The 55,415-nt window shown below is 69.4% G+C and carries 57 protein-coding genes, 1 tRNA gene and 1 pseudogene (1 of these 59 running past the window's edge); 31 read left to right on the top strand and 28 right to left on the bottom strand.

Going from position 1 to position 55,415, the window contains the following annotated elements; genetic code table 11:
• The 3 genes from FHX37_RS17275 to FHX37_RS17285 form a co-directional block, all read left to right on the top strand.
• Positions 1–285, top strand: the final stretch of a protein-coding gene (locus tag FHX37_RS17275; RefSeq protein ID WP_211351864.1) for a lanthionine synthetase C family protein. It extends 882 nt beyond the left edge of the window; only the last 285 of its 1,167 coding nucleotides appear in the window; its start codon lies off the left edge, out of view; the stop codon is at positions 283–285.
• Between the two features lie 46 nt (positions 286–331).
• Complete coding sequence (locus tag FHX37_RS17280) at positions 332–1,336, top strand: thiopeptide-type bacteriocin biosynthesis protein (protein ID WP_141924864.1); 1,005 nt, start codon at positions 332–334, stop codon at positions 1,334–1,336.
• Between the two features lie 257 nt (positions 1,337–1,593).
• On the top strand, positions 1,594–2,190 hold the full coding sequence (locus tag FHX37_RS17285) for a phosphotransferase (RefSeq protein WP_211351865.1): 597 nt from the start codon (positions 1,594–1,596) through the stop codon (positions 2,188–2,190).
• Between the two features lie 263 nt (positions 2,191–2,453).
• Here the strand turns inward: FHX37_RS17285 and FHX37_RS17290 are convergent, their stop codons facing one another.
• Positions 2,454–2,639, bottom strand: coding sequence for a DUF397 domain-containing protein (locus FHX37_RS17290; protein ID WP_141924865.1), 186 nt, complete (start codon positions 2,637–2,639; stop codon positions 2,454–2,456).
• Complete coding sequence (locus FHX37_RS17295) at positions 2,636–3,448, bottom strand: helix-turn-helix domain-containing protein (protein ID WP_141924866.1); 813 nt, start codon at positions 3,446–3,448, stop codon at positions 2,636–2,638. Before FHX37_RS17295 ends, FHX37_RS17290 begins: the two co-directional genes overlap by 4 nt.
• A gap of 202 nt (positions 3,449–3,650) precedes the next feature.
• On the opposite strand from FHX37_RS17295, the gene FHX37_RS17300 reads away from it, so the two are divergent.
• The 4 genes from FHX37_RS17300 (at position 3,651) to FHX37_RS17315 (ending at position 5,433) form a co-directional block, all read left to right on the top strand.
• Positions 3,651–4,121: a hypothetical protein gene (locus FHX37_RS17300; RefSeq protein ID WP_141924867.1), complete on the top strand. Its 471-nt coding sequence runs from the start codon at positions 3,651–3,653 to the stop codon at positions 4,119–4,121.
• Positions 4,118–4,336 (top strand): MerR family transcriptional regulator, encoded by a 219-nt coding sequence (locus tag FHX37_RS17305; RefSeq protein WP_246062335.1) that lies wholly within the window; start codon positions 4,118–4,120, stop codon positions 4,334–4,336. Before FHX37_RS17300 ends, FHX37_RS17305 begins: the two co-directional genes overlap by 4 nt.
• Positions 4,333–4,563: a hypothetical protein gene (locus FHX37_RS17310; protein ID WP_141924868.1), complete on the top strand. Its 231-nt coding sequence runs from the start codon at positions 4,333–4,335 to the stop codon at positions 4,561–4,563. The genes FHX37_RS17305 and FHX37_RS17310 overlap by 4 nt, the downstream gene beginning before the upstream one ends.
• Positions 4,564–4,794: 231 nt before the next feature.
• Complete coding sequence (locus tag FHX37_RS17315; RefSeq protein WP_141924869.1) at positions 4,795–5,433, top strand: HAD family hydrolase; 639 nt, start codon at positions 4,795–4,797, stop codon at positions 5,431–5,433.
• 58 nt (positions 5,434–5,491) lie between these two features.
• Here the strand turns inward: FHX37_RS17315 and FHX37_RS17320 are convergent, their stop codons facing one another.
• The 3 genes from FHX37_RS17320 to FHX37_RS17330 form a co-directional block, all read right to left on the bottom strand.
• Positions 5,492–6,046, bottom strand: coding sequence for a hypothetical protein (locus FHX37_RS17320; RefSeq protein WP_141924870.1), 555 nt, complete (start codon positions 6,044–6,046; stop codon positions 5,492–5,494).
• 36 nt (positions 6,047–6,082) lie between these two features.
• The gene (locus FHX37_RS17325; RefSeq protein ID WP_141924871.1) at positions 6,083–7,921 is read right to left on the bottom strand and encodes an NYN domain-containing protein; all 1,839 of its coding nucleotides are present in this window, start codon (positions 7,919–7,921) and stop codon (positions 6,083–6,085) included.
• Between the two features lie 212 nt (positions 7,922–8,133).
• A complete protein-coding gene (locus FHX37_RS17330) occupies positions 8,134–9,642 on the bottom strand; it encodes a sigma-70 family RNA polymerase sigma factor (RefSeq protein ID WP_141924872.1) in 1,509 nt (502 codons plus the stop codon).
• A 210-nt stretch (positions 9,643–9,852) separates the two neighbouring features.
• On the opposite strand from FHX37_RS17330, the gene FHX37_RS17335 reads away from it, so the two are divergent.
• Both FHX37_RS17335 and FHX37_RS17340 read left to right on the top strand, forming a co-directional pair.
• A complete protein-coding gene (locus FHX37_RS17335; protein WP_246062336.1) occupies positions 9,853–10,614 on the top strand; it encodes a hypothetical protein in 762 nt (253 codons plus the stop codon).
• Positions 10,615–11,177: 563 nt separating this feature from the next.
• Positions 11,178–11,612 (top strand): hypothetical protein, encoded by a 435-nt coding sequence (locus FHX37_RS17340; RefSeq protein ID WP_141924873.1) that lies wholly within the window; start codon positions 11,178–11,180, stop codon positions 11,610–11,612.
• Positions 11,613–11,651: 39 nt separating this feature from the next.
• On the opposite strand, the gene FHX37_RS17345 is transcribed toward FHX37_RS17340, so the two are convergent.
• Both FHX37_RS17345 and cutA read right to left on the bottom strand, forming a co-directional pair.
• A complete protein-coding gene (locus FHX37_RS17345; RefSeq protein WP_170181614.1) occupies positions 11,652–12,248 on the bottom strand; it encodes a hypothetical protein in 597 nt (198 codons plus the stop codon).
• Positions 12,245–12,589: a divalent-cation tolerance protein CutA gene (gene cutA / locus FHX37_RS17350; protein ID WP_141924875.1), complete on the bottom strand. Its 345-nt coding sequence runs from the start codon at positions 12,587–12,589 to the stop codon at positions 12,245–12,247. Before cutA ends, FHX37_RS17345 begins: the two co-directional genes overlap by 4 nt.
• 55 nt (positions 12,590–12,644) lie before the next feature.
• Here cutA and pyrE point away from each other — a divergent pair, with 55 nt between their 5' ends.
• On the top strand, positions 12,645–13,178 hold the full coding sequence (gene pyrE / locus FHX37_RS17355) for an orotate phosphoribosyltransferase (RefSeq protein WP_141924876.1): 534 nt from the start codon (positions 12,645–12,647) through the stop codon (positions 13,176–13,178).
• A 104-nt stretch (positions 13,179–13,282) separates the two neighbouring features.
• Here pyrE and FHX37_RS17360 read toward each other — a convergent pair whose 3' ends face one another.
• Positions 13,283–13,672 carry a RodZ domain-containing protein gene (locus FHX37_RS17360; protein ID WP_141924877.1) on the bottom strand — a complete coding sequence of 130 codons (390 nt, stop codon included), beginning with the start codon at positions 13,670–13,672 and terminating at the stop codon, positions 13,283–13,285.
• Between the two features lie 353 nt (positions 13,673–14,025).
• Here FHX37_RS17360 and fbaA point away from each other — a divergent pair, with 353 nt between their 5' ends.
• The 9 genes from fbaA (at position 14,026) to FHX37_RS17405 (ending at position 25,551) form a co-directional block, all read left to right on the top strand.
• On the top strand, positions 14,026–15,048 hold the full coding sequence (fbaA, locus tag FHX37_RS17365) for a class II fructose-bisphosphate aldolase (RefSeq protein ID WP_141924878.1): 1,023 nt from the start codon (positions 14,026–14,028) through the stop codon (positions 15,046–15,048).
• Positions 15,049–15,233: 185 nt separating this feature from the next.
• Positions 15,234–15,650 carry a DUF3151 domain-containing protein gene (locus tag FHX37_RS17370; protein ID WP_141924879.1) on the top strand — a complete coding sequence of 139 codons (417 nt, stop codon included), beginning with the start codon at positions 15,234–15,236 and terminating at the stop codon, positions 15,648–15,650.
• Positions 15,651–15,792: 142 nt separating this feature from the next.
• Positions 15,793–17,076 carry an adenylosuccinate synthase gene (locus tag FHX37_RS17375; protein WP_141924880.1) on the top strand — a complete coding sequence of 428 codons (1,284 nt, stop codon included), beginning with the start codon at positions 15,793–15,795 and terminating at the stop codon, positions 17,074–17,076.
• Positions 17,077–17,123: 47 nt separating this feature from the next.
• Positions 17,124–18,377 carry a phosphoribosylamine--glycine ligase gene (purD, locus tag FHX37_RS17380; protein ID WP_141924881.1) on the top strand — a complete coding sequence of 418 codons (1,254 nt, stop codon included), beginning with the start codon at positions 17,124–17,126 and terminating at the stop codon, positions 18,375–18,377.
• Positions 18,378–18,494: 117 nt separating this feature from the next.
• Positions 18,495–19,802 carry an adenylosuccinate lyase gene (gene purB, locus FHX37_RS17385; protein WP_141924882.1) on the top strand — a complete coding sequence of 436 codons (1,308 nt, stop codon included), beginning with the start codon at positions 18,495–18,497 and terminating at the stop codon, positions 19,800–19,802.
• Between the two features lie 79 nt (positions 19,803–19,881).
• The gene (locus FHX37_RS17390) at positions 19,882–20,790 is read left to right on the top strand and encodes a phosphoribosylaminoimidazolesuccinocarboxamide synthase (RefSeq protein ID WP_141924883.1); all 909 of its coding nucleotides are present in this window, start codon (positions 19,882–19,884) and stop codon (positions 20,788–20,790) included.
• A gap of 362 nt (positions 20,791–21,152) precedes the next feature.
• On the top strand, positions 21,153–22,454 hold the full coding sequence (gene murA / locus FHX37_RS17395; protein ID WP_141924884.1) for a UDP-N-acetylglucosamine 1-carboxyvinyltransferase: 1,302 nt from the start codon (positions 21,153–21,155) through the stop codon (positions 22,452–22,454).
• A 251-nt stretch (positions 22,455–22,705) separates the two neighbouring features.
• The gene (locus tag FHX37_RS17400) at positions 22,706–23,977 is read left to right on the top strand and encodes a transcriptional regulator (RefSeq protein WP_141925337.1); all 1,272 of its coding nucleotides are present in this window, start codon (positions 22,706–22,708) and stop codon (positions 23,975–23,977) included.
• A 371-nt stretch (positions 23,978–24,348) separates the two neighbouring features.
• A complete protein-coding gene (locus FHX37_RS17405) occupies positions 24,349–25,551 on the top strand; it encodes a CDP-alcohol phosphatidyltransferase family protein (protein ID WP_141924885.1) in 1,203 nt (400 codons plus the stop codon).
• 56 nt (positions 25,552–25,607) lie between these two features.
• On the opposite strand, the gene hisC is transcribed toward FHX37_RS17405, so the two are convergent.
• Positions 25,608–26,696 (bottom strand): histidinol-phosphate transaminase, encoded by a 1,089-nt coding sequence (gene hisC / locus FHX37_RS17410; protein WP_141924886.1) that lies wholly within the window; start codon positions 26,694–26,696, stop codon positions 25,608–25,610.
• A gap of 109 nt (positions 26,697–26,805) precedes the next feature.
• On the opposite strand from hisC, the gene FHX37_RS17415 reads away from it, so the two are divergent.
• Positions 26,806–27,528, top strand: coding sequence for a hypothetical protein (locus FHX37_RS17415; protein WP_141924887.1), 723 nt, complete (start codon positions 26,806–26,808; stop codon positions 27,526–27,528).
• Here FHX37_RS17415 and FHX37_RS17420 read toward each other — a convergent pair.
• Together FHX37_RS17420 and FHX37_RS17425 are read right to left on the bottom strand one after the other, a co-directional pair.
• Positions 27,521–28,516, bottom strand: coding sequence for a MauE/DoxX family redox-associated membrane protein (locus tag FHX37_RS17420; RefSeq protein ID WP_141924888.1), 996 nt, complete (start codon positions 28,514–28,516; stop codon positions 27,521–27,523). The genes FHX37_RS17415 and FHX37_RS17420 overlap by 8 nt on opposite strands.
• A gap of 4 nt (positions 28,517–28,520) precedes the next feature.
• Entirely contained in the window at positions 28,521–29,474 is a 954-nt protein-coding gene (locus tag FHX37_RS17425) for a hypothetical protein (protein WP_141924889.1), read from the bottom strand.
• A gap of 356 nt (positions 29,475–29,830) precedes the next feature.
• Between FHX37_RS17425 and FHX37_RS17430 the strand changes: the two genes are divergently transcribed.
• Both FHX37_RS17430 and FHX37_RS17435 read left to right on the top strand, forming a co-directional pair.
• Positions 29,831–30,349 (top strand): SigE family RNA polymerase sigma factor, encoded by a 519-nt coding sequence (locus FHX37_RS17430; protein ID WP_141924890.1) that lies wholly within the window; start codon positions 29,831–29,833, stop codon positions 30,347–30,349.
• A gap of 83 nt (positions 30,350–30,432) precedes the next feature.
• Positions 30,433–30,519 (top strand) — tRNA-Ser (locus tag FHX37_RS17435).
• Between the two features lie 709 nt (positions 30,520–31,228).
• Here FHX37_RS17435 and FHX37_RS17440 read toward each other — a convergent pair.
• The 6 genes from FHX37_RS17440 to FHX37_RS17465 form a co-directional block, all read right to left on the bottom strand.
• Positions 31,229–31,675 (bottom strand): NUDIX hydrolase, encoded by a 447-nt coding sequence (locus FHX37_RS17440; RefSeq protein ID WP_141924891.1) that lies wholly within the window; start codon positions 31,673–31,675, stop codon positions 31,229–31,231.
• 14 nt (positions 31,676–31,689) lie between these two features.
• A complete protein-coding gene (gene tmk, locus FHX37_RS17445) occupies positions 31,690–32,325 on the bottom strand; it encodes a dTMP kinase (protein ID WP_141924892.1) in 636 nt (211 codons plus the stop codon).
• Positions 32,322–33,797: a B12-binding domain-containing radical SAM protein gene (locus FHX37_RS17450; RefSeq protein ID WP_141924893.1), complete on the bottom strand. Its 1,476-nt coding sequence runs from the start codon at positions 33,795–33,797 to the stop codon at positions 32,322–32,324. The genes tmk and FHX37_RS17450 overlap by 4 nt, the downstream gene beginning before the upstream one ends.
• Positions 33,763–34,536 (bottom strand): DNA-3-methyladenine glycosylase family protein, encoded by a 774-nt coding sequence (locus FHX37_RS17455; protein ID WP_211351866.1) that lies wholly within the window; start codon positions 34,534–34,536, stop codon positions 33,763–33,765. The genes FHX37_RS17450 and FHX37_RS17455 overlap by 35 nt, the downstream gene beginning before the upstream one ends.
• Before the next feature lie 199 nt (positions 34,537–34,735).
• Complete coding sequence (locus tag FHX37_RS17460; RefSeq protein ID WP_141924894.1) at positions 34,736–34,969, bottom strand: hypothetical protein; 234 nt, start codon at positions 34,967–34,969, stop codon at positions 34,736–34,738.
• Positions 34,969–35,151 (bottom strand): hypothetical protein, encoded by a 183-nt coding sequence (locus FHX37_RS17465; RefSeq protein ID WP_141924895.1) that lies wholly within the window; start codon positions 35,149–35,151, stop codon positions 34,969–34,971. Before FHX37_RS17465 ends, FHX37_RS17460 begins: the two co-directional genes overlap by 1 nt.
• A gap of 323 nt (positions 35,152–35,474) precedes the next feature.
• Here FHX37_RS17465 and FHX37_RS17470 point away from each other — a divergent pair, with 323 nt between their 5' ends.
• The 3 genes and pseudogenes from FHX37_RS17470 (at position 35,475) to FHX37_RS22970 (ending at position 37,683) form a co-directional block, all read left to right on the top strand.
• On the top strand, positions 35,475–36,971 hold the full coding sequence (locus FHX37_RS17470) for a helix-turn-helix transcriptional regulator (protein ID WP_141924896.1): 1,497 nt from the start codon (positions 35,475–35,477) through the stop codon (positions 36,969–36,971).
• A complete protein-coding gene (locus FHX37_RS17475; protein WP_141924897.1) occupies positions 36,968–37,450 on the top strand; it encodes a hypothetical protein in 483 nt (160 codons plus the stop codon). The genes FHX37_RS17470 and FHX37_RS17475 overlap by 4 nt, the downstream gene beginning before the upstream one ends.
• A gap of 146 nt (positions 37,451–37,596) precedes the next feature.
• Positions 37,597–37,683, top strand: a pseudogene (locus tag FHX37_RS22970).
• A gap of 615 nt (positions 37,684–38,298) precedes the next feature.
• On the opposite strand, the gene FHX37_RS17480 reads toward FHX37_RS22970, so the two are convergent.
• Genes FHX37_RS17480 through FHX37_RS17495 form a run of 4 tightly spaced genes read right to left on the bottom strand, consistent with a single transcriptional unit; the run spans position 38,299 to position 39,381 of the window.
• Entirely contained in the window at positions 38,299–38,700 is a 402-nt protein-coding gene (locus FHX37_RS17480) for a hypothetical protein (RefSeq protein ID WP_141924898.1), read from the bottom strand.
• Positions 38,688–38,894, bottom strand: a complete 207-nt coding sequence (locus FHX37_RS17485) for a hypothetical protein (protein ID WP_141924899.1) — start codon at positions 38,892–38,894, stop codon at positions 38,688–38,690. Before FHX37_RS17485 ends, FHX37_RS17480 begins: the two co-directional genes overlap by 13 nt.
• Complete coding sequence (locus tag FHX37_RS17490; protein WP_246062337.1) at positions 38,891–39,106, bottom strand: MerR family transcriptional regulator; 216 nt, start codon at positions 39,104–39,106, stop codon at positions 38,891–38,893. Before FHX37_RS17490 ends, FHX37_RS17485 begins: the two co-directional genes overlap by 4 nt.
• The gene (locus FHX37_RS17495) at positions 39,103–39,381 is read right to left on the bottom strand and encodes a hypothetical protein (RefSeq protein WP_141924900.1); all 279 of its coding nucleotides are present in this window, start codon (positions 39,379–39,381) and stop codon (positions 39,103–39,105) included. Before FHX37_RS17495 ends, FHX37_RS17490 begins: the two co-directional genes overlap by 4 nt.
• Positions 39,382–39,911: 530 nt before the next feature.
• Here FHX37_RS17495 and FHX37_RS17500 point away from each other — a divergent pair.
• Together FHX37_RS17500 and FHX37_RS17505 are read left to right on the top strand one after the other, a co-directional pair.
• Positions 39,912–40,748, top strand: a complete 837-nt coding sequence (locus FHX37_RS17500; RefSeq protein WP_281288308.1) for a helix-turn-helix domain-containing protein — start codon at positions 39,912–39,914, stop codon at positions 40,746–40,748.
• A 13-nt stretch (positions 40,749–40,761) separates the two neighbouring features.
• Complete coding sequence (locus FHX37_RS17505; RefSeq protein WP_141924902.1) at positions 40,762–40,953, top strand: DUF397 domain-containing protein; 192 nt, start codon at positions 40,762–40,764, stop codon at positions 40,951–40,953.
• A gap of 235 nt (positions 40,954–41,188) precedes the next feature.
• Here FHX37_RS17505 and FHX37_RS17510 read toward each other — a convergent pair whose 3' ends face one another.
• Together FHX37_RS17510 and FHX37_RS17515 are read right to left on the bottom strand one after the other, a co-directional pair.
• Positions 41,189–42,319 carry a protein-L-isoaspartate O-methyltransferase family protein gene (locus tag FHX37_RS17510; RefSeq protein ID WP_141924903.1) on the bottom strand — a complete coding sequence of 377 codons (1,131 nt, stop codon included), beginning with the start codon at positions 42,317–42,319 and terminating at the stop codon, positions 41,189–41,191.
• A gap of 347 nt (positions 42,320–42,666) precedes the next feature.
• Positions 42,667–42,921, bottom strand: coding sequence for a hypothetical protein (locus FHX37_RS17515; RefSeq protein WP_141924904.1), 255 nt, complete (start codon positions 42,919–42,921; stop codon positions 42,667–42,669).
• A gap of 257 nt (positions 42,922–43,178) precedes the next feature.
• On the opposite strand from FHX37_RS17515, the gene FHX37_RS17520 reads away from it, so the two are divergent.
• Positions 43,179–43,853 (top strand): pentapeptide repeat-containing protein, encoded by a 675-nt coding sequence (locus tag FHX37_RS17520; RefSeq protein ID WP_170181615.1) that lies wholly within the window; start codon positions 43,179–43,181, stop codon positions 43,851–43,853.
• 270 nt (positions 43,854–44,123) lie between these two features.
• Entirely contained in the window at positions 44,124–45,527 is a 1,404-nt protein-coding gene (locus tag FHX37_RS17525; protein WP_141924906.1) for a condensation domain-containing protein, read from the top strand.
• 30 nt (positions 45,528–45,557) lie between these two features.
• On the opposite strand, the gene FHX37_RS17530 is transcribed toward FHX37_RS17525, so the two are convergent.
• Together FHX37_RS17530 and FHX37_RS17535 are read right to left on the bottom strand one after the other, a co-directional pair.
• Entirely contained in the window at positions 45,558–45,959 is a 402-nt protein-coding gene (locus tag FHX37_RS17530; protein ID WP_141924907.1) for an MmcQ/YjbR family DNA-binding protein, read from the bottom strand.
• A 237-nt stretch (positions 45,960–46,196) separates the two neighbouring features.
• Positions 46,197–47,018: a lipase family protein gene (locus tag FHX37_RS17535; protein WP_141924908.1), complete on the bottom strand. Its 822-nt coding sequence runs from the start codon at positions 47,016–47,018 to the stop codon at positions 46,197–46,199.
• Positions 47,019–47,849: 831 nt separating this feature from the next.
• Between FHX37_RS17535 and FHX37_RS17540 the strand changes: the two genes are divergently transcribed.
• A complete protein-coding gene (locus FHX37_RS17540; protein ID WP_141924909.1) occupies positions 47,850–49,958 on the top strand; it encodes a heavy metal translocating P-type ATPase in 2,109 nt (702 codons plus the stop codon).
• 30 nt (positions 49,959–49,988) lie between these two features.
• On the opposite strand, the gene FHX37_RS17545 is transcribed toward FHX37_RS17540, so the two are convergent.
• The 3 genes from FHX37_RS17545 to FHX37_RS17555 all read right to left on the bottom strand — a co-directional run bounded on the left by FHX37_RS17545 (position 49,989) and on the right by FHX37_RS17555 (position 53,925).
• Positions 49,989–50,612, bottom strand: a complete 624-nt coding sequence (locus FHX37_RS17545) for a TetR/AcrR family transcriptional regulator C-terminal domain-containing protein (RefSeq protein WP_141924910.1) — start codon at positions 50,610–50,612, stop codon at positions 49,989–49,991.
• Between the two features lie 165 nt (positions 50,613–50,777).
• The gene (locus FHX37_RS17550) at positions 50,778–52,415 is read right to left on the bottom strand and encodes an amidohydrolase (RefSeq protein ID WP_141924911.1); all 1,638 of its coding nucleotides are present in this window, start codon (positions 52,413–52,415) and stop codon (positions 50,778–50,780) included.
• Positions 52,405–53,925, bottom strand: a complete 1,521-nt coding sequence (locus tag FHX37_RS17555) for an APC family permease (protein WP_141924912.1) — start codon at positions 53,923–53,925, stop codon at positions 52,405–52,407. Before FHX37_RS17555 ends, FHX37_RS17550 begins: the two co-directional genes overlap by 11 nt.
• A 526-nt stretch (positions 53,926–54,451) precedes the next feature.
• On the opposite strand from FHX37_RS17555, the gene FHX37_RS17560 reads away from it, so the two are divergent.
• Positions 54,452–55,270, top strand: a complete 819-nt coding sequence (locus tag FHX37_RS17560; RefSeq protein WP_141924913.1) for an SAM-dependent methyltransferase — start codon at positions 54,452–54,454, stop codon at positions 55,268–55,270.
• Positions 55,271–55,415: the final 145 nt, after the last annotated feature.

Consider the following 55,415-nt stretch of genomic DNA (forward strand, 5'->3'; position numbering starts at 1 on the left):
CACGCCATGCTGGCGTGCCTGTCCGACCGTAGCCAGCTCGCCCGCGTCAGCGACGCCGGGATCTGCCACGGAGCCGCCGGGATACTGCAGACCCTCCACCGCATGGCCGAAGACGCCCCCGCCACGTTCACCACACACCGCCCACGACTGCATGCGCTCCTGCGACAACACGCGCCCACCAGCCGCGGGTTCCTCAACGGCACGCACGGAGTAGCGCTGGCAGCACTCACCGCTAAAACCCCCACCATGCCCTGCGGCTGGGACGCCTGCCTGCTACTGGCATGACCCCTCCGACTGTGCGACCAATCACGACTGGGGAGACGAGTCAGCCATGGAGACCATCCCACTACCCCAGGACGCTGAGAAGGCAGTGCTAGCCGTCCTCGGTGGCACGCCGCTGGCCACATCCGCCGCCCGCATCGGAATACAACCCAGTGATCTCGCCGATGCCGTCCAGGTCTACTGCGAGGCGGGACGTAGCGCCTTGCGGAACCAGGCCCCCGGCTGGCAGCACCTCAATATCGAGTTCTGCAACTGGGCCACCGCCGAGCACACCGTAGCCACCCACATCGGCCCTGCCCTCCAGCAGGCCCAGGCGAACGGAACGTTGGCCGCATGGTGGTTCCTGCGCAAACACCCCTGCTGGCGCCTGCGCTACCGCGCCACTCCCACGACCACCGCAAACGAGGCCACGGCGGCCCTCACCAGCGTGCTCGATGCCCTTACCGCCACAGGTAGAGTCCAGCGGTGGTGGGAAAGCCACTACGAACCCGAGATCCTGGCCTTCGGCGGCCCCGCCGGCATCGGCCCCGCCCACCACTTGTTCCACGCCGACAGTGCCGGGATTCTCAGCTACCTACGCAACAACGATCCCGAACAAGTGGCCCACCGTCGCGTCGGCCGCCGTGAGGTCGCCGTTCTCTGGTGCACCACCCTGCTCCGCAACGCACGGCTCGACCGCCACGAACAAGGCGACGTCTGGCACCGTGTCTGCCAGATGCGCCCGCGCCCCTCGGGGACCGTTACCCCACAGGCGACAGCATCACAGCTTCGTCGGCTCCTCAGCGTGGACACCTCGCCCACCAGTCCTCTCTTCGAGGCCACTGGCCCTCTGTGGTACGCCGCCTCGTGGTTCACAGCCGCCGGCACCACCGGCCGCCACCTGGCCACAGCCGGGCACAACGGAACGCTGGACCGCGGGCTGCGCGCCATCCTCGCCCACCACGTGATCTTTCATCTCAACCGCATCGGTCTGAGCGCACACGTTCAGGCAGCCCTGTCACACACCGCCCGCGATGTCCTCATGACTCCACTCAGCCCCATCGCGCAGGACTGATGATGCATCCACAACCTCAGAATTCGGAAACCGTGCGACGGATGCGTGCCGCGCACCACCGTGCCCGGCATGCCCTCGACCTCAGCCCCGCACCCCACTCACACGAAGTATGGGGCTGGCAGGGACGAACCCTCAGCGGTCCTGTGACGACTCCAGAGGGTTCCGGCTGGCTGCGCTTGGCCTGTGCTCCCGCAGGACACATCGCCCCAACCTTTTGGGAAGGCGCACGGGATGCCGCACATGCCATCCCCGATTCAGTGCCCCGTCCTTACCTTCGCACTGTCCACGACTGGCACGAGCACCACTGGAACTACCGCGCCGAGCTCTACGATCTCTCTACTCATCAGCCCGTCGCCGAGTCGCCGGTCCCGGAAACCGTGCCGGAACTGCCCTCACCCTGGTGGCACACGTTGCGCACGACTCTCGACAGGATCGCCGTCGTACCCACCCAGCGCCACACCGTTCCTCAGCGGTACCTCGACTGGGCCATGCCCACCTACCTCGGTGCCCCCATCAACACCACCGTCTCCTCCTGGGCCACCGCACACGGGGACCTACACTGGGCCAACCTCTGCGCACCCCAGCTTTACCTCTTCGACTGGGAAGGCTGGGGCTTGGCTCCCACCGGATACGACGCCGCCATGCTCCACAGCTACAGCCTTCTTCTCCCTTCCTTAGCCGCACGTATCCGCCACGAGCTCGCCCACCTTCTGAACACTTCCACCGGTCGCTTCGCCGAACTCGTCACCATCACCGAGCTTCTCCATGCCGCGCCCCACCGCGACGACCTTCGCGCCCTGACCCAACCACTCCGCCAGCGAGCAGACCTCCTCCTGCGCCGTTTCCAACCATGACCGTTCCCGCAACGACCGGTGCGCCTCTCAGGCAACAGCCCCAAGGGAATGATTGGGCCCCTCGCAGCACTTCCGCGCTGGGAGACAACACCTGTACAACCCGCTAGAGAGGGCGGACGCGTCTGGGCTGGATGACCTACCCGAGCGACGGCTAAGGCTGGCTGCGCAGCTCCGCGCGCTTCTGCGTACACGGAACCAGCCTCCGGTCATGACCGGAGGCTGGTTACTTTCCGGACCGTGGCCGGAGCGCCGCAGGACGAGGATTACAGGCGGTCGGCGCGGACCTCGGTGAGGAACGCCTTCCACTCGGCAGCGGAGAACGACAGGTGGCCGAGCTGGCGGTTCTGCGTGTCGCGGACAGCGGTGATAGGGCCCTCAGCGACCTCCACGCAGTTGCTCTCTGCCTGACTGTAGCTAGCTTTGTGCCAGTGGGGTTCTATGATGCTCAACTGTACTCCTCATATGCCTTCTCAACCAGAATCCGTGATTGGTCGGGAGGAAGCGCGACACCTCTGAGATGTCCTAACAGGCCAAGGTGTGTATCCACGATCTTAGGATCAGCAGAGACGCTTCCGGTTGAGCGGGCCTCCTGGTACACGATCGTCCCAATCCCAGGAACTTTCAGCAGGTGGAAGCCACCATCCAAGCCAGGGTGGTCCCACGTGCGGCTAGGAACCACCAGTATCTCCGTTCGGGGCCATGCGGAGACTTCCCGTAGGTGCCCCAGTTGTCCCCTCATAGCTTCAGGGCTGCCAAGGCGGCGGTACAGCACGGTCTCGTCAACCACTGCGAGGAAAAAGGGCGGACGTTCGTGGTGTAGGACCTCTTGCCTCTCAACACGGGCACGCGCCTTGGCTTGTACTCGCTCATCGGCGGCGACTCGGTCGCCAGCTCGGATGACAGCTTGCGCATAGGGCTCGGTCTGGAGCATTCCTGGTATGACCAGGGGATTGTAGTCCTGGATCTCAGTCGCCTGGCGCTCCATTTCGGGAACTTGTTTGTACCACTCGGGGGGAATGTATTCCTCGTGCTGCGTCTCCCACGTGGCTACCAAGCGTCCACGAGCGGTAAGGATATGGTCGATTCGTTCGACTTGGTCCTTTTTGGTGTGCGCTCGCCCCCGCTCGATGTCACTGAGAGCTGATTGCGATACCGGAATCCGGTCAGCCAGCGCTTGCTGCGAATATCCTGCGTAGCGCCGCAACCGTCGAACCTCTGCTCCGACCTTCCGCGCTACCCCATCGTTCTCTACCACCATACATATGTTTTACCAAAGAATTACCAAACACAACCATGTCTTATACGAAATAATCGCAGGTTAAACCGATGCATGGTCACCACATCTACATCGATGGGATGGTGAATCCAATCCACGTCACACCTGAGTGACACAAAAGGACCCCCGCGGGAGCCCAAACTCCCCGGGGGTGTGGCCACCGACTGAATAGGAGTCGATGACGGTGCTCCAGTTTATTCGCACCCTCGCGTCCCTGTGGACGCTGCTCGCGGTACTGACCGTTGCCCTATTCCCACCCCAGCGCCCCCGGGATCGCCACGAACAACCACGTCCGCGCACCGCACCGCCGCCCCCGCACCGGCGCAGCGCCACGGCGCGTCGGTTCACCGTGCCGCCGCCGACAGCTGTGGAAGCACTGCCAGAGCCGGTCACCGGCCGACTTCCCGAACCCGAGCTGCTCGATCCCGAGGAGCACAGCCCCGTGCGGCCCTACGTGACCCAGCACGAACACCACCGGCAGGAACAGGAGGAAGGACGGCGCTGCCCGGCCTGTGGTGCCACTGTCTCCGCGCCGGAACCTCACGTCTCACCGACGTACGGCGATGGGATCGACGATGTCCGCGCGGAACTGTCCCCGCTGGTGCGCCAGTGGCTGGCCCAGCGCGAGGAGAACATGACGGGGGTGGGCCAGTGAGTAGTGACGGCACCTGGCTGCGTCCCCGCCTGCTGCGTCCGGGTGATGTGGCCGAGGCCTTCGGCGTGACCACCTCCACCGTCAACACCTGGGTACGCGAGGGCCACCTGACCCCGGTCCTGGTCACCCCGGGCGGGCACCGCCGGTTCCTCCCGGACGATGTCCACACCCTGATGGCCACCATCCACCACCAGGACGGGGGTGAGCAGGCGTGAACCTCACCCCACAGGAACGCCGCGAACTGCGCGACCTGGTTGAGCAGCTCGTCCAGGCCACCGAGGACCACGCGTTCTGGCTCAACCGGGTACGCGAGCTCAGCATCGAGCTGCACCACCGGTTGGACGCCCTGCTCGGGACCAGCGGCGCCGAGGACGGGGACACGGACGAGGCAGCCGTCCCACACCAGCGCGACACCGAGGGAGGCGTCCCATGGCAACCATGAGGCCCCGCGACAGAACGCGGTGACGTGACGTAGGGCCTGCCACGGGCCCGGACCACAGGTACAGGGCCACTGCCCGGACGCGCCAGGCCCAGGCGCACAGAGGGGGGCGTGTGCGGTGGGGACCGCGCACGCCCCTCACCTCGGGCGCTCTCCTCCGGGGTCCGGCCCCAAAAGGCACCCGAGAAAAAACACGATGAGCGGATCACCCCCGATGTGCTAGACAACGGCCATGTGAGTTACTTACACGTGTTCGACATGGACGGCACCCTCATCACCGGCACCAGCGCGAACCTGGAGATCGCGCGCGCCTGCGGCACCGAGCCCGAGCTGTTGGAACTGGAACGCCGGTTCTCCGCGGGGGAGATCGACACCCGGGAGTTCTCCCTCACCCTCTACGGCATCTGGAGCGACCTCACCCGTGAGCACGTGGACCGGGCGTTCGCCAAGTCCCCGTTCATCGCGGGCATCAACGACGTGTGCGCCGACATCCGCGCGCGTGGGGAGCGCTCCCTGGTGATCACGATGTCCTCGGACTTCTACGCCCGGCGGCTGCGCGAGTTCGGCTTCGACGAGGTGATGGCCTCCGGCTACCCCGAACCGCCGTTCGCCGGACCGCCGGTGGCGGAGGACATCCTCACGCCGGCGGACAAGGTGCGTATCGTCGAGGAGGTACGCGACCGCGAGGGCATCCCGCTGCCGCGGTGCGTGGCCTACGGGGACTCCCGATCGGACGGGCCGCTGTTCCAGCACCTCCACCACAGTGTGGCGGTCAACGCCGACCACCACCTCTCCCCGCTCGCCCGGGCCGAGTACCGGGGCGGGGACCTGCTGGAGGCCTACCGCCAGGCCCGGCTGCTCCTCGCCGCCTGATCCCGGAAACGCCACGGGGGGAGGCCCGTTCAAGGCCGAACCGGCGGCAGCGGGCCTCTCACCCGTCCAGCATCCGGTCGTACTCGTCCTCCGCGAGTCCCAGGTCCACCCGGATGCGGAAGCGTGCCCGCAGCAGTTCCAGCAGCAGATCGTGCACGTAGGGCGACACGTCCTGGTGGCGGAAGCGCCGGACCCCGAGCGTCGCCCACGTGTGCGCGCCCTGCAGGTCGTCGTGCGCCTGCAGGCTCTCGGTGATGTGGATGACCGTGGGCAGGTTGCGCGGGCCCTCGGCGCGTAACCGTTCCAACTGCGCGTACGCCGCGTCGACGCGGTCGAGTTCGAACAGCGCCCCGGCCTGCAACGCGCGGGCGTCGATGACGGTGGGGCCGCCGTCGTCGATGGCCCGCTGGTAGGCGGCCGAGGCGCGCTCATGCTCCTGGGCCATCTCCCACTGCTCTCCAGCGCGAACGAGGAGTTCGGCCCGGGAGACCTCGCTGTTGGCCGCGACCCGGTTGGCCAGGTCCAGCAGCTCCAACGCGACCGTGACGTGGTCGCCGGACTGCACCGCCCGGAACTCCAACCGGTCGAGGTCGGCTGTTGTAACGCGGGTCACTGCCGTCCTCCCTCGCTCGCTGCGTGGCACTGACAGTCAGTCCCGAGCACGTTCCAACGCGCCCCAGAATCCCTGACGCAGCGCCTCGCGTACTTCGTTGCGCAACAGGTAATCGATTGGCAACACCGATCCTTGCAGCAACCGGGCTTCAAGGTCGGATGGCATGCGTGGCTTGCGGACCAGTACCGCCTCGAGCCACAGCGCCGGCGCGTCACGCGCGATCGACTCGGCGAAGTCGTTGCCCTCCCTGTGGGCGACGTGCACCGCGTCGTCGAGCGTCCGCGCCGACGAGCCTCCCGGCTGGGCGTGGCTCACACGCGGCGTCGGGTTGGTGTAGGGACCATGCTGGACCTGTCGGTCCGAGGGGTGGGGGCCAGTACCGGCCCCTGCGTCCGGTTGGTTCGCAGGGGGGCTGCCGAAGCCGGTCTCAGCTTCCGTACTGGCCCCAATAGTAGGGTTTGGGCCGGTATTACCTCCGTACCCGGGGTGCCCCCCCGTGTTCGGCCCGTACCGGGGGTCCGGTGGGTGCGGGGACTGCCCCGGCGGCGGTTCCTGGTCGTACTGGCCGCCCCGCATGGACGGGTTGGCTCCCGTCGGCGAGTGCCCCGGCGGCCCCTGACCCGGTGGCCCCTGCTGCTGCGGCGGTAGCTGCTGGCCGGTGGGTGGCCCCTGGTGAGGGGAGAGCGGCACCTGCTGCCCGGATGGGGGCTGGTGGTGCTGCGGTTGTCCCTGTTGCGGCGGCATCGGAGGTTGTCCCTGCTGCGGCGGGGGACCCTGTTGCGGTGGAGGGCCCTGCGGGGGCGGGGACTGTCCCGGCCCCGGTGGTTGCGCCTGCGGCCCCGGGCCGTGCCCCTGCGGGGGAGCGTGGTTGCCCTGGGCCATGCCGTGCATACTCGGGTTCGGCCCGGTCCCCGGTGGGAAGCCGCCCTCGTGCCCGGACGGGGTGTTCCCGGCCATCGTCGGGTTCCCGCCGGTGTTCGTGGCGTGCTGGGAGGGGCCGCCACCCGACGGGAAACCGTTGGCGTCAACCCCGCCGGAGGAGTTCCCGGCGCTGTCCACACCACCGTTGGCGTTCGGAGCGAGGTGGTCACCGCCGCGCTGCTGCGCGATGCTCTGCTGCATCGCGCGCAACTGGTCCATCGCGCTGGCGCCCATGCTCTGCTGGGCGCCACTGTTGGCGAGCACCGACTCCAGCCCGTTCGGGGAGGCGGCGGGTTCCACGTGGGAGGAGCCCGGTTGCGCTGTCGCCTGCTGGCGCTCCACCTCGGGACCGCTGTGCGCGACCCCGTTCGCCATGGGGTTGGTGGTCTCCGCGGCGTTGTCCTCCTCCGGGACACCGCCGGAGAGCAGGTTCACATAGGGGCGCAGGTGCCCCGCTCCGATCTCGATGAGGTCGTCGCACTCCCGACGCAGGGCACGGGATATCGTCCAGTTGCCCTCAACGGATATGTGGACGACCGTGGCGCGGACACCGAGGTCCTGCACGTCCGCGACCACCTGCGCCATGTCCTCGTCCCCGCTGACCAGCACAGCGTCACACAGTGCCCCCGCTCGCGCGAGCGTGGTGAGGTCGCGTTGGACATAGCTCTCGACCCCCTCCCGCCGGCCCGGACGGATTCGCGCGGCTCGGAACTTGATCCCGGGAATGTCGGCGATACTGTCCTGCTCCTGGGTACGGCGCCCTTCCGACGTCGCCTCGTACCAGTAGCAGCGCAGCGGCGGCAGTCCGGTGCGGTCGCGCGCCACTTCGTTCAGCAGCCGTGCGAGTCCCGCGTAATCCCATGCCACGGAATCGCGGTTGCGAGTCCCGTGCACAGCCATTGCGCCGTCGGCGAGGAGGTAGCCGGCGTCAACGAACAGCGCGCAGCGATCCACGCGACACCGCCCCCTTCCCATGTTCTGGTCACCCGGGCTGGGGTGGACGCCCGGTCTCTCCAGCGGTCGGCCCCGCAGCCATTAGACGGGGCGGGCCACAGCCTAGCCAAGTATGTGGCGCTTCGCTCGCCACCTTCGGCACACTGGCCCGGTTGCCGACCCGCTTCCGGGACGGGCGCCCCGGAAGCGGGGTGTGCGCGGTGCACTCACCCTCAGGGGCCGTTTCCCGGAGAGTTCCCGGCGCCCGGTGGCCCGGACTGCCCCGCCGACGGCGGTCCGTCTCCCGGCGGCGTCCCCGGGCCCGGACCGTTGCCCGGGGGACCTCCCCCTCCGGGAGGCCCTCCCCCATCCGGCGGGACCCCCCCGGGAGGCCCTCCCCCATCCGGCGGGACCCCCTCGGGAGGTCCTCCCCCGTCCGGGGGGATCCCCTCCGGCGGACCTGCCGCCTCCGGTGGGACGCCGTCCGGAGGTCCCGGCGGCACACCGTCCGGCGGCCCCGGGGGAATACCCTCCGGCTGTCCCACGTCCGGCGGCACGCCCTCCGGCGGGGGGAACTCCGGCTGGGGTTCCTCGGGGGGAGCCTCCTCCGGAGGCGGCTCCTCGGGCGGAGGGTCGTCGGGCGGGGGATCGTCGGCGGGCGGTTCCTCGGGGGGAGGCTCCTCCGGAGGCGGCTCCTCGGGCGGAGGGTCGTCGGCGGGCGGCTCCTCCTCGGGTTCCTCGGGCTCCTCTTCCTCGGGCTCCTCCGGTTCCTGGTTCTGCTGCGGCGCCGCGGCCGGCGGTTCGGCCTCGGGTTCGGAAGCGGGCGGCTCGGAGTTTCCCACCAGGGCGAACGCCGAGGCCGCTGCTGCCGCCGCCACCGCTGCCCCGCCGACGGCGGCCTGCTGCTGACTCTTGGGCATCTGCCCCCACCAGCCGCCGGCCAGTACCCCCGACGGCAGGGACGCCAGGTAGCCGGCGGCGGCCGGACCCGCGATGAGCGGCAGGATGGTCCCGCGCAGGCCGACGTTGACGTCCGCCAGTTCCGCGTACACTTCCCGGCACTCCGCGCAGCCGTCGAGGTGCCGGTCGACCGAGGCGGTGTCGCGTTTGGCCAGACCGCCCCGGACGTAGGAACCCAGCAGCTCCACGACGGGACGGCACCCCTCGGCCGGCGCCCCGCCCGCGAGGTGCATCTGCAGGTAGGCCTGACGCAGTCCCTCCCGGGCGCGGTACGCGAGCGCCGCCACCCCGTTCGCGCTCATGCCCAGCAACGGCGCCGCCGTCGCCGGTTTCACCCCCTCGATCTCGGTGTGCCACAGCACCGACTGCCACCGGTCCGGCAGGGAGAGGAAGGCGCGGGCGATCAGGGACCGCTCCAACCCCTCCAGCGCCGGGTCGGTGAACGGCTCCCCCGAGTCGAACTTCTCCATGTCGTCGGTGACGACCTGGCGCTTCTCCCCCCGGAAACGGTCGTAGACCACGTGCCGCAGCGCGGTGAGCAGGTAGGGCCGGAACCCGTCCGTCGGCCCCCCGCCGCGCTGCACCACCCCGAGGACGCGCGTGAACGTCTCGGCCACGACGTCCTCCACCTCGGCCTCACCGCGCACCAGTTGGCGGGCGAGGCCGCGGGCGGCGTCGGCGTGCCGTTCGTACAGGGTGGCGTAGGCGCCGCTGTCTCCCTCCCGGACGGCTGTGATGAGCTCGTCATCCCCAGCGAGCAGTTCCGTGTCACTGTCCGCCATGTAGTGCCTTCCCGACGGTTCCCGGACCCTCCTCCCCGCGGCGACCGCCGCCCCGGAGACATCGTCGCGAAAAAATATCTCGTATTCGCGTCATAACCGCCACCGATCCGCGTGATTAGGGGTGAGGACGGTTCGGGCGAGCCCGCAACATACGGGGGCGCGGGCACGCCCGAACCGTTGGCGGACGTCGATCACGGGAACGGTTCGTTCATGGGGGGATCCGACATGGACCGTCGGAGGTTGGCCGGCGTAACCCCGGGAGAGACCGGGCGCCGGCTGCGCGTGCTGTGGTGCCACCACAGCCGGCGGCAGGGCTGGGGACCACTGGACGGCTGGTGGACACCGGCCGTGGACGCGGTGTGCACGGCGGCGGCCGTGGGAGGGGACATGGCCGAGGGGTGCGAGCGCTTCGGCCAGGCCCGGGCTCGTTCCGGGGTGTCCCTCGGCGCCACGCTGGACGACTTCGCCGCGCTGGCCAACGTCCTGGGCTGGAACGCGCCGCCGACCGAACTGGTGAAGGCACTGGCCGAGGGGTGGGTCGACGGCGGGAGCACTCCGGACTACTGCCAGGACCCGCTCACGGGGCTGGCGACCGCCACCTACCTGCGGACCAGGTTGAGCGAGCTCTACCGTTCGACCGTCGCCCGGCCGCCCTCCGCCATGGCGCACCGGCTGCTCCTGATCACCCTGGACCCGACCATCGACCCGTGGCGCCGCACGGCGCGGCTGATCGTGCTCGGGCACGAACTGCGCCGGTTCTTCACCCAGGGTGAGTCGCTCGCGTTGATCAGCCGCCACCGGATCGCCGCGCTCGTACCGGAGACGGCCGACCCCCACGGGCAGGCGCGGCTGCTGCGCGACGACGTGTGCGACTTCCACGGAGCCGACGTGTGGACCGTACCGCTTCCCGACGGCTACCAGGAGGCCCTCGTGTTCCTCGAGGAACCGCAAACGCCCGGTGGTCCGGGCTGACAGGCCATTTCCAACGCCGCCGGCACCGCGTAACCCCGGATGAGGGGCCAGGGTGCGGTGCCGGCGGCCCCGCCGACCCGGCTGTTCGCATGAGGGGGCGAACGCGGGGTCGGCGCGCCGGGGCCTAGCCCCGGCGGTGGGGACCGCCAGGCGGACCGCGCGGCCTTCTGGCCCGAGGCAGGGGCGGCCGCAGCTCCGCCGGCGGTCGGGGGCGCGTCCCGCTTGGGGAGGCGGACGCGCCCCTCACTCACCCACCGGAACCACCAGACTTTGGTCCGTTTGGACACTTATGCCCCGTTTCGGCACGGAATGCTGCGAAAACTCCGGAACTCTCCGGTTCCTCGGGGAGTGTTGAGCGGCGCGAACGGCCGGACCTAGGTTCTGGTTGACGGGCGCTGTTCGTGACGAGCGGCAGTACAGGCGTCCGCCGGACAGGACCCAGCTTCGCCGGACGACCCCGCACTCAGCGGAGGCGCACGTGCCCATCGCGGTGAGGACGCACCGCGGCGGCCCGGCGGCAGGCACCGCGCTGTCGCACGCCTCGTTCCTCAGGAAGGACGACCATGGCTATCGCCGCACTGATCACCTGGCTGGTCACCGCTGTCGGTGGTTTTCTCATGCTCAGCATCTGGGTGGCGCACGGCGGTGCGCGCGCCGACGCACCGGGGACGAGCCACCTACCGCCCGCCCTCGTGTTCGGCCACCTCGGTGTCGCCGTCGTGGGCCTCGTCCTGTGGATCAGCTACGTCCTCACCGACAACCACGCCGTCGCCTGGATCGCGTTCGCGCTGCTGCTCGTGGTGGCCGCGCTCGGTTTCGTCATGCTGGCGCGGTGGTGGAACACCCCCGCGGCCTCCGGGACGGCTTCCGGAAACGGGGAGGAGAGCGGCGCCGGACGCGCGGCGGAGAGCCACTTCCCGGTGGCGATCATCGCTGGACACGGCGTGTTCGCGGCGGCCACGCTCCTGTTCTCGTTCCTGGCCGCGCTCGGGCTCTGACCGGCTCCGGGGCCGGACCCGAACCACGGCGGTCCCCGTTCACAGCCCGGCTGCGAGTTCCTCCAGCTCACGGGCCAGCACGGCGGGATCGCTCCCGTCCGCGCCCTCGGACACCGACCAGCCGCGCAACCGCGCCAACCGGGCGCAGGGCGTGGAGGACGGGACGGTGGCGAGGTAGCCGCACGGGGCGTCCGGCCAGTCCTGGACCATCGGCAGCGGGTCGGTGAAGAACTCGCGCGGCCGGGGGCGCTCGGCACCGGACCGGTCGTCACCGTCGGGATCCTGGGCGGCGAGCAGCTCCTCACGGGTGGGGGTACCCGGCTGCGGCAGCAGCGCGTCCACCAGCAGGTACCCGGACACGTGCCGGTGGGCCGCGCGTTGCGCCGCGCCGACGTGCGGCACCAGCGGCCCCGCGGCGCCGTCGGCGACCAACACCAGTGGAGGCTCCGGTGCCGCGTTGGCGATCTCCAGCGAGGCGCGGGCGACGTAGCGGGCGGCGTACGGCGGCTGGTCGTCGTCGGTGACCTCGGCGCGCAGGGCGCGCCCGCCGCGCCGGCGCAGCTCCTCCGCGACACTCTCCCAGCGCCGCGGCGTGTCCAGCGGGCTGTGCAGCAGGACCAGGCAGGGCACGGTCACGCGCTCGGCCGGGTCTCGTCGGTGACCCAGTCCAGGTAGGCGGTGCTGCCGCCCTGGATCGGGACGGCGATGATCTCGGGCACGTCGTAGCCGTGCACCTCGTTCAGGTGCGCCACCAGATCGTCGAGCCGGTCCGTCGCGGTCTTCGCCACGACCAGCCACTCCTCGTCGTGCTGGACGGCGCCCTCCCACCGGTAGAAGCTGGTGATGGGGCCGTTGACCTGGACGCAGGCGGCGAGCTGGTGCTCGATGACCGAACTCGCGAGTGCCTCGGCCGCGGAACGGCTGTCGGTCGTGGTCTCCACCCGGGTGTGCGGCGCGTCGGGTGTGCGCTCGGCCATTCCCACCTCCGGTGCTGCTCGGGACGGTGCTCGGGAGGTCCTAAGCTCGCGGACCATGAACGATCGCGAACTTCTCCTGCAACACATCAACACTAAAGCCGTGGTGCACGGTGAGGTGACACTCTCGTCCGGCCAGCGGGCCGACTACTACGTGGACCTGCGCCGGGTGACGCTGGACGGGGCGAGCGCGCCCCTGGTCGGCAGGGCGCTGCTCGACGCCACCGCGGACCTGGACTACGAGGCGGCGGGCGGCCTGACGCTGGGGGCGGACCCGGTGGGCAGCGCCATGTCGCACGCGGCCGCCGGGCGCGGCGGCCGGCTGGACGCGTTCATCGTGCGCAAGGAGGGCAAGGCGCACGGACTGCAGCGCAGGATCGAGGGTCCCGACATCGCGGGACGGCGGGTGCTCGCGGTCGAGGACACGTCCACCACCGGTGGTTCGGTGCTGACCGCTGTCGAGGCGCTGCGTGCGGCCGGGGCCGAGGTCGTGGGGGTTGCCGTGATCGTGGACCGCGGGGCGCGGGACGCGGTGACCCGGGAGGGATTGGCGTACCGTTCGGTCTTCGAGCTGTCCGAGTTGGATGTCTGACGCTCCGTTGCCGCGCTGCGCCGGGAGGCGAGGGAGCGCCCGCCCGGTGGGTTCCGGGGAGGCTGCGGCGGTACCGGGCGGCGGCCGGGGCCGCCCGTGTCGGCTCAGGGATCCTGCTCCGCCTCGACGGAGAAACTGTGGTCGGAGTCTTTGTCCGAGATGTCTTTCTCCTGTCCGTTGACGTAGACCCGTACGGCACCGGGGTCGCCGATGGTGACGTCCAGCCTGGGTTCGTCGTAGCGGACGTGCTCCCCGTTGTTCATGGTCGAGTCGGTGAGCACCTCACCACCGGGAACGCGCACGAGCACGTCGCTGGCGTCCCCTACGACCGTGATGTAGAGCACGTCGTCGGAGGATACGGATTGGGTGTCGGCGGCGGTGCCGGGTTCGTCGGGGCCGTTCGCGTCGCCCGTACCGGGCAGGGAGCGGTACAGGAAGTACCCTCCCAGGGCGACCAGAGTGATGAATAGCACCACCACTCCGACGATGGCCACGATCTGTCCAGCACCTCGAGGATCATTGCGGTGTCGTCCCACGCTGCTGAATGTAGCGTGAATCACCCGGGATGTTCGACGGCGGGCCGCCGTGGACACGAATCGATCCCGAAACGGGGGCTGTACGGAAGTGTACGGGCACGGAGTGTCACCATGGTCGTGCGAGGGGGACGCCGGTGCCGTGGGGCACGCGCACCGGCGCTCCGCCGCCAATTTGGTCTAGACCTTTCGTTCAGCGGCGCTCTCCGGGATACTTGCCCCGGCGGCCCGGTGGGTATCCCAGCCATGGACGCGGTTCCGTGGGACCAGCGGGGCCATCCGAACCGACAACTCCGGCCAAACAGGGAGTCACCATGCCTATCGCTACCCCAGAGGTCTACGCGGAGATGCTGTCCCGCGCCAAGTCGCAGGGATTCGCCTACCCCGCGATCAACGTGACCTCGAGCCAGACCCTGCACGCCGCGCTCCGCGGCTTCGCTGAGGCCGAGAGCGACGGCATCATCCAGATCTCCACGGGCGGCGCGGAGTTCCTGTCCGGTGCGACGGTCAAGGACATGGTCACCGGGGCCTCGGCCTTCGCCGAGTACGCGCGCATCGTCGCCGACAAGTACCCGGTCAACGTGGCGCTGCACACCGACCACTGCCCCAAGGACAAGCTGGACAAGTTCGTCCGCCCGCTGCTGCAGATCTCCAAGGAGCGCGTCGCCAGCGGCAAGGAGCCGCTGTTCCAGTCCCACATGTGGGACGGCTCCGCCATCGACCTGGAGGAGAACCTCGAGGTGGCCGAGGAGCTGCTTGCCGACTCGAAGGCGGCCAACACGATCCTGGAGATCGAGGTGGGTGTCGTCGGCGGCGAGGAGGACGGCATCGTCGGCGAGATCAACGAGAAGCTCTACACCAACCCCGGTGACGGCCTGCGCACCGCCGAGAAGCTCGGGCTCGGCGAGCAGGGCTACTACATGGCGGCGCTGACCTTCGGTAACGTGCACGGCTCCTACAAGCCGGGCTACGTCCAGCTCCGCCCCGAGGTCCTCAAGGAGATCCAGGACGCCGTCGGCGCCAAGTACGGCAAGGACCGCCCCTTCGACCTGGTCTTCCACGGCGGCTCCGGCTCCACGCTGGAGGAGATCCACGCCTCCATCGACTACGGCGTGGTTAAGATGAACATCGACACGGACACGCAGTACGCGTTCACCCGGCCGATCGTGGACCACGTGATGAGGAACTACGATGGCGTCCTGAAGGTCGACGGCGAGGTCGGGGACAAGAAGGCCTACGACCCCCGCTCGTACGGCAAGGCCGCCGAGGCCGGCATGGCCGAGCGGGTCGTCGAGGGGACCCGGATGCTCAAGTCCGTCGGCACCAAGATCCGGTAACCGGCGGTCAGGGTCCACCGAACAGACCCCCAAGCCGACCCTGGTTCCCCACGAGCCGGGGTCGAGCGTGTCCGGTCGTCGTTATCCTTGGGGCGGACAAGGCGACCGGGCACGCCTGGTTCCCGCCCGGAGGCCGCCCACCCCGCCCCGGCTCCGCGGCCGGGACCGTCGCGCGAGGAGATCACATGGATCCGCACAAGAACCTGCTGTCGGAGCCTGCCGCCACCCACCTGCCGGACGCGCCCGAGGCGCGCGAGGCCCTCGCGTCCGGCAGCGACCCCGCCGAGGTGGCGGCGCGCTTCCCCACCTACACGGCCGCGTGGGCGCGGCTCGCCGAACGGGCCCTCGACGCGGGTGAACCGGTCGCGGCCTACGCCTACGCCCGCACCGGCTACCACCGCAGCCTCGACCAGCTGCGCGGCGCCGGCTGGAAGGGGCACGGCCCGGTCCCCTGGGAGCACGAACCCAACCAGGGCTTCCTGCGGTCGCTGAACATGCTGGCACAGGCAGCCGAGGCCATCGGCGAGAGCGACGAGGCCCAGCGCTGCGCGTCCTTCCTGCAGGACAGCAGCCCCGAGGCCGCAGAGGCGCTGCGGCGCTGACGCGCTTAACGCCGACACCCGAGGTCATGTAACCTCGAGTTGCAAGAGCCCCTGTCGCCGCTTGCGCCAGGGGCCTACCCATGCGCGGGCCGACGCCGTGCGCGTCGCGGCCCGATACCGACGAATGAAGAGGTGGACGCGGATGCCGGCGATCACGCTCGTTGGAGCCCAGTGGGGAGACGAGGGCAAGGGCAAGGCCACGGACCTTGTCGGCGACCGCGTGGACTACGTCGTCCGCTTCCAGGGCGGGAACAACGCGGGACACACGGTCGTCATCGGTGACCAGACCTACGCGCTGCACCTGCTGCCCGCGGGGATCCTCACCCCCGGGGTGACCCCCGTGATCGCGAACGGCGTCGTCATCGACCCCGGGGTGCTGTTCGAGGAGCTCAACGGCCTGCACGAACGCGGCGTCAACACCGACCACCTGCTCATCTCCGCCGACGCGCACCTGATCATGCCCTACCACCGGGCCATGGACAAGGTCACCGAACGCTTCCTCGGCAAGCGGCGGATCGGCACCACGGGCCGCGGCATCGGCCCCACCTACGCCGACAAGACCTCCCGCACCGGTATCCGGGTGCAGGACACGTTCGACTCGAAGATCCTGCGGCAGAAGATCGAACTCGCGCTGCACGACAAGAACCAGATCCTCACCAAGGTATACAACCAGCGCGGCCTGGAGGTGGAGCGGGTCCTGGACGAGTACCTCGGCTACGCCGAGATGCTCCGCCCCCACGTAGCCGACACGTCCCTCGTGCTGAACCGGGCGCTGGACGCCGGCGAGACCGTCTACCTGGAGGGGTCCCAGGGCACCCTGCTGGACCTCGACCACGGCACCTACCCCTTCGTCACGTCCTCCTCCCCCACCGCCGGCGGCGCGTGCTCCGGCGCCGGGATCGGACCCACCCGCATCTCCAAGGTGGTGGGGATCGTGAAGGCCTACACCACCCGGGTCGGTTCGGGGCCCTTCCCCACCGAGTTGCTGGACGAGCAGGGCGAGTGGCTGCGCCAGCAGGGCGGCGAGTACGGGGTGACGACCGGACGCAACCGCCGGTGCGGGTGGTTCGACGCGCCCATCGCGCGCCACGCGACCCGCGTCAACGGCATCACCGACTTCTTCCTCACCAAGATGGACGTGCTCACCGGTCTGGAACGCATCCCGGTGTGCGTGGGCTACGAGGTCGACGGCGAGTACCACGACGAGCTCCCGATGACCCAGACCGGTTTCCACCACGCCACGCCCGTCTACGAGTACCTGGACGGCTGGGAGGCCGACATATCCCGGGCCCGCGACTTCAGCGAGCTCCCCAAGAACGCCCAGGCCTACGTGCGTAGCCTGGAGGAGATGATGGGGGCACCGGTTTCGGCCGTCAGTGTCGGGCCGGGACGCGACCAGACACTGGAGCTCGGCTCGCTGATCTGATTGGCTACCTCTGTCCCTCTCTCCACAACGCACAAAGGGTCCGTAAAGTGAAAGCCCTGGTCCTCGGCGGCGGTGGCCGCGAACACGCACTCGTCCGAGCCCTGTCCAACGACCCGGGTGTGACCGATCTGCACTGCGCACCCGGCAACCCCGGTATTTCGGCACTCGCGGAGAACCACGTCATCAACGTCCAGGACGGGCTCGCCGTCACCGAGCTCGCCTCGCGCATCGGCAGCGAGCTCGTCGTGGTGGGACCGGAGGCCCCGCTGGTGTCCGGTGTCGCCAACGCGCTGCGGGAACGCGGCATCCCGGTGTTCGGCCCGGACCGGGAGGCCGCGCGCCTGGAGGGGTCGAAAGCCTTCGCCAAGGAGGTCATGGAGGCCGCGGGCGTGCCCACCGCCCGGTCCCGGGTGTGCAAGAACCCGGGCCAGGTGTCCGAGGCGCTGGAGGCGTTCGGGCCGCCCTACGTGGTCAAGAACGACGGCCTCGCCTCCGGCAAGGGCGTCGTCGTGACCGAGGACCGCCAGGCCGCGGAACGCCACGCGCGCGAGTGCGGCCGGGTGGTCGTGGAGGAGTACCTGGACGGCCCCGAGGTCTCCCTGTTCGTGCTGAGCGACGGTGTCCGCGCCATCCCCCTGCCTGCCGCGAAGGACTTCAAACGCGCGCACGACGGCGACAGGGGGCCCAACACCGGCGGGATGGGCGCCTACGTGCCGCTGTCGTGGGCGCCCTCGGGCCTCACCGACGAGGTCATGGAGAGCGTCGTGCGCCCCACGCTGGTGGAGATGTCCCGGCGCGGCGCCCGCTACCAGGGACTGCTCTACCTCGGACTCGCGCTGACCTCGACCGGCCCGCGGGTGGTGGAGTTCAACGCGCGTTTCGGCGATCCGGAAGCCCAGGTGGTCCTGGACCGGTTGGCCACGCCGATCGGTTCGCTCCTGCAGGCGTGCGACACCGGCGACCTGGGCAAGGTCACCTCGCTGGAGTGGCGTACCGGCGCCGCCGTGACCGTCGTCATCGCCGCGGAGAACTACCCCGCCTCCCCGGTGAAGGGGGACACCGTCACGGGGCTGGACTCCGCCAACGCCGTGGACGGGGCCTACGTGCTGCACGCCGGGACCTCCTGGAGCAGCGACCGCGAGATCAAGTCGGACGGCGGCCGTGTACTCAACGTGGTGGGAACCGGCGACACGCTCGCCCGGGCCCGCGAGCGCGCCTACGAGGCGGCGGGGCGCGTCGAGCTGCGTGGTTCCTTCTACCGGCGCGACATCGCCGAACAGGCCGCGGCGGACGAGGTGTGACACCGGCCGTGGCCGGTGCTGTGGGGAGGTACCGGCCACACCTCCCTGCGGGCCGGCTTTCCGGTGACGCGTCCACCTGCCGTGCCACCGACCCGCCGGGGCTGCGAAAATGGTCGGGTGATCGAGCGCTACACCCTTCCCGAGATGGGGCGCGTCTTCAGTGACGCCCACAAGTACGAGCTCTGGTGCCAGGTGGAGACCCTGGTGCTGGAGGCCCAGGCCGAGGCCGGAACGGTGCCCGCCGATACGGTGCGGCCGGTGCGGGACGCCCCGCCGCCGGCTCCGGAGCGGGTCGCCGAGATCGAGGCCACCACACAGCACGACGTCATCGCGTTCCTGACCGCGTGGGCCGACAACACCGAGCCGCGGGACGCCGCGGCGTGGGTCCACTTCGGTATGACGTCCTCGGACCTGCTCGACACCGCGCTGGCCGCGCAGCTGGTCGAGGCGACCGACATCCTGCTCGCCAAGGCCGACACACTGGTCGCCGCGCTGCGGGACCACGCCCTCGAGCACCGGAACACGCTGCGGGTCGGCCGTACGCACGGCATCCACGCCGAACCCGACGTGTGGGGGCACCGGGTCGCGGACTTCGCCTTCGGCATGGCGCGTTCCCGCGACCGGCTGCGCCGCGCCCGGGAGGCGGTCGGGGTGATGGCGATCTCGGGACCGGTGGGCACCTACTCCAACATCGACCCCGCGGTGGAGGACCACGTCGCGCGGCGGCTGGACCTGCGCCGGGCCGACGTCTCCACTCAGGTGGTGCTGCGGGACGGGATCAGCGAGTGGGTGTCGGCACTGGCGATCATGGCCAGCGCGTGCGAGGCGGTCGCGCTGGAGGTGCGGCACAGCCAGCGCACCGAGGTGCGGGAGCTGTCCGAACCGTTCGGCAAGGGCCAGAAGGGCTCCAGCGCCATGCCGCACAAGAAGAACCCGATCATGTCGGAGCGGATCTGCGGCATGGCGCGCAACGTGCGCGCCCAGGTGGTGCCGGTCATGGAGGGCATCCCGCTGTGGCACGAGCGTGACATCTCGCACTCCTCCACGGAGCGCATCGCCCTGCCGGACGCGGCGATCGCGACCGACTACCTGCTGCACCTCACCACCCGCCTGGTGAACGGCCTCGTCGTGGACACCGAGCGGATGCGCGCCAACCTGGACGCCACGCACGGCCTGATCTACTCCTCGACCGTGGTCTCCGAACTGCTGGAGACCGGGGCGTCCCGCGAGGACGTGTACGCGCTCGTGCAGGCCGCCGCGATGCGGACCTGGGAGGAGGACGTACCGTTCCGGGAGACGCTGCGCGCCCAGGCCGCGGAGCACGGCGTCACCCTGGACGAGGCGCGGCTGGACGAGGTGTGCCGGCCGGAGCGGTTCGTGCAGCGCCTCGGCGGCGTGTTCGACCGCCTCACGGAGCTGAGCTGACCCTGTCCGACGGGCGCTGTCCGCGGAGGCCAGCGCCCACCACCGGGAACCACCGACGCAGTCACCAGTAGGACGTCTTATGAGCGGTTTCGCCGTCCCTCCCGAGCCCGTGCGGGTACCGGGCCTCACCCACCTGCACACGGGCAAGGTCCGCGACCTGTACGCCACCGCGGGCGGGGACATCGTCATGGTCGCCAGCGACCGGGTCTCCGCCTACGACTGGGTGCTGCCCACCGAGATCCCCGGCAAGGGGGCGATCCTGACCCAGCTGTCGCTGTGGTGGTTCGAGCGGTTGGCCGACCTCACCGGCAACCACGTGCTGTCCGACCAGCCGCCCGCCGGCGCGCCCGCGGACTGGGCCGGGCGCACCATGGTGTGCCGCGACCTGTCCATGGTTCCGGTGGAGTGCGTCGTCCGGGGCTACCTCACCGGTTCCGGCCTGGCCGAGTACTCCCGCACCGGCACGGTGTGCGGGGTCGGGCTCCCCCCGGGACTCACCGACGGGTCCCGCCTGGCGGAACCCGTCTTCACCCCGGCCACCAAGGCCGAGGTGGGCGACCACGACGAGAACGTCTCCTACGGCACGGTGGCGGCCCGGCACGGGGAGGACGTCGCGGCGGAGCTGCGCCGGCGCAGCCTGGCGTGCTACCGGCGCGGGCGCGAGATCGCCGAGGAGCGCGGGATACTGCTCGCCGACACCAAGTTCGAGTTCGGCTACGCGCCCGACGGGGAGCTCGTCCTGGCGGACGAGGTGTTCACCCCCGACTCGTCCCGCTTCTGGCCGGCCGAGACGTGGCGTCCGGGACGGCCGCAGCCGTCGTTCGACAAACAGCTCATCCGGGACTGGCTGACCTCGCCGGAGTCCGGGTGGGACCGGGACGGCGGCGACCCGCCCCCGCCGCTTCCCGAGGATGTCGTCGAACGCACCCGCTCCGCCTACGTCGACGCCTTCGAACGGCTCACGGGACGCGCGCCCGAGCTCGGATAGCGCCCGGTACCGCCGCGCTCGGGCGTGATCCCTGCCACGATGGCCATGACCATCACGCGCAGGGCATACAGTGGTATCCGTCCTATGACAGGGTCCCTTCCCTCAGCTGTGCGCATAGGACGTTCACACAACTTGTCTTGTGGCAACACCGCGTGACGTTATGGCGCGCCGCATTCGGTTACCACTGCGGTATAAGCGAATGCGCACCAGTTCTTGTGCACGGATACCGCCATTCGTCCGTGTCGGCAGTAGCCAGCAGGTTGGTCCCATCTCGCCGGAACCGCTGTGCGTGACAGCCACGTCTGACCACACGCAGGCGCTCGACGAGCACAACCACGTATATCCGCCTCACGAAGGAGCACATGAGCATGGGCCAGGAGGTTCGTTACCGCGTACGTGGCGGCCGCCCCCTCAACGGAACGGCGTTCATCCAGGGGGCGAAGAATGCTGTGCTGCCGATGATCGGCGCTGCCCTGCTCGCGTCCCGAGGGCGCACCGTGCTGCGCAACGTCCCGATTATCGAGGACGTCCGCCGGGCGTTGGAGCTGGCAGAACGGATCGGCGCGAAAGTCGAATTCCACGAAACGGAACGAACGGTTGTCATCGACGCCTCCCGGCTCAACGACCCGAACCGCGCCGTCCTCCCCGCGGACATCTCCGCCCGTTTCCGCGGTTCGGTCCTCTTCGTCCCCGCCCTCATGCACCGCATGGGCCAGGCACGGATCGAGGGCGTCGGCGGGTGCAACCTCGGCAGCCGCAAGCTCGACTTCCACTACCGGGGCTTCGCCCGGCTGGGCGCCGAGGTCACCGAGGACGACGAGCGCAACCACATCAACATCACCGCCGACAACCTGCAGGGCGGACACCTCTACCTGGACACCCCCTCGCACACCGGCACCGAGAACCTCATCATGGCGGCGGCGCTGGCCCCCGGAACCACCGTCATCGAGCACGCGGCACTGGAACCCGAGGTCCTGGACGTCATCGAGTTCCTGTCCCGTATGGGCGCCAAGATCTCCGGCGGCGGCACGGGCTTCATCAAGGTCGAGGGCGTCAAGGAACTGACGGCGGTCGAGCACACGATCATGTCGGACCGGATCGACACCGGTGTGTTCGCGATGATGACGGCCGCCACCGGCGGTGACGTCAGCCTGGTGGGGGCGCACCTGGAGCACCTGGGTGTGGCCCGCTGGAAACTGGAGCAGATGGGCGTGGAGTTCTCCCAGCAGGGGGCGGTGCTGCACGTGCACCGCGCCCCGGAGACACCGCTGCGTCCGATCAACGCCGTCACCTCCCCCTACCCGGGTTTCGCGACGGATCTGCAGTCGCCGCTGATGGCGCTGGCAGCCCTGGCCGAGGGCGAGAGCTACCTGCACGAGGCCATCTACGACGGCAGGTTCGCGCTGGCGCACGAGCTGAACAAGATGGGCGCGAAGATCGAGGTGGACGGCACGCGTGCCATCGTCCACGGCCCCACCCAACTGCGCGGTGCCGACGTCGTGGCCCACGACCTCCGCACCGGGGCTGCTCTGGTCCTCGCCGGCCTGGTGGCCGAAGGTGATACGGTCGTTGCGCCTGGTTACCTCGTGGACCGCGGTCACGCGCAATTCTCCGAACGGCTGGCCGCGTTGGGCGCGGACGTGACCCGCGACGACATCGGCTGACCGCCGGCCCAGCTCGGACACGACGGGCGGAATCCCCCTTCCGCCCCAGGCGTATGGTGTTCTGCGCGCAAACGAGCTCCAGTGACCCGGAACACGGGGTACGATCTCGACAATCGTGCCGTTTTAGGAACACAGGTCCAGGAACCAGTGGGCGCACATAGTGAAGAGTGTGGAATGGTAGCGGGGAGCATCCCGAGGTGAGTGCGCAGCGTACTGGCGATTTGACGATTGGTGTAATCGGGCCGCATGAGGTGGTCGAACGGGTCATGCTCATGGGGTCGGGGGCCACGGGGCCGCTCAATGCCAGACTGATCGCCGCCGCCTATCGAGACGAGCAAGAGGCAGCCGACAAGGTGACGCGCCTCGGGTCCGCGATCGACGTCTACCTGTTCGCGAGTCCCGTCCCCTACGAGTACGCGCGCAAGGCCGGCATGCTGACGATGCCCGCCACGTACGTACCGCTGGGGGGCGCCAGTCTGCACGAGGCTCTGCTCCGGGCGACTCTGGACGAGCGGTTCGACCCCACCCGGGCCAGCATCGACGTTCTGGGGCGCTCCGACGTCATCGAGGCCTACTCCGAGGTGGATCTTCCTGTCGACGGCATCCACGTGCACGAGGAGCTGACCAACACGGCCCAGCTGGCGTCGTTCCACGAGGGATTGTGGCGCCGCAACGCCACCCGGATGGCGATCACCTGCGTGCGCGGGGTCGCGGAGCGGCTGGAGACCCTCGGGGTTCCGGTGGTGCGGCTGCGCCCCACGAACGCGGGAGTGCGCAGTGCGCTGCAGACGGCGGGCCTGCTCGGTGCCCATCACCGCCTGGAGGAGGCGCAGCTCGGTGTTGTGGTCGTGGACGTCCCCACGTTGCGCGACTCCGGGCGCAGGTCCACCCCCCGCTACTGGCGGGACGAGCTGCGGCTGTCCCTCAACCGGCTCCTGCTGCAGGAGGCCCACCGGATCAACGCGACCGCGCACTCCGTGGACGACCACACGTTCATGGTCACGGCGACCCGCGGCTCGCTGGTGTCGGCGACCGAGGGGTTCCGTCAGCCGCCGTTCGTGGAGCGGATCAAGGCCGAGCTCGGCATCGCGATCGAGGTCGGGGTCGGCATGGGGCGCACCACCCAGGACGCTGAGACCCACGCGCGCGCGGCACTGAGCCGCGCCCAGGCCAGCCGGCAGAGTTTCGCCGTCGACCGGGAGGGCCGCCCGCTGGTTCCGGCGCAGCGCGCTCCGCAGCGGAGTTCGTCCATCACGGAGCAGGTGCGCACCAAGGGTCGGGAGACCCTGTTGAAACTCTCGGAGAAGATCGCAGAGGAGGATGGCCCGCTGGTGGTGGACGCGGAGAACGCCGGCCGGATGCTCGGCGTCACCCCGCGTACCGCGCGGCGGTTGCTGCGCTCCCTCGTTGACGAGGGACTGGCGTGGCCGCTCCCCCCGAACCGGACGCTGCAACCGGGTCGGCCGCGCCAGCTGTACCGGCTGATCCTGGAGAAGATCGACAAGGACCGCGCCGGCCGGTAACTCACCGTCCCGCGTTCGTCACCCCCGGCCGTGGCGCCCCTGGCGGACAGGGGTACCACGGCCGGTTCTGTTTCCCGGGGCAACCCGCCGGCCCATGTGGCTCCGGACGCCGGGCCGGGAGTCCTCATGTCACCCGCGGCCGCGGGGAAGACGGCCGCGGGGAAGACGGTCGCGGCGAAGACATTCGTCACCTTCGCATGACAACCACCACGGTGTCCGAAACGTCGCACAAAGTACGTTAAAAGTTTCCCCTGGTCCCGGGGCCCCCACCCGTGTGGCTGATTGCCCGCCACCTCATGCCCCGGGGAACCTGGAACTATTCCCGCATCCCACACTCCACCACCCATTCTTCTTTTATGGAGAAACCTGAGATGAACACGTTCAGTCTGGACGATGTCCGACAACAGACATATAAGCGACGAGACTCGTGGTGGACGGTTTTCCTGGTCGACCCGCTCGCCGCCCGTCTGGTGCGGACCACGGCCAACCGGACCTCGCTCACTCCGAACCACCTCACCACCGTGGCGCTCCTGTTGGGACTGGCCGCGGCGGCCTGCTTCGCCATGGTGGAGTGGCCGTGGCTCGTCGCGGGAGCGGTGCTGTTCCACCTGAGCTTCGTCATCGACTGCATGGACGGCAAGATCGCCCGGTTGAAACACAACGGGTCGGTCTTCGGCAGCTGGCTCGACTACGTCTTCGACCGGCTGCGCGTGCTGGCGTGCGCGGTCGCCCTGATGGGCGGCCAGTACGTGCACACGGGCAACGACGTGTTCATCTGGGCCGCGCTCGGGATCGTGTTCACCGACATGTTCCGCTACCTCAACGCGCCGCAGCTGGGCAAGGTGCGCTCCACCATGCGCAGCAAACTGGTCAAGGCGATCCGCGACTCCGAGAACGCGGGGGTGGAACGGTCCGCCACGGCCGCGGGCCAGCGGCTGAGCACCCGCCTGCAGGGGCAGCAGGATGAGGAGACGGAGCTCCACGACGCGGAGCCGGAGGACGCCCCGCGGTCCCGGGCCGACGGCACCGCACCCGCCCCCGTGGACGACAGCGTTCCCGAGAGCCCGGCTCCCCTGACACACGACAACGGAACCGGCCACACCGGGGTGGAGAACGCGCCGGACGCCCCGAACGCACCGGAGGAGGAGCTCACCGGTCCGAGCGCGCACCAGCGCGTCCTCGAGATGCAGGCCACCGAACTCCAGCGCAGCTTCAACAGCCGCTTTCCCTGGTACTGGCGGCTACGGACCGCGCTGCGCGACCGCCGGATCCGCCCGCACCTGTTCAGCGGCATCGAGTTCCAGATGGGCACGTTCATCGTCGCCCCGCTCGTGGGGACGGTGTCGGCCGTCGGAATGCTGGTGGTGGTGGCGGCTTCCGCCGTCCTGATGCTCGGTTTCGAGCTGCTGCTGGTGTACAAGCTGTGGCTCTCCACCCGGGAGTTCAGCCGTATCCTGGCGGGGATCGAGGCGGACACCGCGGCCGCGCTGGACGCCGAGGGTGAGGGTGGCCCGGAGGCCGCCGAGAGCACGGACAGTGCCGTGCCCCGGCAGTTCGCAACTCCCAACGGCTGACCCCTCTTCCGGAGCGCGTCACCGACACGCACCGGTGGACGACCGCCCGCGGCGGTTCACTCCTGGTTGCGCCGGGGGTACTCGTGGGCGGCGGTGAGGAAGGCGTCGTTCTCCTCGGGGGTGCCGACGCTCACCCGCACCCCCTCGCCGGCGAACGGCCGCACGGCCACACCGGCGGCCTCGCAGGAGGCGGCGAAGTCGGTGGTGTCCTCACCCAACCGCAACCACACGAAGTTGGCCTCGGACGGGGGCACGACCCACCCGTCTCCGAGCAGCGCGTCCCGCACACGTTCCCGTTCCTTCACCGTGGCGGCCACCCGCTCCATGAGCTCGTCCTCCGCGGACAGCGACGCCACGGCCGCCGCCTGGGCGATCCGGTTGACCGCGAACGGGATCATGGTCTTGCGCACGGCGGCGGCGACGTGCGGGTGGCCGATGAGGAACCCCACCCGTGTACCGGCGAGCCCGTAGGCCTTGGAGAAGGTGCGCAGCACCGCCACGTTGGGACGCTCGGTGAGGAGGTCGACGCCGTCGGGCACGTGGGGGTCGCGGACGTACTCACGGTAGGCCTCGTCCAGCACCACGAGGACGTGGTCGGGCACCCGGTCCAGGAACGCGGTGAGTTCCGCGTGGCCGACCACGGTGCCGGTGGGGTTGTTCGGGTTGCACACGAACACCATCCGGGTGCGGTCGGTGATCGCCTCGGCGAGAGCGTCGAGGTCGTGGGTCTCCCCGCGCAGCGGCACCCTAACGGAGGTCGCTCCGGCCAGTTCCACGAGCAGGGGGTAGGCCTCGAACGAGCGCCAGGCGTAGACGATCTCCGTGCCCGGCTCGGCGGTGGCCGTCAGCAGCTGCTGCAGGATGCCCACGGAACCGGCGCCGAGTGCCACGCGCTCCTCGGCCACGCCGTAGCGCCGCGCCAGCTCCGCGGTGAGTTCGGACGCGCTGGTGTCGGGATAGCGGTTGACCTCCGTCGCCGCTTCGGCGATGGCGTCCCGCACCGACGGCAGCGGGCCGTGGGGGTTCTCGTTGGAGGAGAGCTTGACGGACCTGCCGTCAGGACCCGCGACCGCGCGCCCGGGAGTGTACCCGGGGATCGAGTCGAGCACAGCCCGGAAATATGGCCAATTCCGCTCCGACACCATTGTCCTTCCTCGATACTGTGTGCAATGTCCAGGCTACGTTCGGCGACGTTTCGCCGGAGAAACGTCCACTGACACAGCGGCAATATCGCACAGAAAAGGAAAAAGCACCATGGATCACCCGTGGGCCGCCCGCCGGGCGGCACGCGCCGGAACTGTTCTTCCCGTCCTCGTCGCCGTCCTCACCGCCTGCGGCGGCGGGCAGAGCACAGAGGACGAGCAGAGCCGGGACTCCCCCGACTTCGAGGCGAGCGAGCTACGCAAGGCCCAGCTCGTGGAGTTCGAGGACGCCACGATCGTTCCGGAGCAGAGTGAGCAGGGCACCTACGAGGAGCTGGAGAGCACCCAGCAGGCCCAGAAGCTGCGCGAGGCCACCGAACTGGACAAACCCGAGTGCGTCGACGCCGCCAACCCCTGGGGGAGCCTGCCGGGAGTACGCACCTCGGCGAGCTCCCTCGCCACCTTCGTCCAGGACCAGGAGACCATCACCCACACCCTGATCGGCGCCGCGCCGGAGACCGCCGCCAAAGCCCTCGAGGAGGCCGAGCCCCCCGACTCCTGCGGCTCCTACACCGCGACGATGGAGGGAGGCGAGACCGCCTCCTACGAGGTGTCCGACCTCGACATGGAGACCGTGGGCGAGGACTCGCACGCCTTCGTGGTACGGACCGAGGCCGAGGGTGAGGAGGTCCTGCTGTACAACATGGTCTACCACAACGGGAGCTACCTGGCCGCGACGTCCGTCCTGGGCACCGACAAGGAGAGCGACTACGAGGAGACGCTCGCCGCGTTCACCGACGCCGCCGTCGAGCGGGAGGAGAAGATCCTCAGCTAGCCCCCTCCCCCGCCCTGTCCTGCCGCCCGCTGCGGCTGCCCCTCCCGACGCGCACGCCCGCCGCGCGCATCCCGCGGGGGCGTGGAACCTCCCGGGCCAGCCGCTGCAGTCGGGGGTGTGCCAGCGTGACCGTCCCGGTACTGCGCGGCACGCCCCGCTCGCGCGGCAGGGTGGGGCCGCGGTCCGCGAGCTCCCCCAGCACCGCCAGGGTGGCACCGGTGTCCGCGTCACTGACGACCGCGCGCACGGCGGCGCGGTGTCCGCCCACGGGCACCCCGAACACCACGTCCACCGGACGCCCGCCCCGGCTCCCGGAGAACCGCAGCAGCCGCCAGCACCCCTGGCGCCACACGTCGTGCGGCCGACGCTCGGCGAGGGAAGCGGCGTTGGCCTGCCACACCTCGCTGGAACGCAGCCGGGACATGGTGCGCCGCAGCGGAACCTCGCGCACCTCACAGGGAGCGCGGCGGCGCAGCCGCGCCGTGAGTTCGGTGAGCTCCGGGGAGAGCGCGGCCAGCACCGCCACCTCGGCCGCGGTCACCGTGCCCGCCGCCACGGCTGCCCCGCCTCCCGCCGTGATGCCGGAGGGGTCCGCACCGACCGCCGCCGCGGCCGCCCCGGCGAACAGGGCGGCCCGTGCGATGGTGCGCCAACCGACCGGGGTGGTGCTCACCCCGCCGAAACAACCGCACCCCTGGTCGGGAGCGCGCCGGCGCAGTCGCAGCAGGGCCAGTGCCGCGCCGGCGAACCACACCGCCGTCGCGGCGCGCACGACGTCCCCGGCCATGCCGGGCAGCAGCAACAGGCCGGCGGCGAGAAGCGCCTCCACCCCGCTGCTGGCCACGGTCGCCGGGCGCCGCAACCGCTGCGGCAGGAGCACGGCCGGTCCCTGGCCCCGGCCGGCCCGGTCGGCCGTCTTGGTCGTGGCGCTCAGCAGCAGTACCACGGCGAGAAGGAGCGGCTGGATGCCGCGCAGGAGATCAAGCACGGGATCACCCCACAGTCATGGTCGCGTTGACGCACCCGGCCTCGGGCTGCCCGCCCAGTGCGACGAAGCTCGTCAGGGTCAGTTGCGCGAGCCGCCCGCGGTCCCCCAGGTCGCAGGTGGAGCACCGGTCGCAGAACCAGCCGAGCACCGCGGCGCAGTCGACCACCGGAAGCACGGCCGAGCGTCCGGAGCAGTCGTTGCGCAGCGAGACGGTGGTTCCCAGGGACAGGAGCGGCAGCGGGGCGCAGCTGTCGGCGCGGTCGCATCCCGGTTCGCAGTCGGTACCGCGTTCCAGGGCGGGGTAGGCCACACCCTCCAACCGGGCGATCCGGTCCTCGTGGGCGCGGTGGCCGCCCGCCGGGTCGTACCAGGAGACCACACCGGACAACCGCGCGGGGTCGCGCCGGATCGGCGGGCGCGACGGGGCCTCGGACACCGGGTGGGGCGCCTGGGTTCCCACGGGCAGCAGCGCCTCCATCCCGCCGTCCTGCCACACGCCCACGGCGTCGAACAGGTAACCGGGCTCCATCTCCGGGTAGCGCACGGCTATCCGGCCCGAGGCGCGGTAGGGGACGGTGACGGTGCGGTGCGGGTTCCCGTGGCCGACGTCGACGCGCAGCGTCTCCCCGGAACGTTCGGCGATCACCCCGGTCACCCGGGCCAACTGCGCCCACACCCGTTCCGCCACCCACCGGCTTCCCGGGGCGAGCCGGACCAGGAGGTCGTCGCCGGCGCGGAGCTCGCCGGTGACGACCTCGCGCCCGCGCCAGAACGTGGTGTGGGCGGTGGTGAGGAGCCGCTCCTCCCCCTCGGAGGTGGCGATGCTGATCGTTCCTGGGGTGATCTCCATCAGGATGCCGCGCACGACGCGGACCGGTGGGGTGCTCGGGGGCGGCGCCGCTTCCTCCCCGAGAAGCGCCGCGGTCAGTCGCCTGCGATCTCCTACATCTACCGACATCGTCCCTCCTGGCACGACTGTCCATTAAGCCCGTTTTCCATTGTCGACGGCCACCCTCCGGAAACGCGGCCTTCCGCGCTGGGAACGACGATTTCCGTGCTCAACCGCCACGGAGTGCGCCGCTCGGGCACGACACGCCGGGCCCGCTTCCCGTATCCGCCGTCGTATACCTCCATATCCCGTGCGAGTTGGGATTTCCCCCTCTGCACCGATATTCCGGTTTACTGGAGCATGAAGCGCGTAACACCTGGTCATGACGTTTTCCATGCGACAGTGAGAGCGAGACGGAATGCAGCCGAGGGCACGTTCCGGCACGACACGGCCGGCGTGTCCGTGTGGGCGGGATCGGTGGTCGTGTGACGGGAACAACGCGGCAAACCAGGTACGAGGAGTTCTCCCGCTACGTCGCGGAACGCGGACCGGCGCTGCTGCGCATCGCCCGGTCGCTGGCCAATGACCGTTCGGACGCCGAGGACCTTCTCCAGGCGGCGCTGTTGAAGACGTTCTTCGCCTGGGACCGGATATCCAGTCCCAACGCCCGGGACGGGTACGTGCGGCGGGCCATGGTCAACACCCAGATCTCGGAGTGGCGCCGCAACCGGCCCAACATCTACCCCACCGAGGACATCCCGGAACAGCAGGTGGACGACCCCACGTGGAAAAGCGACCTCGCCGACGCTGTCCACCGGGCAGTGGAGCGCCTTCCCGAACGGCAACGGGCCATCGTGGTCCTGCGTTACTACGACGACATGTCCGAGCCCCAGATCGCCGAGCACCTCGGGGTCAGCCTCGGCACCGTGAAGAGCACGCTCTCCCGCGCGGTCGGCAAACTCCGCCACGACGCCGACCTCGTGATAGAGCGCGCCACCTCGTGAGTCCGGGGATGCGCAGGGGTCGCGCACCTGTTCCGCTCCCGTTTTGCACCGGCGCCCAACGGTCGGTACTGTTGCCTTAGCCAGGAGGATTCGCCTAGTGGCCTAGGGCGCCGCACTGCTAATGCGGTTAGGGGGCAACTCCTTCGAGGGTTCGAATCCCTCATCCTCCGCAGGCCAGAAGGGGTGTCGCCGATTCGGCGGCGCCCCTTTTTCGTGGTGTGCCCAACGTGGACAGCGGCTTGGAGGTGGAAGTCCTCCAGAGGAAGCGACAGCGCTAACTCTGAGTTGGAGGCAACGGCGTCACCGTGAGGCGGGGTCGGGAGGAAGCCCGAGACGAAACCCTGCGCTGAGGAACGCGAACCGCATACAAGGCAGTCCGGTCGGGGTGAGTCGGCCACGGACGGCGAAGTCCGCCACCGCCAAGACGGCCGGGGTGTAGATGCGGCAGGCGCAGGGAGAGAGTGGCTCTTACCTGGGGAGGTCTGTCCGGGTGCCGGTTGTGCTGGGCATGTCGCCGCGCCGACGGCCGCGACCATAAGGAAACGGCTGAACAGGAAGAAGTCAACAGAGGCCGTAGTGCCAGCCGGGATCGGTCGATGGTTGGGAAAGGCCGAACGTCACGTGGGGCGGAAGAAGCCGGTCCTGCTCGTGCCGGAACGGATGTCCACCGGGGCAGGATGACCTGTGGCAGCGGATACTGTCGAAGGAGAACCTGTCCGCGGCGCTCAAACGTGTGAAGGTCGGCAAGGGCGCTCCCGGTATAGACGGGGAGCTGGGACCGAAAACCTTCGGGCCTGGCTGCGCGAACGCTGGGAAGGTGTGCGAGACGACCTCGACGCGGGGAGCTACCGGCCTCCTACCCCATTTCGAGCGGCGGCTTCAGACGATCGGCCATCCATGCAGCGCGAGCCGATCCCCGGATACCCATGCCTGGATGCCCTCGGCCGGGTAAGGGATCGTGTTCGACGGCAGCACGCGCGGATCGGCCCACACGAGCTTGCCAGCCTTGTCCGGCTCGGCGACTACCGGTTCGCCGGACCACTTCTCGGGGAGCAAGAACATGCCGACGCGGGCGAGGTCCTCGCGCTGTCGGTGATGCACGACGGCGACCAGGGACAGGTCGACCGGATCGATGTCCACACCGACCTCTTCCCGGGTTTCCCTGGCCGCGCCGTGCGGGATCGGCTCGCCCTCGTCGAGGTGCCCGGAAGGCAGATGCAACATCCCGTCGCAGTACCCCGTTCCCTGCCGCTCCAGCAGGAGGATCTCGTCTCCCTTGGGCAGGATTACGTGGACGTCGATGATGCTGCGGTAGCGCTCCGGCACGGGGGGTCACCTCATCAGGCGGATTCATGGTGTCGTCGCGACCATAGCCCTCCAATGGTGCTAGTGAGACCGGAAAGCAGCGATTCGATCGCCTCCGGGCCTTGTGAGGTGTCGGCGGCGATGGTGCGCACGCCGGCGCGTTCGGATACCGCGGCGGCCCCTCGGTACAGCTCGACCTCGCGGCCGGGAAGGGTCGGGTCATCCTCGAAGCGGCCATGCGAGCCGCGCACGGCGAGGCGCTCGCGCAGCACGTCGGGCGGGGCGGTCAGGACGATTTGCAGGTCCGGCGGGTCTGCGTGGGCGTTGATACAGCGCACCACGGATTCGGGCACGCCGTCGATCCCGGCTTGCAGAACCAGCGAGGAGAGGGTGTAGCGGTCGCACAGCACCACCTTCCCGGCGCCGACTGCAGGGCGGATCTCGGTTTCGAGGTGGTGGTACCGGTCGGCACCGACCAGGCATGCCAGCGCCATGCCCGTGTGCTCACGGGTGCGCGAGCGCGCGAGCTGCCCGATCTCGCCCCGCGAGGGCTCGGTGGTCGACAGCACGGGAACACCGGTGCCGGTGAGCCGGCTCGTGAGGTTGCGGAGCAGAGTCGACTTCCCGGCGGCGCCGGGGCCGTCGATCGCGACGAACAAGCCTCGGCTCATGCGGCGGCCCTCCTATGGTGCTCCCCGCAGGACAGCTCGACCAGGGCGGCACGGACCTCATTCACGGTGGCCTCACCGAACTGAATACCGCTGCTGAAGTTGAACTCGTCCCTCTGCCGCATGGCTTCGTCCACACCGCGCTCGGTGAGGTCCACCGCCGTGTAGTTGAGCATCTGGGCGGAGGTGTAGCGGCCGGTGGACATCAACCGGTTCCACTCGGGGGTACCGGGGTAGGGGCGGAACTCGAACACGCTGCTGCGGAACCGACCGGGGGCGCGGTCGGTAAGGTTCCACAGCTCGTGCACGAGGTCGACGGTCTCGCGCATCTCTGCGCGACTCTCGCTGGGGAATCCGAGAATGAAGTACCCCTTCACCGAGATCCCGCGCTCGACGAGCCGGGTCACGGTCGAGCGGATCATGTCTTGGGTGATGCGCTTGTCGATGTGGGCCAGCATCCGTTCAGAACCGGACTCGATCCCCAAGGCCACCTCGCACAAGCCGTTCGCGACGAGCCGGTCCAGGACCTCGTCGCCTTCGCGGGCGAGCACGTTGATCCGTCCCGTAGCGTCCCAGACTGCCCAGTCGCCGACCCTGTGCGCGGCGAAGCCGTCCATCATCGTCTTGATGACGCGGCGAGCGCCCAGGAACAGGTCGTCGACGAACCGGAACGCAGTAACCCCGTAGGCGATGCGAAGCTGCTCCATCTCGGCCACCACGTTCTCGGCCGAGCGCACGCGGATCGTCACATCCGAGTTGGCCGAGACGGCGGCGCCGCAGAACGAGCAGTCATACGGGCAACCGCGGGCGCCGACCATGTTCGCTTCCCAACGGCCGGCGTCGTGATGGGGGTCTTGGGTAAGGTACCGCCGGTCGACGAACGGCATCGCGTTGATGTCGGGGGCAAGGTGGCGTCCCTGGCCGGGGCGACCGCCGGTCACCGGCTGCTTCAGTACGGGGTCGAGCCACATCACCCCGGGCAGATCTCCCCGGGTTAGGTGGTCGCCGAGCAGCTCGGCGACGCGGGTTTCACCCTCACCGATTACCAGGGCCTCGCACCGGGCCATGCGCCGATCGGTGAGAATCTCGGTCGGCATGGCCTTGGCCTGGTGTCCGCCAAGCAGGATCTTTATCCCCGGGTCGAGGGCGGCGGCAATGTTCGCGGAGATCTCGTAGGTCGGTGCGAGCAGGTTGAATCCGGCCCACCGAGGAGCGGCGGCGTTCACGGCCTGGGCGACGGCGGCGACCGGCATCCCGAGCGCCTCACCGTCGAGCACACCTGCGTTGAACCCGCAGTGCGCGGCGTAGGTGGCGATGTAGCCCATCCCGAGGACGGGAAGGGTGAAGTCGTTGACGCGAGGCCGTTCGGCGTAGTCACGCAATGGGGCATTGACCAGGAGCAGGTCGAGGTGGCGGGCGGGATTGTGGCCCGTGATCAGGTCATGAGGGTTCGTTCTGGTCGAGGGATTGAGCACGGTCGCCTCCCAGGGCGAGGGTGAGTGCGGTCAGAACGGACAGCTCGGAAGAGGAGTCGCAGTAGGCCGACCAGCAGGCCGCGAACGCGGCTTCCTGATCGGGAAGATCGAGGTCGGGGAAGGTTTGCCGGGTGTACTTGCGCACGGCCATGTCGCCGTGGGGGTAGAGGGAGAAGTCGCCGGTGAGGTCGGCGGTGGCCGCACCGGCGGTCCAGGGGCCGATCCGGGGAACCGCTTGCAGCTCGGTCACGAGGTCGGCGGGAGGCAGCTGCTCCCACTCCTCGCCGTGGTCGAGGACAGCCTGGGCGGCCGCACGGAGCGGATCGCGCTTGAACGCCATGCCCAGCTCGGTGAACACCTCGTCATCAAGGGCCAGCACCAACTCGGGAGCAGGAAAGACCCGGCCGACCTCGGCGATTTCGCCGTAAGCACTGGTGAAGCGCTGATACATGAGGCGGGCTTGGTCGGCACGGATGACCTGCCGAATGATCGCGGTCGCGATCGCTTCCCACAGGTCGGGAGTACGCATCCGGGCGACGCGGCCACGGTATTCCAGCCGTCGACGCAGTAGCTCGGGGACGCGATCGGAGAGTTCGGCAGGCTCGTAGATGTCGATGACGGGGCCGGGCTTCGACAGTTCGATCCCGGCGGCACTCGCTGATGCCAGCGAGACGCCGTTGGCCGTGCGGACGAGGCGGCGGCCGTTGTTCCAAGCGGGATGTTCGCACAGGGTGCGCATGGTGTCGCTCCTTTCGTAGGGGGTTTGCACCCTCCCATGAGGCGGGGATTGCGAACGCAGTAGAAGGGGGAGGCGCCCGGCGACAGCCATGTGCACCGGACTCCCCGCTGTGGACGCCTGCGACTTCCCTTCGTCATTCACCAGCAGGCACCCGAGGAGAGCGGTTCAGCGCAGTCTTCGGGAGGCGAGAGACCGAGCTTCACCGCAGCGGAGTTCGAATCGGTTCGTGACGGGTGTCCTCGTGCCGAGCGCGGTAGCGGAGCTTGGCCAGCAGGGCGTCACATGTTTCCGCGGTCATCCGCTCATGCGGGTCGGGGCCGGTCCAACCGAGCGGCCGGAAGGCGACGTACTGCTGGTCGTCGTCGATCGACAAGATCCACTTATCGGAGATCAGGTCCCCGATGGGATAGTGCGGTTGCTGCGCCCACCTCATCACCGGGCACCTCCTACTCCAGCCGGTACGGGATCGCCGATGTCCATCAGGAGCGCCAGGGCGAGACGCAGCCGATCGGGCCGCGCATGCCAGCGCCGGCGCTTGTGCTCGAGGTGCAGCACATACGGTCGGGCGGGCGACACGATCGCGGTGGCCTCGGGCGCCGGGCTGGAAACGGTCATCGGTAGAAGCTCGACGGTCTTCGCTCTCGCGGTGCATCGGCGGCGGGGTTTCCACCAGGCGGAGAAACCCCAGGTGGCCTCAGCGGGACGGAACTTGTCCGCCCACTCGGCGTCAACTGAGCTGCATGGATTCGCTGCGATCGGGCCATGTGTGTACTCCTCCGGCGGCTCGCTGACGACCATCAGCGCGCGAGCACAACCGGATTGGTCGGCTTGTCGCCGCTTTTCGGGGGCGACCATTTTCGTGTGCGGTGACACAAGGCGATGTAACGTCGAGTAGCAACAATTAAGGAATCTCCCGGCGATATACGAGGGCGGTATGAATGAGCGACCCCCACCTTTCAGAACGCCTCTCAATCCCCCTGGCCTTCTGGTCTCGCGCCGAGGTCCTGCACGTCTTGGAGAACCACGACGCCGGCGCCCTGTTCCGCCTCGTCCGGCAGTACTGCGGGGCGAGCCAGCAGGCGATCGGAGCGGCCGTCGACCTCGCGCAGCCGCACGTCAGCCGGATCATGTCCGGTCGACAGCAGATGACGGCGCTTCAGAGCTGGCAGCGAGTAGCAGACGGTCTCGGAATGCCGAACGAGGCCCGTCACATGATCGGGCTCGCCGATGCCCGGTCCGTATATGTCGGTGGCAACTCCCGATCCGGTACGCCAGCTGCCGCAACAGGTGATCTATGGTCAGCGCCGAGAACAGTTGAGGACATCGCCGAGATCACGCTGAAGGACCTGATGAAACGCAGAGAGGCCCTTGCTGTCGGCGGCGCACTCGTCGTCGGTGCGGCGCTCACCGAGACGCTCGAACACTGGTTGCTGCCGCCCGGGGGCATCCTGGACCGCGGTAAGGGGTCGCTCGGTGAAACCGAGCTTCAGCGGATCGAGGCCGCGACCGTGGCGCTTCGGCACTGGGACGACCGCTGGCGTCTGGGCATCCGCCGCAAAGCCGTCGTCGGCCAGCTCTCCGAGGTCTCCGAACTCGCCGCAACCGCGCAGTCGGCACCAGTTCAGGCACGACTCTTCGTCGTCATGGCCGAGCTATCGAAGATCGCCGCGTCCATGTCCTACGACGCAGGCGACCACCCGGCCGCCCAGAAGTACTACACGCTCTCGCTGCGGGCGATACACCAGGCCGGACCGGAGCACAAGCTGTACGGCGTCGGCGTCCTGGCCGACATGGCACGCCAGTTGCTGGACACGAAGAACCCCCGCGGCGCCCTCGACATCTCCCGGATCGCCCTGGACAGCGCCCAGTCGTACAACGCGCCGCCAACAGTGCTGGCGATGCTCCGCACCCGCGAGGGATGGTCCTACGCCAGCATGGGGCGCGCAGCGGCCTACGCGCGGTCCGTCGCCCAAGCCGAGGAACTCCTGGAAGAAGGAAACAGCGAGGAGCTTCCGAGCTGGGCGCGCAACTTCGACCATGCCGAGCTGTCCGGGGTTGTCGGCGCCCGGTACCGGGATCTCGTCCTCGGCCAGGACGACAAGGCGGCGCGGACCAAGTACGCACGATCGTCGGCGACCTACATCACCCAGGCCCTTCGGCTGCGGAATCCGGCGAAGAAGCGCAACCGGGCGTTCGACCTGGTCGGCCTGGGGCGAACCTACCTCGTTCTAGGCGAGCCCGAGGAGGCCGCACGGGTCATCAACCAGGCCGCCGGCATCGAACGTGACCTCGGATCGGGGCGGGTACGCCGGCGCCTGCACGACTGGCATCGCGAAGCCGCCGCCTTCCACCGTGAGTCCGCTGTGGCCGAGGCCCGCGAGGAGCTGTCGAATACCCTGCTGGTCGAACCCTCGACCTCGAAGGAGATGGCATGACACGGATCGGGATCACCGGTCACTCCAGCCTCTCGGCCGACAGCGTCCCTCTCGTGCGTAAGGCCCTGACCGAGGTGCTCGCACCGTACAGCGACGGCGACCTGATCGGCCTCTCCTGCCTTGCCCGTGGAGCCGACCAGATCTTCGCCGAGGCCGTTCTGGAGACCGGCGGGAAACTCGAAGTCGTGCTTCCCTCGGTCGACTACCGCGAGGCGAAGGTGAAGCCGTACAACCTCGACCAGTTCGACGATCTCCTGATGCGCTCGACGCTGGTCCGCTACATGCCGCACAAGACAGCGGGGCGAGAAGCCTACGAGGACGCGAACGAGGCGATCCTGGGCGGGATCGACCGGCTCGTTGCCGTCTGGGACGGCCAGCCTTCCGGCGGCAAGGGCGGAACCGGAGACGCGGTCGAGGCCGCCCGCGGCCGGGGCGTCCCGGTCGACGTCGTCTGGCCGGACGGCGCTCGGCGAGAATGATCTGTTCCCGCGTGCAGAAGGACCGCTCCCTGGTGTGGAGCAGCCCTTTCGGTTTCTGGAGCGGTAGCAGTTGCACCGGGGATCAATGGCATCTCACTCCGGATCATGAGACGAGAAACCCCAGATGGAGACGCATGCCTGAGATCGGATGAGACAAAGTGAGATGTCCGTTTTATAACTGCTAATGCGGTTAGGGGGCAACTCCTTCGAGGGTTCGAATCCCTCATCCTCCGTAAGCCGCCCGGGGTCCGACGCACAGCGTCGGACCCCGGTTTTTTCTTTGGGTTCGGGTCGCGGCCCGCGGCCCACAGGGTCCTATCGCCCTCCGTAGGACCAGTTCAGCGGTCCCGTCTCTCCCGGTTCACGGCACCCCTCGGCCAGCAGAAGGTCACGTGTGTGTACCGCTCGATGACGGCCATGCGGGTGTGGGCCAAGGACCACCTGTCACCGACCTTCCCCGCGGCCCCCTCCCCGCGTGCGTGGGGCTCACGCCAGCATGCATGGGTAGACTCATCAGAGCTTCGGTCCATCCCCACGTGCGTGGGGCTCACTCTTCGCCACCTGCGACAATACGCGGCGTTATTCTCTTGTGATTCAACATGGCCGGTGCTTCGGCGAATGCGGTCAGGATCTGACCGTACCGTTCCGCTGCTGTGTGCACGCCCCCTATGGGAACACGGAAATCCGGCTACCCCCGGACGCAGCGTGAGAGGGAAGGACGCCCGGGGGCGGAGTGACCCCCGGGCGCTGGGAGATTGGCAGCACCCGGGGGAAGGAGGTGTGCGCCGCCACCCACGCACACCCCCACCTGCGCGCCCGGTCGAGAAAAGGCGCGCGTCCACGTGGGTCTACTCGCGCAGTTCGGTCGGGATCCAGTCGGTCAGGGTGCGCGGGTTGGCGTGCCGCACCAGCCCACCACTGAGGGGCCGTACGAGCACCTCGCCAGCGTCCGTTCCGGGCTGGGGTGTGTGGCCGGTGACCACGTGCACGGTGGAACCGGCCGCGTGCAGCCGCACCCGCAGTCCCACGGGCCAGCGGCACTGCAGATACGACAGATCCCCATTGGAGAGCCGCTCCACCTCCTCTGGGTGGACGGTGACCGTGTGGGCGTCGCCGGCCGTTTCGCGGGGTGCCAGCCGCAGCATCCCGTCATCCTGCTGTGTGACGACATCCCACGGGGTGAGGCCGTCGGGTTCTCCGGACAGCCGCACCCACATGCCGGGTTCCCATCCGGTGTCTACTCCTCGCACGGGCCACCACCTCCCCCAGCGCTATGCTGGTGGGAAACCATCTCCTCGTCGCCGAGCCAGGCAACCACGCGGGCGTGCAGTTCCTGCAGGATGTCGCGCAACTGGCCGGGCCACAGGGCGTTGCCGTCCATGGCCTGGGCGAGCTGCTCCACCAGGTCGAGCAGTTCTCGGCGTTCCTGCGGGGTGAGGTTCACGGCTGGTCACCCCCCTCCTCCTGATGGTTCATGGCGGCCATAAGGTCCTGGACCTGGCCGGGCGCGAACCGGCGGTGCCCACCCGGAGTGACCAGGACCGGAGACAAGCGGCCCTCGCGCACCCAGGCGTTGACCGTGGAGGTGGTCACACCGAACACCTCGGCCACATCACCCGGACGCAACGGAGAGGACCAGATCTCGGGGATACTCACCAGGCCACCCCCACCGTGCTCTTCTCCTCGCGCTGGGACAGCCACCGGCGCACCAGCGGAGACAGTGCCTCGCGGACATCGTCCAACCCATCCCCATACGTCGGCGGGGCGGGTTCGGGTGTGGTGGTAGAGCCACAGGCTGGGCACCACCCGGCCTCGTACTCTCGCTCCTGGCGGAGGCGCTCAAGCTCGGTCACATAGGGCCGCACAGGGCTGTGCTCCTCAGGGTCGATCCACTCGGGGTCGGGAAACGTCCCGCCGACCGGTTCTGGCAAGCGTGGCGAGGGCACGGTGAACCGACGCGCCGTGGTACGGCGCTGAGACAGCGGGGGCGGGGACACGCATGGGGCAGTGGGGGCGTGACGCCCTGGTCGGCGGACGGGCGCAACCAGGGCGACGGTCAGCATCAAAAGCAGCGTCCATAGGTACGCGAAGGTGCGGATAAACTGGGGCATGTCATCGACTCCGTTCAGTCGGTGGCCACACCTCCGGAGAGTTCGGGCTCTCGCGGAGGTCTTTTTCTGACGTGGCGGCGGCACTGGGGCCAGCAACGCCAGCGCGGTCATCAGGACAAGCAACTCATCAGACCTCCCTGGAGGCCAGTTCGGCCGGGAAGTCGGCGGGAACATCGAACAGGACCATCGTTACGCATCTCAAAAAAATTTGCAATGCTAAACCTAGTACTGACTGAAAGATGTTGCTGAAGCTGCTAACTAATAGTTAAGAGGTGCGCAAAATGTCTGATTCAGCGTCGTCCCGCGTAGGATTAGAGCGTGTCCAGGCATCCAACCCAGGGAGTGACGACGTGGTCGTTGGCAGCCCGACTGTCAGACGTAGGCGCCTGGCGAGGAAGCTCCGTGAGTTGCGCGAATCGGCGAACCTGACCTCGGATCAAGCCACGAAGAAAGCAGGGTTCTCGCGCGGCAAGCTCACGCGCATGGAACGCAACGAGTGGGTGCTGCCTGATCCTGAGGACATAGCAAAGCTACTCGACGTCTACGAGGTCACTGACCCTGAGGTGCGAGAGGCGTACATGGCCCTGGCTCGGCAGTCTCGCCAGAAGGGGTGGTGGGTCGGCTACAAGGATGTTCTCGGCAGCGGCGCATATGTCGGCCTGGAGACTGAGGCGACGACCATCCGCACCGTGGAGACCTTGTTGATTCCAGGGCTGCTGCAGACTGAGTCTTATGCTCGTGCTGTCATTCGTGGTCACGGCGTCACCGATGAGGACACCATCGTTCGCCGCGTCGAAGCTCGGATGTTGCGTAAGCAGATCCTCGCCCGGCCGGATGCTCCGAAGTTTTGGGCGGTCGTCGACGAAGCAGCGCTGTTGAAGGTTACGCCTGACCTCGCAGACCAGCTGCAGCACCTGTTGGACGTTCAACGGCCAAGTCTGCGTATCCAGGTACTCCCGAACCAGCTAGGGCCGCATGCAGTCATGCCCGGCGGTTTCACCATCCTGGACTTTGCAGACGACCCGAGCGTGGTCTACCTGGAGAGCAGCGGCCTGAACACGTTGTTCTTGGAGGAGGAAGACGACATAACGCAACACGAGTTGCTGTATGACTACGCCCAATCAGCGGCACTCTCCGTGGATGACTCACGTGACTTTATCCAGGGAGTGCTGGACTCTCTGACCTAAAGAGGACCTGATCATGTTCGATACTTCCCATCTGGCCTTCCACAAGAGTTCTTACAGCTCCGCAACGCAAGAGAACTGCGTCGAGGTCGCCGAGGGGCCGGTGACCGCAGTCCGCGACACACAGAACCGGGACGCCGGTCACCTGTCGTTCTCCGCCACGGAGTGGAAGGCGTTCCTCGAGGGGGTCCGGTCCGGCCGCCTGTAATCCTTGCCCCGTGGCGGCCCCCGATCACGGGATGAACACGTCAGCCCTCCGGTTGCGGCCGGAGGGTTGTTGTGTCGGGGCTACGGCTGGGTGCCGGAACCAGCACAGCCAGGGCAGGTGATCTCCTGCGAGGAGGTATCGGGCTTGTCCCGTTGCCCATCACCTGTTGACGACCTGATCTTCCCGGCGCCGCCGCACATGGAGCACTTCTGCGGCGCGTCCCGGTGTTTGGCCATTACTCCACCTCCGCTATCCGGTTCTCGGGGGAATCCAGCCACACGTGTTGTCCCATGACATCGACGGTGAGTCCGAACCGGTCCCGGCCCGGCTCTCCCCACGCCACCCACGTCAGGTAGGCCGCTTCCAGCTCGTTCCACAGATCACGCGGCCCGCACTGCTCCACCTCAGCGCTGCCGCCTTCGGGTGGACGCACCACGAGAGCATGGGAGTCGCTGGGAACGTGCCTTAGGACCATACGGTGCGACCCGTCGTCGAAGTCGAACCCGTTCACGGACACCTCCGGGAGCAGGCCGGCAAGCGCGACGTCGAGTCCGCGTCCGCCCCGGGCGACACGCCGAGGGTCCACGCGTCCCCGAGACGCGCGCTGGGTTCCGTCGATCGGGGGGTAGGCCGGTCGCTGGGAGCGCAGCAGCATGTAGGCAGCCCCGCCGCGGAACCGGCCTGTCGCCTCGTCGCCGGTGACGACGAGTGTGGCCTTGTGCCCGTCTCCGCCCGGCATCGGCATCCACGGCAGCACGATGACTCCGCCGGGACGCGTCTGCTCCACCCACGCATACGGGACCTCGCGTACCCCGCAGGTGACGTGCACCCGGTCGAACGGGGCGCCCTCCGGGTGCCCCTTCTGGCCGTCGCCGACCACCAGGCGCGGAGACAATCCCGCCCGTTCCAGGTTCGCCCGCGCGTGGTCGGCTACCCGCTCGTCGACCTCGACCGAGGTGACGTTGTCGCCACCGAGCCGCGCCGACAATAACCCGGCCGTCCAGCCGGTGCCGGTGCCGACCTCCAGCACCCGATCGCCGGGATAAGGATCGAGCAGGTCGAGGAAATCGAGCATGACATCAGGAGCCGAACACGAACTCGTCCAGTTGTGCACGTGTTGCCACGGGGACTCGTTGGTGAGTTCCGTGTTTCCGTCGTCGATCTGGGTCACGACCGCGTCATCGGAGTACACCGCCCGGTGCCACGTATCCGGGTCGGTACTGCGGTCGATCAGCCCGTCCCGCATGGTCCACGCCCGCCCGGGCACGAACCACTCGCGCGGAACGTCCCGCAGCGCCTGCTTCCATTGTTCGTCGTCGGTGAGTTCGGCCAACCGTTCCGGGTTGGCTGGGGTCTGTTCACCCATCCGCACCGCCACGGGTACCCATCCGGCAACCTCCACACCTCGGGGGACATCCGTCCACGCTCCTACCCCACGCGCGGAACAGGCAACACCCTGTGGCCGGAACCGGCCAACCGGCAGTGGTCCGCCACCTAATCTGCTCCGGCCACAGGTGACCGTAGGTGTCAGGCGTGATGCTGGGGTTCCGGTCTCCGAGAGGTCTGGCCAGCCGGGGCCGCGCCGTTCGTTGCATTCCCGCTGGGTGAGGTCCATCCCCGCGTGCGCGGGATTGGAGGACCGGGGAGTGCCGTGAGCCACGACCTGTCCCGGCTCCGCGCTGCCGGGGAGTGCCGCGACAGCTCCGAGGGGAGCTACTCGGACCGGCCGGCCCCCCGGTCCGTGTCGGCCTCGTTACCCCCGCCCCCGGCGGTCTCCGGTCTTTCGCCCGAGCGGAGGCGGCCCCTGACGCGCCAGGCTCCCTCTCCCGCCTCGGCCGCTCCGGCGATCATCAGGACCGCGCCGAGCGGACCTCCCCGGAACCAGTAGAACTCGAGGTCCGGGAAGGCGAGGAAGAGGACCGCCCCGGTCACGGCCACCATCGCACCCAGAACAATACTGAAACGCACACGCTCTCCATCCCGGTCGTCCTGGGTGCGGAATCCGCGACCCCAGAAGGAAATTACCGACTGGTTATAACAACTCCGCAGAAGAAAGACAAAAACGATTACGAACCAGCCGATTCTCACAATACGGCCGGAGGCCGGGCGCGGTACTCTGGGTCCTTCCGCGATGCCGACCGACAGGAGGCCCCGCTGTCTGCCCCCATGCTTCCCGGACTTCCCCTGCGAGAACGCGGCGGAGGACGAACGGCGGCAGCCCGTTGGTGACTGCCCCGAAACCTCCCAGACCACCGCGCCGCAGGGGCGTCACGCTGAACGGCGCGGACACCGACCGGCTCCGGGTGGAGTCGGAGAAGACATGCCGCGACCTCCGGATCGCGCGCGCCAACATCACCGCCGGGTCCTACGCGTTCGTGGACCTCGGCACCTGCGACCTCCGCTACGTGCGCGCGGGCGGCACGGAGTGGGAACGCTGCACGTTCGGCGACCTGCGCGTCGAGCAGTGCGACCTGTCCAACCTGGAATTGTCCGACAGCGGCCTGCTGAGGTCCCGCATCGACGAGAGCAGGGCCACCGGGATGGCCGCCGCGGGGAGCCTGGTTACCGACGTGGACGTCCGCAACTGTTCCATGGACCTGAGCAAGTGGCGGTTCTCCCGGTTCCAGCGGGTGGCCTTCGACAACTGCCGACTGGTCGAGAGCGACTGGACATCGGCCGAGCTGGGAGACGTCACCTTCACGGACTGCGACCTCAGCGGTTCCCGGTTCAGCCAGTGCACCATGAACCGTGTCCACTTCTCCGGATGCGCGTTGGAAGGCATCACGGGATTGACGGACCTGTCCGGATCCTCCATGGAGCCGGCCGACGCGCTCTCGCTCTACCGGGAGTTCGCCGCCGCTCTCGGCATCACCGTCCAGGAGAACCCGGAGCGCGGCTGAGCACCCCCGCGCGCAACGAACAAAAAGGGCACATCGCACCAAAGAACAAATACTTCTCTTGCGGGTAATATATGAATTAGTTTCTCTTGTCAGAAAGGCCCGGCACACCTCGCGTTTTCCGCTTTCCGTTACCAGCTCCCCGGTTCCCGCAATCAGGATTTCCGAATCGCACCGGTCAGAACCGTAGGAGACTGCTACCGTCTCGACACAGTGGAACCACACCACTTTCCCATTTCATGACTCATTAATGTTTGATCGTTCGGGGTGTACATGCTGCAAATTCCGGTCAGCGAGTTGGACATCGAGCCGGGACACGTCCTGGAAGTGCGGCTGAGGTCCACGAGAGCTGACGCGTCGGAGCCAGGGACGGCACAACAGCACCGGGGAGCCTCGTTCAACCAGGACAAGCACCTCACCGCGGCGATCGACTCCCGCCGGGACAACGACCCGATAGCGTCCTGGGTGGCCGCCACGTTCGATCTGCCCGGCCCGCTCGACCGCGCCGCGCTGGAGTCGTCCCTGCTGTACCTCGCGCGCAGGCACGAGGTGCTGCGCTGCGAGTTCCGCCAGCTCGCCGGGGACGTCAGCTGCGCCGCGCTGGAACCCGACGAGATGGCCGTGGACCACCGCGACATCGGCCACATCGGTACCAGCGAGGAGCTCCGCAACCACATCTTCGGGTTCTTCGTGAACGGCGTCGACACGCTCAGCTGGCCGCTGATCGTCATGGGCGCCGTGCAGCGGGACACCTACACCACCGTGTTCGTCGCCTACGACCACCTCGTGTCCGACGGCCTCTCCGGACCGATCGTCGTGCACGACATGACCGCCGCCTACACGGCCTACGCCGCGGGGCGCGAACCGGAGCTGCCACCGGCGGGCAGCTACGTCGAGTTCGGGGAAGCGCAGCGCCACCAGTACGCGGCCCTGGAGGCCGACGATCCCCGGCTGGACTACTGGCGCGGGTTCAAGGAACGCAACGGCGGGTTCTTCCCCGCCTTCCCCCTGGACCTGGGGGTGGAACCCGACACGCTGTACCCCACCGCCAACGAGACCGACAAGCTGCTGGACCACGAGGAGGCCGAGGCGCTGGACATGCACTGCCGCGTGGCCGGCGGCCGGATCTCCCTGGCCGTACTCGCCGGTATCGCCATCGCGCAGCGCAGAGCCGGCGGCCCGGACGTGTACCGCGGGTTGGTGCCGATCAGCGAACGCGGCCGGGGCAGCTGGCAGTACTCGATGGGCTGGTTCGTGAACACGGTGCCGATCGAGCTCTCGGTGTCGGCCGACAAGAACTTCGTGGAGGTCATCAAGAACGCGGACGAGGCCTTCCGGGACATGCTCGCCAACTCCGAGGTGCCGTTCGTCAAGGCGTGGCACCTGTTGGCACCGGAGCTGGCCGATCTCCGCGCGTGGCCGTACGCGGTGAACTTCTTCTCCTACATCGACTTCCGGAAGGCCCTGGGAGGCGAGCTGCTACCGGAGTGGAACGCGAAGACGCACGTATGGGCCTCGCACAGCAACGGCATCTGCTACTGGTTCCACCGCAACACCGACGGCCTCTACGCCAACGCGATCTTCGTCGACACTCCGCAGGCGCACGAGACGAAAGCCACGCTGCGCGAACTGCTCACCGACACGATGGGCCGGATGGCGCGGCACGGGGAGCTCTGACGGGGCGCGCTCTCAGCGGAGCCCCTGTCACTACCGGGACTCGGGGAGGGGAGGCCCTCCGCCGTCGAGCGCTTCCCGCAGCCGGTCCCGGTCGTCGCTGCGCAGCCCGGCGACGACCCGCCGGTACGAGTGGTCCAGCATCTCCCGTAGTTCCCGGTCGGGAACCGTCCCGTCCATCAGGATCGTGTTCCAGTGGCGCTTGTTCGTGTGGTACCCGGGGGTGACCACGCCGGGGTACTGCTCGCGGAGCTCCACAGCCAGGTCGGGGTCGCACTTGAGGGTGGCCCAGGCGGAACGTCCGTCGCTGCCGCCGGCCAGGAGGGCGAAGGACTTGTTCGCGACCTTGTAGACGAGGACACCGGGACCGTACGGTTCCGTCTCCACCGACTCGGGGAACCGGAGCGCAGCGTCGATGAACTGCTGTGGCGTCATGGGGAAGCGTGTCCTCCGTTCTCGACCGGCCGGGGCCCGCTCGGGCGCGTCTCAGTCTGGCCCATGCCGACCGGCTCCGTCAGGCGTTCCGCCAACAGCGCCGCCTGCGACGAGCGCCCCGGAAACCGCCGGGATCAGCGCCAGCCGCGTACGGCGCGCGGCGCACACGTGGTTCTCTCCCGCACCGCTGGAACAGCGGGCTCCGCACCCGGGAGGCTGCCGGGCGCGGAGTCCGGCTCAGGCCGCATCGTTCTCCAGCGCGGAGACGTAGCGCGCCATCGGGTGGTCACGCAGCGCGTCCGCGCCCGGGGATAGTGGGTCGGCGGTGTGGCCCCGGACGCTGTCGGTCACCCCGCCCAGCAGCGACGTCTCCTCCTCGCGGACCCTTCCCCGGGAGTCGATGTAGCGCTGTTCGGCCACGTGGCGGTACGGCGGGTCCGGCGGCACCTGGGGGACGATGTCGTTGTTGTTGACGAACCGGAAGCTGCGCCCCTGGAACTCCTCGTCGAACGCGTCGGCCAGCGCCGCGTCGCACGTGCGCGGTTGGCCGAACGTGTACAGCCCGTCCGCGAGGATCCCCGGTTCGTCGAAGCACAGCCGCGCCGCCGCCAGCATCGCCAGTGCCCCGCCCAGGCTGTGTCCGGTGACCCACAGCGACTTCTCGTCGGTGTGCAGCTCCGCGAGCGCGTCCAGGACCCGGGGGAACACGGCGTCCAACGCCTGGTGGAACCCCATGTGCACGTTCCCCGTTCCGGACTCGTCGGGCACCATCGGCGCGTTGGCGTCCGACAGCCAGTCGCGGATCTCGGCGGGTTCGGTCCCGCGGAAGGCGAGCACGACCATGTCCTCGCTGGCCGCGACATAGGCCTGGGTGTCGTCCAACGGGAGCTGCTGCTCGTGTTCCACCCGGAAGAACCGCGCCTCGTCGAAGCCCCATTCCCCCGTCTGCCGGTGGACCTCGTCCTCGTCCTTGTAGGCGAGCTGGGCGGCCAGTGCCATGCAGTGGGCGTGCTTGCCCGTGTGGCGCGTGGTGGTGTGGTCGAACGTCGGTGCTGTCATATCCGCCCTCCGCAACATTGTTTCGCTACTCTGGGCACCGGATCTCCTCCGGTGCGTGTCGTCACCTGTCATGTGGGGGTCGCCGACCAGTGGAGGTTGGGACCGGCCACCCCGAGCGGGGGTGTGCACAGCGGAACGCGCCCGCCCGGGAGGCTGCGGACGGGCGCTCCCGCGTGCGCGGGAACCGCGTGCGGGGTCACACGGCTCCCGCCTGGGGTGGTCGGGTGGGCCGGTGGGGAGCACGGCACCGGCCCACCCGACCGGGGCCGTTACCCGTCCGCGTTCGGCGGAGCCGGCGCGTGGGTGGGCATCCCAAACCGGTTGCGGGACTCGCGCTTCGCGGAATCCGACCGCACCGGGCCGGGGACCACCGGGACCACCACGGAACCGTCAGACATAGGTCTCCTTTGTTTCATTCAAAAATAAACAAAAACCGGAAGGGGAACCGCGCGAATTCTCGCCCACCCCAGCCGCAACCGCTCCAGACATTACCCGGCCGAACCCTCGGAAACCCTGGCCAAAAATTCTGGATCACCTTCCGGGCGACCGAAAAAAACGTACCTGGAGGTAACCCGACAAACTCCCGCCAACATAGCGGGCGAACGTGACGAACGGGCCACACAAAATTTCTTTCTTCCCGCGTCCGCAAGGGAAATCCGCCTGCACCGTTGTTCCGATACGCCGGACCGAACCCGTATTACGAAAAGAGGGAGAGGGAGGGAATTTCCCGCGGAACGTGCGGCAACGGGCACGGCCCACGGCGGGAGCGCCGCGGAGCCGCCGCGACACGCCTCCCGGTCATTGACAGACATATACCCTAGGGGGGTATACATGGGGGTGAACAGACCCGCGAAGGAGAACGCCGTGAACTCCCACGCCAACCCGTCCCAGCACCACAACAGCCACACCGACCACACGGAACACAACAGCCACGGTGGGCATGGCGATCACAACGGCCACGAAAACCACAGTGGCCACGAAGACCACGCGGCGATGTTCCGCGCGCGGTTCTGGTGGTCGGCGGCCCTGGCCATCCCGGTCGTGCTCACCAGCCACATGGTCGCGGGGTGGCTGGGCTACACCGTCCCCTCCCCGCTAGCCTGGGTTCCGCCGGTCCTGGGCACCGTCGTGTTCGCCTACGGCGGCTGGCCGTTCCTCAGCGGCGCCGCCAGCGAGCTCCGGTCCCGACTGCCCGGCATGATGACCCTGGTGGCGCTCGCCATCACGGTCGCCTTCCTCGCCAGCATGCTGAGCACGCTGGGCTACGCCCCGGCCGACCTCGACTTCTGGTGGGAGCTCGTCCTGCTGGTGGCGATCATGCTGCTGGGCCACTGGGTGGAGATGCGCGCTCTCGGCCAGGCTTCCGGGGCGCTGGAGAGCCTCGCCGAACTCCTCCCCGACACCGCCGAACGCGTCGCCGAGGACGGCACCGTCACCGAGGTGTCCGTGTCCGACCTGGGGGTCGGTGACACGGTCCTCGTCCGCTCCGGCGGGCGCGTCCCCGCCGACGCCACCGTCCGCTCCGGCGCGGCCGCCATGGACGAGTCGATGCTCACCGGCGAGTCGGCCACGGTGGACCGCGGCAGCGGCGACCACGTCACCGCCGGCACCGTCGCCACCGACTCCTCCCTACGGCTGCGTGTGGAGGCGGTCGGTGAGGACACCACCCTCGCCGGCATCCAGCGCCTCGTCAGCGAAGCCCAGCAGTCGCGCTCCCGCGCCCAGGCGCTCGCCGACCGCGCCGCCGCGGCCCTGTTCTGGCTCGCCCTGCTCGCCGGCGACGTCACGTCCGTCGTGTGGACCGCCCTCGGCAGCACCACACTGGCCGTGGAGCGCACCGTCACGGTGCTGGTGATCGCCTGCCCGCACGCGCTGGGACTGGCCATCCCGCTGGTGACCGCGATCTCCACCACCATGGCCGCCAGGAACGGCATCCTGGTCAAGGACCGGCTGTCCCTGGAACGCATGCGCGCGACCGGAACCGTGCTGTTCGACAAGACCGGAACCCTCACCACCGGCACACCGGGCCTGACCGATGTCGCCGCCACCGCCGGCCAGGACGAGGACCGGCTGCTCGCGCTCGCCGCCGCGGCCGAGGCCGACTCGGAGCACCCGCTGGCGCGCGCCATCCTCGACGCCGCCCGCCAGCGGGGTGAGGTACCCCAGGCCTCGGGCTTCACCTCCCTGACCGGTCGCGGGGTGCGCGCCGAGACCGACGGGACGGTGGTACACGTCGGCGGACCGGCGCTGCTCGAGGAGCTCGGCGTGTCCGAACCCTCCGCACTGGCGGAACGCACCCGGGACTGGCGCGAGCACGGGTCCACCGTGCTGCACGTCCTCACCGACGGCCACGTCGCGGGAGCGCTGGCGCTGGCCGACGAGAGCCGCCCGGAGTCGCACGAGGCCGTGCGCGCCCTGCACGAGCGCGGCGTGCGGGTCGCCATGGTCACCGGCGACGCCCGCAACGTGGCCGACACGGTAGCCACCCGCCTGGGTATCGACGAGGTCTTCGCCGAGGTGCTGCCCGACCAGAAGGACCGCACCGTCGCCGAACTGCAGCGGCGCGGCCAGCGGGTCGCCATGGTCGGCGACGGCGTAAACGACGCCCCGGCCCTGGCGCGCGCGGACGTCGGGATCGCCATCGGCGCCGGGACGGACGTCGCCATCGAGTCGGCGGGGGTGGTGCTCGCCTCCGACGATCCGCGGGGGGTGGTCTCGGTGCGGACCCTGTCCGCGGCCGGGTACCGCAAGATGCGCCAGAACCTGGCGTGGGCCGCCGGCTACAACGTGGTGGCGGTGCCGCTGGCCGCGGGGGTGCTCGCGCCGGTGGGGTTCGTGCTGCCTCCGGCGGTGGGCGCGATCGTGATGAGCCTGTCCACGATCGTGGTGGCGCTCAACGCCCAGCTGCTGCGGAGGGTGCGGCTGACCCCCGGCGAGTGAGGGGCGGCCGGGCGGGCCGGCCGGGGCGGCTCACGGGTCGCCCGCAGCGGCGCGGCCGTCCCGCAGGCTCGTGATGATCCCGCGCAGTCCCCGCTCGAACGTCCTGTCCGCCCGCTCGCGCCCACGGGAGCTCGTGGCCGCCGCGGCCCGGGCGAGCGCCGAGTCCTCCCGGGTTCCGGCGGCCCAGAGCTCGATGGGGGCGGTGGCGTCCAGCGCCGCGCCGAGGATGAAGCTGTCCAGGACCGTCACGGCGGTCACCAGCTCCTCCCCGGCGAAGCCGGCCCGTTCCAGGACGCGGGCCACTCTCTCGTACAGCGCGATGGTCGCCGGATCGGTCACGGTCTGGGAGACCAGGACCGGGATCACCCGGGGGTGCTCGGAGAGGGCGTTCCGGTACTGGCGGGCCCACTCCGCCACCGCCTCCTCCCACGGCACCTCCTCGGAGGGGAGAGCGGAGCGCGGTGGGACCAGCATCCCCCGGAGGCCCTCGACGATCTCCTCCCGCCCCGAGACGTGGTTGTAGATCGACGAGGGGCGCACCCCCAACCGCGCGGCGACCCCGTTGACGGTGAAGTGGCCGGTCTCGTCGACGAGGCCGAGCGCCGTCGCGCAGATGCCGTCGCGGGACAGGCGGGGACGGGAGGGTCGCGGCACAGCGGGTCCTTTCCGGTCCGGCCCGCGTCCCGGCGGCGCTGCCGTCGGAGGGGGCGACCACCGGCGGGACGGCCGAACCGTGCGTGGTCGGGTCTTCGGGTGTCGGCCGTGGCGAGGTTACACGTTCCCGCCCGCCGGCACCCGAAGACCCGGCAACCGGACCCGTTACCGGCCGCTCCCGCCTCCGCGGTGGGCCACCCGCCCCGCGACGACGGTCAGCGCTATGGGCGCCTGGGCGAGCTCGTCCGGGGAGGCGCGCAGCGGGTCCACGGTGAACGCGGTGAGGTCCGCCCGCTTCCCGGGCGCGATCGTGCCGCTGGTGTCGCCGGTTCCGGCGGCGGTGGCGGCGTGGATGGTGTAGCCCTCCAGGGCCATCCTCGCGCTCAGCGCCTGCTCCGGACGCACCGGGGAGCTCTCGGGATCCAGGGCGGGGCGGCGCAGCTGGGCGTCGGCCATGGTGGCGCGCGGGTCGAAGGAGGCGATGGGCCAGTCCGAGCCGAGCGCGAGCCGAGCGCCGGTGTCCCGCAGGTCCCGGCACCGGAAGGCGCGGCCGGCGCGGCGGGGTCCCAGGCGGTGGGACCAGTTGTCGGTGTGGTCGGCGCGCGTGTAGTGCGCGCAGTGCGCCGGTTGCATGCTGGCGGTCACGTCCAGGGCGCGGAAGCGCGGCACCAGCTCGGAGGGAAGCGTCTCCAGGTGCTCCACCCGGTGAGGCACACGCGGCGGGTCGGCGGCGACCCCGGCTATGGCGTCCAGCACGTGGCGCACACCGGCGTCGCCGATGGCGTGGGTCGCCGTCGGTACGCCCCGCTCGCTCAGGTGGCGCAGCGCGCGTGTGTACTCGTCCGGATCGGGCCAGAAGGAGCGGGTCGACTCGCCGTGGACGTCGGGTTCGTCGAGCCAGGCGGTCCCGCCGTCGACCGTGCCGTCGATCATGAACTTCACCCCGTCCACGCTCCAGCGGCGGCCGCGGAGCCGCTGCTGTTCGACGATGCGGTCCAGGTCGGCGGCGTCCGCTCCCGGCATGCACATCGGCGCGAACCGCAGACGCAGCGGCAGCTCGCCCTCCTCCTCCAAGGCGGACACCAGCTCGCCGCTGTCCCCGTCGAAGTCCATGACGTTCCCGGCGGTGAGGCCGCTGGCCGCCATCCGTTCCAGGATCGCCGACAGCCGGGAGCGGCGGGTGGAGGGCAGCTCCGGCGGCAGAACCCGCTGCACGAGCTCGTAGGCGGGCAGTTCCAGCAGGTGCCCGGTGGGGCGTCCGTCGTCGTCGCACACCACCTCGGCCCGCTGGGCGAAACGCCGGGGGCCGTCGACGCCCGCCAGTTCCAGCGCTCTGGGGCTCGCCAGGGCGGAGTGGCCGTCGAACATCGTCACGAGCGCCGGGGTGTCCTCCCCGAGTGCCCGCACCAGCGGTGCGTGGGTGAGGGGGTGCCCGCCGAAGGCGTTCGGGTCCAGCCCCCACCCCTGTACCCACGCGCCGCGTTCCCGGCCGCGGCCGTGTTCCCGCAGCTCGGCGACGAGCTGGTCGAGCGTGGTCACGTGCGACAGGTCCACGCCGGCTGTCAGGTCCAGCCCCTTGACGGGGTGCATGTGCCCGTCGACCAGCCCCGGGGTGAGGACCGCCGGCCCCAGGTCGAGCACCTCGGTTCCCGGGCCGCGCCAGTGGCGGACGTCGCGCTCGTCACCGACGGCAGCGATACGGCCGTCGCGCACGGCGAGGGCTCTGGCTCCGGTCTCGGACGGTTCCAGGGTGTGGATCCGCTCGGCGACGAGGACCAGGTCAGGGGTGCGGTCAGTCAGCATGGGGCTCTCCCGGTCGTGACGTGGGGTTCGGTTCGGCGTTTTCCGCTGCGGGCGGTGCGGGGGCGTCGGTGGCGGTTCCGCCTCCGACGCGCGCGTACACGTCGGGACGGCGCGCGCGAAGGACGCGGGCCGCCACGGCGGCGGCCACCAGCACCGCGGGGACGACGGCGGCGAGTGCCGCGTTCGTGGCGGCTCCCGCTCCGGTCAGGGCGTGGAGGTTGGCGACCAGCCCGGTGACGGCGGCGGCCAGCAGCACGGTGGTGACCGCCGCGGAGACCGTCCCGAGGCGGGTTCCGGGAAGCCGGCTCCGGCCGAGGTAGGCGATGACGGCCAGTGAGGTCACCACGAGAAGCACGAGCACCCCGATCACGCCCGGGGTGTTGACCAGCAGCAACAGCCGCAGGTAGGGGTCCGCTCCCGTGACGGCGAACGCGAGGACGACCACGGCCGCGAGGAGGCTCTGCACCGTTCCCGCCGCCGCGGGAGAGCCGTGGCGGGGGTGGGGGCGGGCGAGGGCCGCGGGTAGCAGACCGTCCCGGGCGAGCGAGAGGGTGTAGCGGTTGATCGCGTTGTGGAAGGCCACCTGGGAGGCCAGCACGCTGGTGAGGACCAGCAGGTACAGCACGTCGCCGGCCCACGTTCCGACGTACCGTTCGATGGCGACGACGAACATGGCGGCGGGGTTGTCCGCGGCGACCTCGGACGCCCGGTCCCCGAACGCCTGGATGACCGCCCACACCACCAGGCAGTAGAACAGGGCGAGGAAGGCCACGGCGGTGTAGGTGGCGCGCGGGATGCTCCGGGCGGGGTCGCGCGCCTCGTCGCGGTAGAGGGTGGTGGACTCGAAACCCATGAACGCCGCGAAGCAGAAACCGGTGATGGCGAGCATCCCGGGATCGGTGAGGGCCCGCGGCGCGAACGGGTCGGAGTCCAGCCCGGAGGCGCCGCCGCTCAGGAGGACCGCGGCGACGAGCAGAACGAGGATCGCGACCTCGGCCAGGAGGAGTACACCGACGAAGCGCGCGCCCAGGTCGATGCCGCGGCGCCCCACCGCCCACACCAGCACCACCGCCCCGAGGGCGGGCACGGCCCAGTGCGGGGTGACGCCGGCCAGCTCGGTGAACGCGTCGCGGAACTGCACCCCGAGGAGCCCGTACACCCCGATCTGCAGCGCGTTGTAGGAGACGACGGCGAGGATGCCGGCCGCCATACCGGCGGTGCGCCCCAGACCGAGGGTGACGTAGGTGTAGAAGGCCCCCGTTCCGGCGGTGTGCTTGGCCATGCTCAGGAAACCCACCGAGAAGGCCGCCAGCACCCCGCCGGCCACGAGGTACCCGGCTGGTGCGCCGATACCGCCGATGAGGATGGCCAGCGGCGCCAGTCCCGTCATGATCGTGAGCGGTGCGGCGGCGGCGACCACGAGGAACGTGATCCCTCCGGCACCGAGGGCGTCGGTTTTCAACCGCGACTGCGGGGTGTCACCCGGTTCCGGCTCCGGACAAGAGGCCATAGGGGGGTGCCTTCCTGGAGGAGTTAACGCGTTCCGGCGCTTTAACCAGCGGAAACGAATAGCATTCGTTTTAGAGTGTGCGATCGGGAGGAGAGGCGCGTCAATACCTCGCGGCCGTCGGATGTGAGGTGGACTACCTCGGGCGCTCCGGCGTTCCGCGCCGGAAGGGCGGTGCACCGGGCGCGGAGCCCGCCCTTCCGGGGGCGCCGTGGCTCCGTGCCGTGTTTCGGTCACTGGACGCCGAGGGCGCGCACGACCGCGCTCGGCGGCAGGGACCCTCCCGCGACACCTCCGGGTGCGCTGTTTCCGCTGCGCAGGAACGGATTCCCGGGAACACCGCACAATTCGCCCCCGACGCGTTACCGGGGTACAGAAATCCCGTTCGTGAATATCCGGAACACGGTTTTCGCCATTACCGGGCGGGGGCGGGACGGGGGGGAAATTTCGCCTACCGCGAGCACTCATTCACGTACAGAGTGGTGTGGCATAGTGGCGTCAGCCACACATAACCACGAAAGGCCCCCACATGAACGAGAATCCCTCCTCAGCCAGCCAAAACGCGGGCCAGGACCAGTCGATCGACACGAGCGTCCCGCACTCGGCACGGATCTGGAACTACTGGCTCGGCGGAAAGGACAATTACCCGGTCGACCGGCAGGCCGGGGACTCCTACTACGAGACGTTCCCCGAGATCGTGGATTTCGCCCGGGCAGCGCGGGCGTTCCTGCAGCGCGCCGTCACCTACCTCACGCGCGAGGCCGGCATCCGGCAGTTCCTGGACGTCGGTACCGGGATGCCGACCCATCACAACACGCACGAGGTCGCGCAGTCGGTCGCTCCCGAGTGCCGGATCGTCTATGTCGACAACGACCCGCTGGTACTGGCCCACGCCCGGGCGCTGCTCATCGGGAGCGAGCAGGGCGCGACCGACTACCTGCACGCCGACCTGCGCGATCCCGACACCGTGTTGAAGAACGCGCGCCAGACGCTGGACCTCACCCAACCCGTCGGGTTGATGCTGATGGGCGTGCTCGGCCACATTCCCGACGACGAGGCCCCCGGTATCGTCGGGCGGCTGCTCGAGGGCCTGCCCTCCGGCAGCTACCTGGTGCACTACGACGCCACCAACACCGACGAGGACTTCGTCCAGGCCCAGGAACGTTACAACGAGGCCGCCACCCTGCCCTACAACCTCCGCAGCCCCGAACACCTGCGGACGTTCTTCGCCGGACTGGAGTTCGTGGAGCCGGGACACGTGCAGTGCTCCCAATGGCGGCCCGACCCCGTGGACGTCGGCACCGCCCGCGAGTCCAACAGTCGCGCCGGCGTCGCCCGCAAGCCCTGAGACCACGACAGACGTCCGGTCCGAACACGACCCCCGGACCGGACGTCCCGCCCCGAGCGTGCCGGCCCCCGGTTCCCGGCACGCTCCCGGCGGGAACAGCGTTCGCCTACCGGACCGCTCCGCTGCCGTGCGCCGGTTCGGCGGG

Source organism: Haloactinospora alba (assembly GCF_006717075.1).
Lineage (GTDB): Bacteria > Actinomycetota > Actinomycetes > Streptosporangiales > Streptosporangiaceae > Haloactinospora > Haloactinospora alba.

What these genes read in the sequence shown, in the direction of transcription:
- FHX37_RS17535 (WP_141924908.1), bottom strand. Translation starts at nt 47,018, where the DNA reads ATGACAGCACCGACGTTCGACCACACCACCACGCGCCACACGGGCAAG.
- FHX37_RS17390 (WP_141924883.1), top strand. Translation starts at nt 19,882, where the DNA reads ATGAGCGGTTTCGCCGTCCCTCCCGAGCCCGTGCGGGTACCGGGCCTC.
- FHX37_RS17375 (WP_141924880.1), top strand. Translation starts at nt 15,793, where the DNA reads ATGCCGGCGATCACGCTCGTTGGAGCCCAGTGGGGAGACGAGGGCAAG.
- fbaA (WP_141924878.1), top strand. Translation starts at nt 14,026, where the DNA reads ATGCCTATCGCTACCCCAGAGGTCTACGCGGAGATGCTGTCCCGCGCC.
- FHX37_RS17555 (WP_141924912.1), bottom strand. Translation starts at nt 53,925, where the DNA reads ATGGCCTCTTGTCCGGAGCCGGAACCGGGTGACACCCCGCAGTCGCGG.
- murA (WP_141924884.1), top strand. Translation starts at nt 21,153, where the DNA reads ATGAGCATGGGCCAGGAGGTTCGTTACCGCGTACGTGGCGGCCGCCCC.
- FHX37_RS17335 (WP_246062336.1), top strand. Translation starts at nt 9,853, where the DNA reads ATGGGGGGATCCGACATGGACCGTCGGAGGTTGGCCGGCGTAACCCCG.
- tmk (WP_141924892.1), bottom strand. Translation starts at nt 32,325, where the DNA reads ATGAGCCGAGGCTTGTTCGTCGCGATCGACGGCCCCGGCGCCGCCGGG.
- cutA (WP_141924875.1), bottom strand. Translation starts at nt 12,589, where the DNA reads ATGGCCGAGCGCACACCCGACGCGCCGCACACCCGGGTGGAGACCACG.
- FHX37_RS17560 (WP_141924913.1), top strand. Translation starts at nt 54,452, where the DNA reads ATGAACGAGAATCCCTCCTCAGCCAGCCAAAACGCGGGCCAGGACCAG.
- FHX37_RS17525 (WP_141924906.1), top strand. Translation starts at nt 44,124, where the DNA reads ATGCTGCAAATTCCGGTCAGCGAGTTGGACATCGAGCCGGGACACGTC.
- hisC (WP_141924886.1), bottom strand. Translation starts at nt 26,696, where the DNA reads ATGGTGTCGGAGCGGAATTGGCCATATTTCCGGGCTGTGCTCGACTCG.
- FHX37_RS17460 (WP_141924894.1), bottom strand. Translation starts at nt 34,969, where the DNA reads ATGAGGTGGGCGCAGCAACCGCACTATCCCATCGGGGACCTGATCTCC.
- FHX37_RS17550 (WP_141924911.1), bottom strand. Translation starts at nt 52,415, where the DNA reads ATGCTGACTGACCGCACCCCTGACCTGGTCCTCGTCGCCGAGCGGATC.
- pyrE (WP_141924876.1), top strand. Translation starts at nt 12,645, where the DNA reads ATGAACGATCGCGAACTTCTCCTGCAACACATCAACACTAAAGCCGTG.
- FHX37_RS17455 (WP_211351866.1), bottom strand. Translation starts at nt 34,536, where the DNA reads ATGCGCACCCTGTGCGAACATCCCGCTTGGAACAACGGCCGCCGCCTC.
- FHX37_RS17405 (WP_141924885.1), top strand. Translation starts at nt 24,349, where the DNA reads ATGAACACGTTCAGTCTGGACGATGTCCGACAACAGACATATAAGCGA.
- FHX37_RS17465 (WP_141924895.1), bottom strand. Translation starts at nt 35,151, where the DNA reads ATGACCGTTTCCAGCCCGGCGCCCGAGGCCACCGCGATCGTGTCGCCC.
- FHX37_RS17280 (WP_141924864.1), top strand. Translation starts at nt 332, where the DNA reads ATGGAGACCATCCCACTACCCCAGGACGCTGAGAAGGCAGTGCTAGCC.
- FHX37_RS17505 (WP_141924902.1), top strand. Translation starts at nt 40,762, where the DNA reads ATGTTCGATACTTCCCATCTGGCCTTCCACAAGAGTTCTTACAGCTCC.
- FHX37_RS17330 (WP_141924872.1), bottom strand. Translation starts at nt 9,642, where the DNA reads ATGGCGGACAGTGACACGGAACTGCTCGCTGGGGATGACGAGCTCATC.
- FHX37_RS17370 (WP_141924879.1), top strand. Translation starts at nt 15,234, where the DNA reads ATGGATCCGCACAAGAACCTGCTGTCGGAGCCTGCCGCCACCCACCTG.
- FHX37_RS17530 (WP_141924907.1), bottom strand. Translation starts at nt 45,959, where the DNA reads ATGACGCCACAGCAGTTCATCGACGCTGCGCTCCGGTTCCCCGAGTCG.
- FHX37_RS17475 (WP_141924897.1), top strand. Translation starts at nt 36,968, where the DNA reads ATGACACGGATCGGGATCACCGGTCACTCCAGCCTCTCGGCCGACAGC.
- FHX37_RS17540 (WP_141924909.1), top strand. Translation starts at nt 47,850, where the DNA reads ATGGGGGTGAACAGACCCGCGAAGGAGAACGCCGTGAACTCCCACGCC.
- FHX37_RS17425 (WP_141924889.1), bottom strand. Translation starts at nt 29,474, where the DNA reads ATGTCGGTAGATGTAGGAGATCGCAGGCGACTGACCGCGGCGCTTCTC.
- FHX37_RS17510 (WP_141924903.1), bottom strand. Translation starts at nt 42,319, where the DNA reads ATGGGTGAACAGACCCCAGCCAACCCGGAACGGTTGGCCGAACTCACC.
- FHX37_RS17415 (WP_141924887.1), top strand. Translation starts at nt 26,806, where the DNA reads ATGGATCACCCGTGGGCCGCCCGCCGGGCGGCACGCGCCGGAACTGTT.
- FHX37_RS17470 (WP_141924896.1), top strand. Translation starts at nt 35,475, where the DNA reads ATGAGCGACCCCCACCTTTCAGAACGCCTCTCAATCCCCCTGGCCTTC.
- FHX37_RS17295 (WP_141924866.1), bottom strand. Translation starts at nt 3,448, where the DNA reads ATGGTGGTAGAGAACGATGGGGTAGCGCGGAAGGTCGGAGCAGAGGTT.
- FHX37_RS17340 (WP_141924873.1), top strand. Translation starts at nt 11,178, where the DNA reads ATGGCTATCGCCGCACTGATCACCTGGCTGGTCACCGCTGTCGGTGGT.